The 57,671-nt window shown below is 67.0% G+C and carries 44 protein-coding genes and 1 tRNA gene (2 of these 45 running past the window's edge); 19 read left to right on the forward strand and 26 right to left on the reverse strand.

Annotation, left to right across the window (positions count from 1 at the left end; all coding sequences use genetic code 11):
* Together OXG79_08465 and OXG79_08470 are read left to right on the forward strand one after the other, a co-directional pair.
* Positions 1-617, forward strand: partial view of an ABC transporter ATP-binding protein gene (locus OXG79_08465; GenBank protein MCY3783803.1) — the end only. 1,222 nt of this gene lie to the left of the window's left edge; only the last 617 of its 1,839 coding nucleotides appear in the window; the start codon falls outside the window, past its left edge; its stop codon occupies positions 615-617.
* A complete protein-coding gene (locus OXG79_08470) occupies positions 614-1,303 on the forward strand; it encodes an alpha/beta fold hydrolase (GenBank protein ID MCY3783804.1) in 690 nt (229 codons plus the stop codon). Before OXG79_08465 ends, OXG79_08470 begins: the two co-directional genes overlap by 4 nt.
* 15 nt (positions 1,304-1,318) lie before the next feature.
* Here the strand turns inward: OXG79_08470 and aspS are convergent, their stop codons facing one another.
* A complete protein-coding gene (gene aspS / locus OXG79_08475) occupies positions 1,319-3,121 on the reverse strand; it encodes an aspartate--tRNA ligase (protein ID MCY3783805.1) in 1,803 nt (600 codons plus the stop codon).
* 61 nt (positions 3,122-3,182) lie between these two features.
* Positions 3,183-3,749, reverse strand: a complete 567-nt coding sequence (gene infC, locus OXG79_08480) for a translation initiation factor IF-3 (GenBank protein ID MCY3783806.1) — start codon at positions 3,747-3,749, stop codon at positions 3,183-3,185.
* A 133-nt stretch (positions 3,750-3,882) separates the two neighbouring features.
* Between infC and OXG79_08485 the strand changes: the two genes are divergently transcribed.
* Positions 3,883-6,366, forward strand: a complete 2,484-nt coding sequence (locus tag OXG79_08485; protein MCY3783807.1) for a hypothetical protein — start codon at positions 3,883-3,885, stop codon at positions 6,364-6,366.
* A gap of 20 nt (positions 6,367-6,386) precedes the next feature.
* Here OXG79_08485 and OXG79_08490 read toward each other — a convergent pair.
* A tRNA-Gly gene (locus OXG79_08490) sits at positions 6,387-6,460 on the reverse strand.
* 131 nt (positions 6,461-6,591) lie between these two features.
* Between OXG79_08490 and OXG79_08495 the strand changes: the two genes are divergently transcribed.
* Positions 6,592-7,539 (forward strand): MoxR family ATPase, encoded by a 948-nt coding sequence (locus OXG79_08495; GenBank protein ID MCY3783808.1) that lies wholly within the window; start codon positions 6,592-6,594, stop codon positions 7,537-7,539.
* Between the two features lie 4 nt (positions 7,540-7,543).
* Positions 7,544-8,155, forward strand: a complete 612-nt coding sequence (locus tag OXG79_08500) for a methylated-DNA--[protein]-cysteine S-methyltransferase (GenBank protein MCY3783809.1) — start codon at positions 7,544-7,546, stop codon at positions 8,153-8,155.
* Between the two features lie 16 nt (positions 8,156-8,171).
* Here OXG79_08500 and nadC read toward each other — a convergent pair whose 3' ends face one another.
* The gene (nadC, locus tag OXG79_08505; protein ID MCY3783810.1) at positions 8,172-9,014 is read right to left on the reverse strand and encodes a carboxylating nicotinate-nucleotide diphosphorylase; all 843 of its coding nucleotides are present in this window, start codon (positions 9,012-9,014) and stop codon (positions 8,172-8,174) included.
* A gap of 149 nt (positions 9,015-9,163) precedes the next feature.
* Between nadC and OXG79_08510 the strand changes: the two genes are divergently transcribed.
* Both OXG79_08510 and OXG79_08515 read left to right on the forward strand, forming a co-directional pair.
* Positions 9,164-10,474: a trypsin-like peptidase domain-containing protein gene (locus OXG79_08510; GenBank protein MCY3783811.1), complete on the forward strand. Its 1,311-nt coding sequence runs from the start codon at positions 9,164-9,166 to the stop codon at positions 10,472-10,474.
* A gap of 63 nt (positions 10,475-10,537) precedes the next feature.
* Positions 10,538-11,896 (forward strand): replication-associated recombination protein A, encoded by a 1,359-nt coding sequence (locus OXG79_08515; protein ID MCY3783812.1) that lies wholly within the window; start codon positions 10,538-10,540, stop codon positions 11,894-11,896.
* A gap of 9 nt (positions 11,897-11,905) precedes the next feature.
* On the opposite strand, the gene OXG79_08520 is transcribed toward OXG79_08515, so the two are convergent.
* The 5 genes from OXG79_08520 to OXG79_08540 all read right to left on the reverse strand — a co-directional run bounded on the left by OXG79_08520 (position 11,906) and on the right by OXG79_08540 (position 18,032).
* Positions 11,906-13,849, reverse strand: a complete 1,944-nt coding sequence (locus OXG79_08520; protein MCY3783813.1) for a hypothetical protein — start codon at positions 13,847-13,849, stop codon at positions 11,906-11,908.
* A 92-nt stretch (positions 13,850-13,941) separates the two neighbouring features.
* A complete protein-coding gene (locus tag OXG79_08525) occupies positions 13,942-14,949 on the reverse strand; it encodes a TIM barrel protein (protein MCY3783814.1) in 1,008 nt (335 codons plus the stop codon).
* The gene (locus OXG79_08530) at positions 14,946-15,878 is read right to left on the reverse strand and encodes a sugar phosphate isomerase/epimerase (GenBank protein MCY3783815.1); all 933 of its coding nucleotides are present in this window, start codon (positions 15,876-15,878) and stop codon (positions 14,946-14,948) included. Before OXG79_08530 ends, OXG79_08525 begins: the two co-directional genes overlap by 4 nt.
* 10 nt (positions 15,879-15,888) lie before the next feature.
* A complete protein-coding gene (locus OXG79_08535; GenBank protein MCY3783816.1) occupies positions 15,889-16,860 on the reverse strand; it encodes a sugar phosphate isomerase/epimerase in 972 nt (323 codons plus the stop codon).
* An 11-nt stretch (positions 16,861-16,871) separates the two neighbouring features.
* On the reverse strand, positions 16,872-18,032 hold the full coding sequence (locus tag OXG79_08540) for a mandelate racemase/muconate lactonizing enzyme family protein (protein MCY3783817.1): 1,161 nt from the start codon (positions 18,030-18,032) through the stop codon (positions 16,872-16,874).
* 543 nt (positions 18,033-18,575) lie between these two features.
* On the opposite strand from OXG79_08540, the gene OXG79_08545 reads away from it, so the two are divergent.
* Positions 18,576-20,186 (forward strand): DPP IV N-terminal domain-containing protein, encoded by a 1,611-nt coding sequence (locus OXG79_08545; protein MCY3783818.1) that lies wholly within the window; start codon positions 18,576-18,578, stop codon positions 20,184-20,186.
* Between the two features lie 74 nt (positions 20,187-20,260).
* Here OXG79_08545 and OXG79_08550 read toward each other — a convergent pair whose 3' ends face one another.
* From OXG79_08550 to OXG79_08575, 6 genes are read right to left on the reverse strand one after another with little or no spacing between them, the layout of a single operon-like run.
* A complete protein-coding gene (locus tag OXG79_08550; protein ID MCY3783819.1) occupies positions 20,261-21,331 on the reverse strand; it encodes a dipeptide ABC transporter ATP-binding protein in 1,071 nt (356 codons plus the stop codon).
* A gap of 23 nt (positions 21,332-21,354) precedes the next feature.
* Complete coding sequence (locus OXG79_08555) at positions 21,355-22,419, reverse strand: ABC transporter ATP-binding protein (protein ID MCY3783820.1); 1,065 nt, start codon at positions 22,417-22,419, stop codon at positions 21,355-21,357.
* A complete protein-coding gene (locus OXG79_08560; GenBank protein ID MCY3783821.1) occupies positions 22,416-24,464 on the reverse strand; it encodes a hydantoinase B/oxoprolinase family protein in 2,049 nt (682 codons plus the stop codon). The genes OXG79_08555 and OXG79_08560 overlap by 4 nt, the downstream gene beginning before the upstream one ends.
* A 28-nt stretch (positions 24,465-24,492) precedes the next feature.
* The gene (locus OXG79_08565; protein ID MCY3783822.1) at positions 24,493-26,550 is read right to left on the reverse strand and encodes a hydantoinase/oxoprolinase family protein; all 2,058 of its coding nucleotides are present in this window, start codon (positions 26,548-26,550) and stop codon (positions 24,493-24,495) included.
* Positions 26,551-26,562: 12 nt separating this feature from the next.
* On the reverse strand, positions 26,563-27,537 hold the full coding sequence (locus OXG79_08570; protein ID MCY3783823.1) for a C-terminal binding protein: 975 nt from the start codon (positions 27,535-27,537) through the stop codon (positions 26,563-26,565).
* Positions 27,538-27,574: 37 nt separating this feature from the next.
* Positions 27,575-28,552, reverse strand: coding sequence for a TIM barrel protein (locus OXG79_08575; GenBank protein MCY3783824.1), 978 nt, complete (start codon positions 28,550-28,552; stop codon positions 27,575-27,577).
* A gap of 137 nt (positions 28,553-28,689) precedes the next feature.
* Here OXG79_08575 and OXG79_08580 point away from each other — a divergent pair, with 137 nt between their 5' ends.
* Entirely contained in the window at positions 28,690-29,826 is a 1,137-nt protein-coding gene (locus OXG79_08580) for a Gfo/Idh/MocA family oxidoreductase (GenBank protein ID MCY3783825.1), read from the forward strand.
* A 237-nt stretch (positions 29,827-30,063) separates the two neighbouring features.
* On the opposite strand, the gene OXG79_08585 is transcribed toward OXG79_08580, so the two are convergent.
* From OXG79_08585 to OXG79_08595, 3 genes are read right to left on the reverse strand one after another with little or no spacing between them, the layout of a single operon-like run.
* The gene (locus OXG79_08585; GenBank protein MCY3783826.1) at positions 30,064-31,041 is read right to left on the reverse strand and encodes a C-terminal binding protein; all 978 of its coding nucleotides are present in this window, start codon (positions 31,039-31,041) and stop codon (positions 30,064-30,066) included.
* Between the two features lie 58 nt (positions 31,042-31,099).
* Positions 31,100-31,768 carry an RraA family protein gene (locus OXG79_08590; GenBank protein ID MCY3783827.1) on the reverse strand — a complete coding sequence of 223 codons (669 nt, stop codon included), beginning with the start codon at positions 31,766-31,768 and terminating at the stop codon, positions 31,100-31,102.
* Positions 31,765-33,567: a hydantoinase B/oxoprolinase family protein gene (locus OXG79_08595; protein ID MCY3783828.1), complete on the reverse strand. Its 1,803-nt coding sequence runs from the start codon at positions 33,565-33,567 to the stop codon at positions 31,765-31,767. Before OXG79_08595 ends, OXG79_08590 begins: the two co-directional genes overlap by 4 nt.
* A gap of 104 nt (positions 33,568-33,671) precedes the next feature.
* Here OXG79_08595 and OXG79_08600 point away from each other — a divergent pair, with 104 nt between their 5' ends.
* The 8 genes from OXG79_08600 to OXG79_08635 all read left to right on the forward strand — a co-directional run bounded on the left by OXG79_08600 (position 33,672) and on the right by OXG79_08635 (position 41,373).
* Entirely contained in the window at positions 33,672-34,007 is a 336-nt protein-coding gene (locus OXG79_08600; protein ID MCY3783829.1) for a nuclear transport factor 2 family protein, read from the forward strand.
* Positions 34,008-34,053: 46 nt separating this feature from the next.
* On the forward strand, positions 34,054-34,794 hold the full coding sequence (locus tag OXG79_08605) for a metal-dependent hydrolase (protein ID MCY3783830.1): 741 nt from the start codon (positions 34,054-34,056) through the stop codon (positions 34,792-34,794).
* Positions 34,795-34,804: 10 nt separating this feature from the next.
* Positions 34,805-35,962 carry an L-rhamnonate dehydratase gene (locus tag OXG79_08610; protein MCY3783831.1) on the forward strand — a complete coding sequence of 386 codons (1,158 nt, stop codon included), beginning with the start codon at positions 34,805-34,807 and terminating at the stop codon, positions 35,960-35,962.
* Between the two features lie 375 nt (positions 35,963-36,337).
* On the forward strand, positions 36,338-37,363 hold the full coding sequence (locus OXG79_08615) for an ATP-binding cassette domain-containing protein (protein ID MCY3783832.1): 1,026 nt from the start codon (positions 36,338-36,340) through the stop codon (positions 37,361-37,363).
* 2 nt (positions 37,364-37,365) lie between these two features.
* Positions 37,366-38,130, forward strand: coding sequence for an ABC transporter permease (locus tag OXG79_08620; protein MCY3783833.1), 765 nt, complete (start codon positions 37,366-37,368; stop codon positions 38,128-38,130).
* A gap of 92 nt (positions 38,131-38,222) precedes the next feature.
* The gene (locus OXG79_08625) at positions 38,223-39,383 is read left to right on the forward strand and encodes a mandelate racemase/muconate lactonizing enzyme family protein (GenBank protein ID MCY3783834.1); all 1,161 of its coding nucleotides are present in this window, start codon (positions 38,223-38,225) and stop codon (positions 39,381-39,383) included.
* A gap of 227 nt (positions 39,384-39,610) precedes the next feature.
* Entirely contained in the window at positions 39,611-40,879 is a 1,269-nt protein-coding gene (locus OXG79_08630; GenBank protein ID MCY3783835.1) for a mandelate racemase/muconate lactonizing enzyme family protein, read from the forward strand.
* Positions 40,880-41,190: 311 nt separating this feature from the next.
* Positions 41,191-41,373, forward strand: a complete 183-nt coding sequence (locus tag OXG79_08635) for a hypothetical protein (protein ID MCY3783836.1) — start codon at positions 41,191-41,193, stop codon at positions 41,371-41,373.
* Between the two features lie 624 nt (positions 41,374-41,997).
* Here OXG79_08635 and OXG79_08640 read toward each other — a convergent pair.
* The 4 genes from OXG79_08640 to OXG79_08655 form a co-directional block, all read right to left on the reverse strand.
* Complete coding sequence (locus OXG79_08640; protein ID MCY3783837.1) at positions 41,998-43,032, reverse strand: Gfo/Idh/MocA family oxidoreductase; 1,035 nt, start codon at positions 43,030-43,032, stop codon at positions 41,998-42,000.
* Between the two features lie 118 nt (positions 43,033-43,150).
* Positions 43,151-44,179, reverse strand: coding sequence for an iron-containing alcohol dehydrogenase (locus OXG79_08645; protein ID MCY3783838.1), 1,029 nt, complete (start codon positions 44,177-44,179; stop codon positions 43,151-43,153).
* 48 nt (positions 44,180-44,227) lie between these two features.
* Complete coding sequence (locus OXG79_08650) at positions 44,228-45,142, reverse strand: dihydrodipicolinate synthase family protein (GenBank protein MCY3783839.1); 915 nt, start codon at positions 45,140-45,142, stop codon at positions 44,228-44,230.
* On the reverse strand, positions 45,139-46,296 hold the full coding sequence (locus tag OXG79_08655; GenBank protein MCY3783840.1) for a mandelate racemase/muconate lactonizing enzyme family protein: 1,158 nt from the start codon (positions 46,294-46,296) through the stop codon (positions 45,139-45,141). The genes OXG79_08650 and OXG79_08655 overlap by 4 nt, the downstream gene beginning before the upstream one ends.
* A 125-nt stretch (positions 46,297-46,421) precedes the next feature.
* Here OXG79_08655 and OXG79_08660 point away from each other — a divergent pair, with 125 nt between their 5' ends.
* Together OXG79_08660 and OXG79_08665 are read left to right on the forward strand one after the other, a co-directional pair.
* Positions 46,422-47,372, forward strand: a complete 951-nt coding sequence (locus tag OXG79_08660) for an NAD(P)-binding domain-containing protein (protein ID MCY3783841.1) — start codon at positions 46,422-46,424, stop codon at positions 47,370-47,372.
* Positions 47,369-48,211, forward strand: coding sequence for an amidohydrolase family protein (locus OXG79_08665; GenBank protein ID MCY3783842.1), 843 nt, complete (start codon positions 47,369-47,371; stop codon positions 48,209-48,211). Before OXG79_08660 ends, OXG79_08665 begins: the two co-directional genes overlap by 4 nt.
* A 135-nt stretch (positions 48,212-48,346) precedes the next feature.
* Here the strand turns inward: OXG79_08665 and OXG79_08670 are convergent, their stop codons facing one another.
* The 4 genes from OXG79_08670 to OXG79_08685 all read right to left on the reverse strand — a co-directional run.
* Positions 48,347-53,380, reverse strand: a complete 5,034-nt coding sequence (locus OXG79_08670) for a fibronectin type III domain-containing protein (protein MCY3783843.1) — start codon at positions 53,378-53,380, stop codon at positions 48,347-48,349.
* A 272-nt stretch (positions 53,381-53,652) separates the two neighbouring features.
* Positions 53,653-55,320, reverse strand: a complete 1,668-nt coding sequence (locus OXG79_08675; GenBank protein MCY3783844.1) for an LpqB family beta-propeller domain-containing protein — start codon at positions 55,318-55,320, stop codon at positions 53,653-53,655.
* Between the two features lie 455 nt (positions 55,321-55,775).
* Entirely contained in the window at positions 55,776-56,846 is a 1,071-nt protein-coding gene (locus OXG79_08680) for a hypothetical protein (GenBank protein MCY3783845.1), read from the reverse strand.
* A gap of 515 nt (positions 56,847-57,361) precedes the next feature.
* Positions 57,362-57,671: the final stretch of a fibronectin type III domain-containing protein gene (locus OXG79_08685; protein ID MCY3783846.1), read on the reverse strand. It continues 3,806 nt past the right edge of the window; the window shows 310 of its 4,116 coding nt (coding positions 3,807-4,116); its start codon lies beyond the right edge, outside the window; the stop codon is at positions 57,362-57,364.

Raw genomic sequence — 57,671 nt, forward strand, 5'->3', positions numbered from 1 at the left:
ACGACGTGACGTCAGGCTCGATCACGGTTGACGGTCACGACGTGCGCCACGTCACTCAGCGATCGCTCCGACAGCGCATGGCCCTGGTGCTACAGGAGCCGACGCTCTTCAGCGGGAGTATCCACGACAACATTGCCTATGGCCGACCGACGGCGTCTCGCAACGAAGTGGTCGCCGCGGCGCAAGCGGTTGGACTGCACGACTTCGTGGACTCGCTGCCGTTTGGCTATGACACGCAGGTCGAAGAGCGCGGCGGCGGCCTCTCCATTGGGCAGCGGCAACTGGTGTCGTTCGCTCGAGCGCTGCTGCTGGACCCGCGCGTGCTCGTGTTGGACGAGGCGACCAGCGCCGTGGACGCCCAGACCGAGGCGTACATTCAGCGCGGCCTCGAGACGCTCATGGCCGGCCGCACGGCCATCGTGATCGCCCACCGCCTCTCAACGGTGCAGCGGGCAACGGAGATCGTCGTGCTGGAACACGGGCGAATCGTGGAGCGCGGCACGCACGACGAGCTGCTCGATCACGGCGGCTTGTATCACGGCCTGCATACGCTGGGGCTTGGCACGATGGACGAGCTCGACAGCGCCGCCGCCCGGCGCGCGGCCAGGGGGTCATGACGGTGCCCGATCGTTGGGATCCTATTCCGGCTCCCCTGGAGCACCTCATCGCCCCGCCGCGGACGGATTCCGAATCCTACGCACTGCTCGTGCTCCTACACGGTCGCGGGGCCGATGCGCACGATCTGCTGCCACTGGCCAACGAACTCGGTAGCGCCGACCTGCTCGTGGTGTCCCCCCAAGCGCCCTACGCGCTCCCCGGTCCGTTCGGCATGGGCTATGCCTGGTATGACATGCACGACATCGGCGACCCAGATCCCTTGACCTTCGAGCCGAGCCTGATCCGGCTGCGAGAATTCCTGGACGCGGTTGTCGCGGGCTATCCGGTCGATGCGCAACGCGTCGTTCTGCTTGGTTTCAGCCAGGGCGCGGTGATGTCGCTGGCCACGGCGTCCACCGATCCCAGGCGATTGGCCGGCGTCGTCGCGTTGAGCGGGTATCTGCCCGAGTCGGTGGAGTGCGCCGAAGGCGGAAGCCTCGACGACCTGCCCATCTTCATCGGACACGGCAATGCCGACCCACTCATCCCCGCGACCGAAGGCCACCACGCCCGCAACATCCTGATCGCCAAAGGCGCCGACGTGACCTACCGCGAATACTCAGTCGCCCACCGCATCGCTCCCGCGGAGCTGGACGACATTCGTGAGTGGCTCGGCGACCGACTTGGCGCGGCGCCGCCCCGGTAGCCCGCGGGCCGGCGGTTAGTCCGCCGGGGACTCTTCCTGCTCGTCGCGCACCATCAGATGCAGCTCGTCCAACTGCTCAGGCTCCAGCGGCCCGGGCGCTCCGAGCATGAGGTCGAATCCGGCCTGGTTCTTGGGAAACACGGTGACGTCGCGCAGGTTCTCGGTGCCTCCAAGGAGCATCGCCAGCCGATCCACACCCATCGCAATGCCGCCGTGCGGCGGCGCGCCGTAGGTAAACGCGTCCAACATGTGGCCGATGCTGTCGTCAATCTCCGCGTCGCTGTAGCCCATCACCTGGTAGATGCGCCGCAGGTCCTTGGCGCGATGGGCGCGGATGCTGCCGCCGCCGATCTCGTGCCCGTTGCAAATCAAGTCGTATTGCTTGGACAAGGCGCGTCCCGGGTCCGTGTAGAGAAGCCCGAACGAGTCGTCGGCCGGAGAGCAAAACGGGTTATGGCTGAACGTGAAGCCCCCCGATTCCTCGTCGATCTCGAAGAGCGGAAAGTCGATGATCCACACGAAGGCCAGCTGATTCGGCTGAATCAATTCCAGGGCACGGCCCAAGTGCAGGCGCAGGGCCCCGAGCGCTTCGGCCACAACCGGGGCTGACCCGGCGACGATACAGACGAGATCTCCCTGGTTCGCTCCGGCGTTTCGCGCGGCCGCGCGGAGCGCGTCCTCGCCGAAAAACCGAGCGAGCGGCGAGCGAATGGAGCCGTCGTCGTTCAATGCGATGGTCGCCATGCCGGCCGCCCCGGCCTCTTGCACGATGTCCTGCAACGCGCTCACCTCGCGCCGCGAGTAGCCGGCGATGCCGGGCGCCACCACGGCCTTCACCTGTCCACCGTCGGCGATGGCGTCGTCGAACGCGCGGAATCCACGACTGGACACATCCGGAGCCACGTCCACGAGCTCGAGGCCGAAGCGCACGTCCGGCTTGTCGGTGCCGAACCGGCGGATGGCTTCCGCGTGACTGATTCGCGGGAATGGAACCTCGGCAAGGTCCTGTGACGACAGCTTGCCGACGATGTGGAGGTAGAGCGACTCAATGAGTTCCAGCAGGTCCTCGCGCTCCACGAAGGCCATCTCGATATCGAGCTGGGTGTGCTCGAATACGCGGTCCGCCCGCAGGTCCTCGTCCCGGTAGCAGCGCGCCAACTGGAAGTAGCGGTCCAGTCCGGCCACCATGATCAGCTGCTTCATCTGCTGGGGCGACTGCGGCAGGGCGTAGAAGTTCCCTGGATGCAGCCGGCTGGGCACGACGAAGTCGCGCGATCCCTCGGGCGTGCTGCGGACGAGCGTCGGCGTCTCCAGCTCCAGGAAATCGCGCGCCCACAGATACTCCCGCATCTCGCGCACGACTTTGTGGCGCAGCTCGATGAGTTCGCGCAGACCCCGGCGGCGCAGGTCCAAATACCGGTGGCGCAGGCGGACGCTTTCGTCCACATTCGTCTCGGCCGTGATCTCGAACGGCGGCGCCTTGGACTCCGCCAGCACCGTCACGGCCTGCACGCCCAGCTCGACATCGCCGGTGTTCAGGTCGGGATTGGCGGTGCCTTGCGGCCGCGACCGAACCGATCCGGACACGCTAAGCACAAATTCGGATCGTGCGCGGCTGGCGGCCGCGTGGGCTTCCGGCGCTTCGTCGCGGTTGATCACGATCTGCGTGATGCCGTAGCGGTCGCGCAGGTCGATGAAGATCAGCCCGCCCTGGTCGCGTCGGCGGTGCACCCAGCCGTTGAGCGTGACGGCTTGGCTGGCGTGTGCGAGTCGCAATTCGCCACACGTATGCGTGCGCTGGGGCCACGTGGCGCGCAGCGGGGCGGGTCGTTCAGCGGAGGTCACGGCGCGGCTGTGTCGGGAAGCTGGGGAGCGCTGCCTAGGCTCGCCCGCTCGGCGCCATGATCACGCTGAGCACCCGGCCGTCCTGCTCGGGCATGATGTCCCGCTCGACCACCCCGCAATCGGCCAGCGTCTGCTTGACGCGCTCGAGAATGCGGACCCCGAACTCGGGATGGATTCGTTCGCGAGCCCGAAACCGAACCGTGGCCTTCACCTTATTGCCATCCTTAAGGAAGCGTTCCAGCCGGCGGATGAGGAACTCGAGGTCGTGCTCACGCGTGGCCGGACGAAATCGAACTTCCTTGACCGTGCCGGCCTTTTGGCGTTTCTTGCCTTCTCCCTGCTTGCGTGTTTGGTGGTATTTGAATTTGCCGTAGTCAAGGATCTTCGTGACCGGCGGATGGGCGTCCGGCGAAACTTCCACCAAGTCGAGTCCACGCCCGCGCGCCACTGCCAGGGCCTGCTCTGTCGGAACTATTCCGATCTGCTGACCGTCTTCGTCAATCAAGCGAACTTCGCGGATCCGGATTTCATCGTTGACCCGGGGGCCCTTGGGTCGGGTCCGCGGTTCCGCAAATCGATTGTGGGGGGCTCGCAGAGACAACTCCTTGCGCCGAGGCGCGTCACGTCAACCAGCACTTCGATTAACGCTAGCATATGAGGACCGGGGTACTTAGCAACCGCAGGATCGGCCGCTTGGCGCGCCCGGTCCCACGGCTCGAAGGAAAACGCTGCGCTTGGTTGACACTGGCCAGGCAAGCCTGAGAGGCGGCACACCCCGCCACGATAGCCCCCGAATCCAGGTTGCCCGCGCGCCGACGGCCCAAGCCGCTCTCGGGGACCTCTACGTCGTGGTGCAAGGCGGCACGGACCGCCAGGGACGCGCCTTCGTCAGCGCTGCAACCACCACCTACTACGCAGGTGAGTCCGATGACATTGCCGCGGCGTTGGTCAGCAGCATGCGACAAGCGTCCTACAGCGTCACCGTGTCGGCCGATCCGGGTGAGGCGGCGGCGATCGTCGGCGCCACGGGAGCCGTCATCGCCGACGGCACCGTCTACATCGCCCAAGTCATGCCAACGCAAGTCTTTTTCCTGCGTAACGGCACGATCAATGCCCTCCCGAACGAGCCCGATTTCGACTCCGCCTACCAATCCAGTCTTGACGTCGAGCAGGAGATCGACCTGTTTCGCGCGCAGCTTCAGGACGGTGACTGCTTGGTGCTGGCGTCAACGGACCTTCGTCATGAACTCACGGAACGTGAAATCCGCGGCATGCTGCGCCGGCGCTCGGCCCAGGAAGCGGCGTACGACATGTGCGCCCTCATCGCCCAGCGCGGCGGGCAACAGTGCGAAGTCCTGGTCGTGAAATTCGCGAACGTCTCGGCCCGCGGAGTCCCGACGGATGGCAGGCATCCGCCCGCAGCCACGGACACGACATCCGTCGGTTCCCTGGACGACGGAGACCCGGAGCTCGCCTATCAGGACGAGTCGGTGAGCCAGTCGCACCCCGCCAGCCTGCAGTCGCCGCGGCAAGATGACCCGCGTCTCGGCAGGCGCGTTCAAACCGGTGGAGCCTACGCCGACGAGACCTGGTCCGACCTTTCTCGAAATCGGGCAGCGCCGGCGCAACGGAAGTCATTGGCACAGCGGATCATCTCGCTGCCCGTTACGCTGATCACACTCGTTGTTGTGCTGCCGATGGTGGTGGTGCGTGCGCTCGTGGATCTCGTTACCGGCAGAGGTCGCAACCGGCGCGTTCGGCCGCAAGCCACCGCACCCGAGCCGCCGTCCGACCGGCTCGACGACGACTGGGACAGCCTGCGTGACCTTCGGGCCGCAGGTCCCGGCGACCAGCGGTCCCCGGTCGATGCCGCGCCGCCCGCGCGCCCGCTCGAATACGTAGGCGCCGATTTGCAGGGACACCGCGATCCGCTGCTGGTCCGCCGCCGGCGCTCGTTCCCAGGGCCGGGCACCCTCCTCTTCGGCTTGTCGCTGGCGTTGCTCGTGGTCATGGCGGTGGTGCTGATCCTGCGAAACTCGCCCGCGCCGGCTGAGAGCGACCTCGTCGAAACGCCCGCGCTCGACGGTCCGTCGCCGACTGCGACAACCGGCCCGGGCGATTTCGAACCCGTTGAGTCAAGCTCACGGGCCACGGAGCTGCTGACGCAGGCCGAGGATCTGTTCCGCGAAGCGCAAGACCGCGGACCCGAGGAAGGCCGCGCCGCCACGCTGTTGATGCTGCGCGATGCCGAAGACTTGGCCAATCAAGCGCTGTCGGCGGACACTGCCCGGCTGCTCGCGCAGGACATCAACCGTCTCCTCGACGACATCACGCGCGAGGAAGAACGCATCAATCGCGTCTACAAAATCGTCCCAAGCTCAACCATCGACGAGTTCGATAGCGCAGGCATCGGCAGCGCGGTGGAAGCCCTCGATGTTCGACTGGACTCGAAGTATGTGATCGATGCTATTTCAGATCAGCTGTTGTCCTATGAGACCGCGCGCCAGGGCGTGTCGTTGCTGAGGAAGGGCGACGTCGTCGGCTCGGTGACCGTTCAGGATCTGATCGCCGTCATCGACCGATCGTTGAGCCCGATCGTCATCGACAATCGATACAACATCTTCAGCATCGATGAGAGCGATACGGCGCGCCTGCTGCGCATCACCGGCACTGAGGAGTGGCGGACCCCGGTGGCGTTCGACAACTTCAACAACAATCTCTACGTGCTTGACCCGGGGGCGAACACGATCTTCAAATACCAATGGACCGCCGGCGGCTACGAGCTGGGGCCAACGAGCTATTTGGACGCTCGGGATGAGATTGACCTCTCAACGGCCATTGATTTCGCGATCGACGGCGACATCTACGTCCTGTTCGAGGACGGATCGATCCTGAGATTCCGCGGCGGCTCCCAGATCGGCTTCACCATCGCTGGGCTCGAGGGCGACGCGCTGCGCGCGTCCCGGATATTCACCGACGCCGAGTCGGAGAGCCTCTTCCTGGCCGACGTTTCCAACAAGCGCATCGTCGAAATCGACAAGCGCGAGGGAACCGCGGGAGCCTTCGTCCGACAATTCAAATACGCCGGCTCGGATGATTTTTTCGGCGATATTCGCGGGCTCTGGGTCAGTGAAATCGACGGGCGCATGATCGTGCTTGGCAAGGACAGGCTGCGTCAGTTCGTCCTGCCGCGGCTCGCCGACGGCACAGGCGCCTAGGCACGCCGCTGCGCTGACAGTGGAGCGGGGAACGGGAATCGAACCCGCGTTTTGGGCTTGGGAAGCCCACGTTGGGCCACTCAACTATCCCCGCCGGGAGCGCATCCGCCCGGCGCCCCAAGCTTCACGCGCGTCCGAACCGGCGTCAACCGGGGCCGCTTCGGGTATAGTGCGGCTCGCTGGCTTGGCGCGGGCGGGACCAGCCCCTACGTGAGCGAGCACCACATGGATGACATCGGCACAGTTGCGCAGCGCGTCTCCGATAGCGTCAATCAGGTCATTGTCGGCAAGCGCGACGCCGTCGAACTTACCGTCGTTGCCCTGCTAAGCAACGGGCACATCCTGATCGAGGATGTGCCGGGAGTCGGGAAGACCACGCTGGCCAAGGCCATGGCCCAGTCGCTTGGCCTCACGTTCAGCCGCGTGCAGTTCACGCCGGACATGCTGCCCAGCGACGTGACCGGCGTGACGATCTACAACCAGAAGTCGCAGGAGTTCGAATTCCGCGCCGGCCCGGTGATGTCACAGATCCTGCTGGCGGATGAGGTGAATCGCGCCACGCCGAAAACGCAATCATCGCTGCTGGAGGCCATGGAAGAACGCCAAATCACCGTGGACGGCGTGACTCACACCCTGCCCAGCCCGTTCCTGGTCATGGCCACGCAAAACCCCATCGAGTACGAGGGCACCTTCCCGCTGCCGGAGGCCCAGCTCGACCGCTTCTTTCTGCGCGTGAATTTGGGCTACCCGGATCGATCGGACGAGGTTGAAGTCCTCGGCGCCCAGCAGCACACCCACCCGCTGACCGCCGTGCGGCAAGTGGCCGACGTCGACACGATCCTGGCTGCGCAAGCGGCCGTGCGGGAGGTCTACATCGATCAACTGGTGCACGAGTACATCGTCGATCTCGTGCGGGCCACCCGCGACCATGGCGAGGTCTACCTGGGAGCCAGTCCGCGCGGCAGCCTGTTTCTCTACCGCGGCAGCCAGGCGCTGGCGGCGATGCGCGGCCGGGACTACGTGATTCCCGACGACGTGAAGAACCTGGCCGTGGCGGTGCTGTCCCACCGGGTGATCGTGAGCCCGGCCGCCCGCATCCGCAGCGTCGACACCCGCGACGTGGTGCGGGAGGTGCTGGATACACTGCCAGTCCCGGGAGCCAGCGCCGCCTGACCACATGACCGACGGTTTCCTCGAGTTCGCCCTCGCCGTCAGGACCATCGATGGCTGGGGATGGTGCGGCGTCGCGGCCAGCGAGGTTGGGCTGGTGGGCGCGACGTTGGCACACAGCCGCGAAGCGGCTTGCGTCACCGCCCTGCAGCGGACGTCAAGCGCCGCGCGCACCCGGTCACGCGGGGCGCAGCGCTCGCGCCGCCGGCGCGCCGAGCATGACCAGTGGCCGGTCGCCGGACGCGCCGCCTACCAGACCGCGGGCCAAGCGCTCGAAGAGCTGTGGGAGTACCTCACGTCCGGGCGCCAGCGTCTGGACGTTGCCCTCGACCACCGCGCAGGCACCGACTTTCAGCGCCGCACCTGGGACGCGATCCGCAACGTGCCCTTCGGCGAAACCCGCAGCTATGCCTGGCTGGCCCGAGCGGTCGGCAGTCCCCATGCCACCCGGGCCATCGGCCGAGCCGTCGGCTCGAGCCCAAACCTCATCTTCGTCCCCTGCCACCGCATTGTCGGCTCACGCGGTCTGGGCGGCTATGTCCGCGGCACCGACGTGAAGCAGAAGCTGCTCGATCACGAAGCGGCCTGGCCGCGCATGCAGCCAATGCTCGGCGCGTAGGGGCGACCGCCGGGCCCTAGAAGTCCAGCCCGATATCGATGGCGCGGGCCGAGTGCGTGAGCGCTCCGACCGAGATGTCGTGGACGCCAGTCTCGGCATATTCCCGCACGTTCGACAGGGTCACCCCGCCCGTGACCTCCAAGCGCACGTCGCCGGCCACACGCCCCACGGCGCGCTCAACCTCGGCCACCGGCATGTTGTCGAACAGCAGGGCATGCGCGCCCGCGGAAACGGCCGCCGCCGCCTCGTCGCAAGTTTCGACCTCGACCTGGATCGCCATGCCGGCCGGAGCTCCACGCCGAGCGCGCGCGATGGCCCGGGCCACATCTCCCGCGGCCGCAATGTGGTTGTCCTTGATCAAGATCGCGTCGTAGAGCCCGGCGCGATGATTGGCGCCGCCGCCCACGCGTACGGCGTATTTCTCCAAGGCCCGCAGCGTCGGGGTGGTCTTTCGCGTATCGAGGATGCGCACCCCGGTCCCTTGCACGGCATCCACAAAGGCCCGCGTCAGGGTGGCGACGCCGCTGAGGCGTTGCAGGAAGTTGAGCGCGACGCGCTCGCCCGTGAGCATGGCCTGGGTTCGAGCGCGCACCACGGCCGCAGTTTCGCCGGCCGCGATCCGCGTCCCGTCGGCCGCCACGGCCTCCACCTCGGCCGCGTCGTCCAGCTGAGCAAATACCTCGCGCGCCACGTCCAATCCCGCCACGATGCCGAGTTCGCGGAACACGATTGGCGCCTTCACGGCGCCATGCGCATCGACCACGGCGTTGGTCGTCACGTCACCCGTGCCGATGTCCTCGGCCAACGCGCGGCGAACGGTCGCTTGAACCGTTTCGGCTGACAATTCAGGCGGCGGCATCGGTGGCTGGGCGATCGAGTGGCCGGCGAACGAGCAATCCTAGCCGGATCCGCGGGCCGTCCGTCGCGAACGTGAGAAAGCCCGCGATTCCCGCCAATCGTCGGTGCTAGCCTCGACCGAAGATTCCCGGAGCGCCTGAGGGAAGGGTCATGAATCTCCGGCGATTTGTCCTGACGCTTGCAATCGCCGCCGGCCTCGCGCTGACCGTCGCCGCGTGCGACGGCGATAGCCTGGCGCCCGAAATCTCAACTGGCGGCCCCACGGCGAGCCTTGTCGCGACCACGGCGACCGCAAGCCTTCCCGCGCCGACGGCGGGGGTGGCAATCCCCAGCCCGACGGCGACTGCCCCGGCGGTGTCCAACACGCCAACCGCCGCCGGCCAGGCACCGACGGCGACGTCGACGCCGGAGGCGGCTGATTTCACTCTCGCCGGCGAAGACCTGCGACGTGCCGTGACGATTCCGGACCTCGTCGATCTCGCGCGCCCGTCGGTCGTCCATATCGCGACCGAGGTCGCCACGAGCGATACCAGTGGACCGGCCAGGCCCGGCGGCGGCGTTGGCACCGGGTTCATCATCAGCGCCGACGGCTATATCGTCACCAACAACCACGTGGTGGCGGGCGCCGATCGCGTCGTGGTGACGTTCCCGCCTCCCGAAGCCGCAGCGACTGACGCAAGCGAAACGAATGGTACGCCAGGCGCGAATCGCCGCCACCTCGACCATGCAGCGGATGCGGAAATCGTCGGACGCGATCCGCAGACGGACCTGGCCGTGCTTCGCGTCGACGTGGAAGGGCTCACGCCGCTGGCGCTGGGCACCTCGGCGGATCTGCGAATCGGTGAAGTCGTGGTTGCCATTGGCCACGCACTGGACCTTCCCGGCGGACCCACCGTCACAGCTGGGGTCGTCAGTGCCATTGGACGGGTGCTCACCAACATCGGACCGCAACGCCTCACCCTCAGCGATCTCATCCAGACCGACGCCTCGATCAATCCAGGCAACAGCGGCGGGCCGCTGCTGAATCTCTACGGCGAGGTCGTCGGCGTGAATTCGGCGGGCGCGGGCGCCGCCGAGGGAATCGGATTCGCCATCGCTATCGACAACGCCAAGCTGGTGATCGACACCTTGATCGAGGACGGCGTGGTCACGCGGGGCTTCATGGGCATTCGGTCAGCCACCATTACGCCCGCCATTGCGCGACAGTTCGACCTGCCGGTCAACCATGGCTTGTACATCCAGGCCATCACCGTGGGCTCTGGCGCGGACCAATCCGACCTGGAGCCCGGCGACATCATCGTCGGCATCAACGATGAATCCGTCGGCGACATCGGCGAACTGGGTCGAATTCTGGCAAAGTACGGACCTGGCAGTACCGTGACGGTCTGGTACCTGAGGACGGACGCGGGAGACGATCCCCAACGAACCGAAGTCACGCTGGGCGAGCGGCCCGATCGCTAAACGCCGCCGATAGCCGAACAGGTCGTCCTCGGCAGGCGTCTATTCCGCGGCTTGCACCTGCCAATGGCTGACGATCTATTCCAACACGCCTCGCGCGAGGCCATCGAGGCCGAAGCCCCGCTCGCGGCACGCATGCGGCCGCGCAGACTTGAGGAGATTGTCGGTCAGCGCCACCTGCTGGCGCCCGAGTCGTCGCTGCGTGCGTCGATCGAGCGCGACGCCATATGGTCCGCCATCCTCTGGGGACCACCAGGGTCCGGCAAGACCACCCTGGCGCGGCTTGCGGCCTCGGCCACCCGCCGGCGCTTCGTCCAACTCAGCGCGGTTACCTCGGGCGTCCGGGACCTTCGCGACGCCGTCGTCGAGGCCCGCGAGCAGCGGGCCTTGCACCAGCGCCGCACCGTCGTGTTCATCGACGAGATCCACCGCTTCAACAAGGCCCAGCAGGATGCGCTGCTGCCCCACGTTGAAGACGGCACCATCGTCCTCTGGGGCGCGACCACAGAGAATCCCTACACCAGCGTCAATGCGCCCCTGCTTTCGCGCGTTCGGGTGCTGCGACTGGAGCCGCTCTCACGCGACGACTTGCGCGCCATCGTGCAACGGGCCGTCGAGGACGACGATCGCGGTCTCGGGGAGTCCGGGCTCACTTTCGATCCGACGGCCGTCAATGCCATCGTCGCGGGCGCCGGCGGCGACGCGCGGACCGCGCTGAATTGGACCGAGGCCGCCGCCTTGCACGCCACGATGCTGGGCGAGGCCACCGTGGACGCCACAACCGTTCGCCAAGCCGTGCTGGAGCGGGGCGTCCGCTACGACCGCGCCGGCGACGACCACTACGACACGATCTCCGCCTTCATCAAGAGCGTCCGCGGATCCGATCCGGACGCCGCGATTCTCTGGCTCGCCAAGATGCTGCGAGCCGGCGAGGCGCCCGAGTTCATTGCGCGGCGACTGGTAATTCTGGCCTCGGAGGACATCGGCAACGCCGATCCGCACGGACTCCCGATCGCAACCGCCGCCGCGGCCGCGGTTGAGCGCGTGGGATTGCCCGAAGGTCGCTACGCGCTGGCGCAGGCGACGATCTATCTCGCCTGCGCGCCCAAGAGCAACGCCGCCGGACGCGCCCTCGACGCCGCCGAGGACGCGATCGCCGCGGGCGCGGACCTCGAAGTCCCCGCGCACTTGCGCAACACGCCACCGCGGGGGCCGCACGAGGTGGACGCGAACTACCTATTTCCGCACGATTATCCGGGAAATTATGTCAAGCAGTCGTACGCGCCGCCCTCAATGCGGGAACATCGCTTCTACGACGGCCGCGGCTCAGGTCGCGAGTCGGAGCTTTGGCGACGCCTACGAAACCGTCGCGACGACGACTCCGACGACGATCCGGACGAAAGCGTGCCGGACCCGTCGCCCTAGACGCTGCCGCTACCCCGCAACGGCCGCCGGATCGTCAATCCGCCACACCTCGCCATGGATAGTGGCGACCAGCAGCACCTGACCACCGGCGGCATCACGCGCGACGGCCACCGACTCGATCGGGACACCGTCGAGCTCGGGAACGAGCGGGTACCACAGGCGTCCGCGGTCGGAAGACCGGAGCAATCCGGCGCTCGTCCCCACGAATAGCGTGTTGTCGTCCGCAAAGTCGAGCGAGGCGACCACCGTGCGAATCGCCGTCTCCAGGCTGCTGGGATACAGCGCGTTCCAGTGACCGACCACGGTTCCGCTCGGCCGCAGCACGTACGGTCCGGTCGCCAGGCTGAAGAATTCTTCGCCGTCGGCGGGTTCGGCGTCTGGGATCGTGAGCGACGCCCAGTGGTAGGCGCCGTCCTGCTGCACATAGCGAGACCACGACGCGCCGCGATCCGTGGAGCGGTAGACGGCGACCACACCCTCGCCGGTCGTTGCGGCGAGGATCGTTCCGTTCTCGGCGAACCGCGGCGAGAACGCCACCTCCACCACCGCGGATCCGCGAAACCGCTCCGCGGAAGTCGTCCACGTTTGCCCGGCATCGTGGCTGATCAGTACGTAGCCTCCATAGCAGCCGAGCGCAATCAGCCCATCGTCGGCGAACGCGGGCGAAAACGCCGCCGCCATGACCGGATACTCGGCCGACACGCTGTACATCAGTTCCCAGGTCTCGCCGGAATCGGACGTACCGATCAGAAAGTCCGCCGACAAGGCAAAGGCGACACCGTCTTCGGCGAACGCCGGTGAAAGCGCCAAACTGAGCACCGTAGGTTCGGGGAACCCCCTGGTCACCTCGGACCAATGCCGACCGCCGTCACGAGAAACCAGCACGCCCTCGCTGGCCGTTCCGGCCAGAATCACGCCGTCGCGGGCGAAGTCCGGCGACGGCTGCAGGGAAAGGATGGGCAGGCTCGTCAGGCCGTTGCTGCTCGCCGCCCACTTCTGGCCGCCGTTGGCGGAGCGAATCACGCCGGCGCCGTTGACCCCGGCGAGCACGACCCCGTCGCCCGCGCCGGCAAGGGCCAGGAGCGACGCGCTCCGCGCTCCCCGTAGGCGCACGCGATTCCAGGTCGCGCCGTCGTCCTGCGAGCGCCAAAGCGTATTGCCGGCAACCGCAATCGCCGCCCCGTCGGCGCCCCCAACGACGGTGACGGCGTTGATGGGACGGTTCGACGGCACTTCGTCCACGGCGGACCACGTCGTGCCGTGATCCCGCGTCCGAAAGAGGCCGTACGCTTCCGTGCCGGCAAGCGCCAGCCCGTCGTCGAGGAACGTGGGTGACATGGCAATGCCCAAGACCGTCGCGTCGCCGGGAAGGCCGACGCCAGCCGACCAGGATCGCGCCTGGTCGACGCTGCGCATGATCCCAGCTTCGACCGCGCCCGCGAGCAGCACGTCGGCGGAGTGCGGCGCCACCGCCAGCGCCGTGATCTGCGCGTCGGCCAATTCGGGACCGTAGCCATTCCACGACCCACCACGGTTGTCGGAGATATAGACGCCGCGCCCGTCGGTTCCGGCGGCGATGGTCTCGTCGTCGGCGTAGAAGGGCGAAAACGCCAGGGCCGTCACCGTTGGGTGCTCGCCCCAGAACATCCGGCGCTCCCAGCGCTCGCCGCCGTCATACGTCATGTGCAGCCCGGAGTCAGTCGTTCCGGCGACCGCCGTCCGGTCGTTGGCGAAGTCCGGCGACACGGCCACGGCTTCGATGAACGGACTGCGCAACGCGCTCGTCGGGGCCCAGCTCAGACCGGCGTCGTCGGATCGAAAGACGCCGGTCAGCGTGCCGGCGAACACCGTGGTCGTGCCGTCCGCGCCCACGACGCTGGACAGCGACGTGACCGTTCCGCCTTCCCGCGCCGAAAGGCGCTGGGCGGATGGCATGTGATCGGACTCAGTCATCGGCGGCAAACCTTAGACGCTGACGGGTCACGGGCGTTCTCCTTGGACAAGGTCGTTGTTCGACGCACTACCGAAGCGGTAATCCTAACGATCTACGCAAAGTATGGCGCGGCGTGCTCACGCAGCCAGTCCAGGCTGGCGACGATCCACGCTTCGGCGTCGTGCTCGGGTGGCGCGAGCACCTCCACGCAGTGCTGCAGATTGTCGGGGTCCGGGGCGCCCTTCTGCAGCACCTCGAGGATTTCGAGCACCGGCACGTCGCCTTCCCCGATGGGCGAGTTGAAGAACCTGGGCTCGCCGATCAGCGTGTAGGGCTGCACGCGCATGTCCTTGATGTGCGTCATCACGGTGTAGGGCGCGGCCAGCCGCGCGGCGTCGAGCGGATCCTCAACGACGGAAATCGAGTTGGCGAAGTCGAAGTTGTGGCGCAGCCAGGGCGACGCGACGGCCTCCATCACCTGTACGTAGTCGGCGACACGGTAGTCCATGTGCGATTCGGTGGTCAGGACGATGCCTAGCTCTTCGGCAATGGGGATGAGCGACGTCAGGTTGCGAATCATCGCGTCGATCTGCTGGGCCAGCGGCGGGTCGTCGATGAACCGGTGGCGCAACCCGGCCTCGCGGTGGACCACGTTGACGATGGTCGCCCCCGCGGCCGCGGAAAGCTCGATGGCCCGCACGCACCGCTGAAACTCGGTGCCACCAGTCCATCCATTTGCCGTCTCGGCCAGCCGGTAGGACGTCGCGTCGCGGGCGCCGCGCCGCGCGGCCATGTCCGTGGCGCCCCAGGCGTCGGCGTCGGCCGGGAGATCCGGAACGGCGATGCCGAAATACTCGATTCCCGCGTCGCGCATGGTTTCGCCAATGCGGCGGGCGCCGGCCTCGTCGCCGAACCAGCCGGGGTCCATGTAGAGCGCCGTAAGCCCGTGCACGCACGCCCGCTCGATCATCCAGGTGGGCAAATCACCTGCCGTCTCCGGCGGGTCCAGCGACTCGAAATAGGGCAAACGGCCAGTCGAGTACCGGTAGGTCGCGCTGTCGGTTCGCAGCCAGGGATACGCCACCCAGCGATAGCTTGCTTGGGAGAGTCCGAGCTTCATGTCGACTCGAACAAGTGCCCGCGCTCAGCGCGCAGCCACTCGATGCTGGCCCGCACCCACACGTCGGGATCGTGGTCCGGCGGCGGCGCAACCTCGACGCACACCGGCATGTTGTCCGGGTCCGCCGCCTCGGCTTGCACCAGGTCGAGAATCTCGAGAATCGGGACGTGACCGCGTCCCAGTGGGGCCCAGGACACCTGCGCCTCACCGGTGCCGGTGGCCGGCTGGATGCGCATGTCCTTGAGGTGCATGTTCACGGCGTACTTGGCCGCCAGCCGCGCGCCGTCCATCGGGTCCTCGATCACGGCGATGGGGTTGGCCGTATCGAGATTGATTCGCAGCCACGGCGAGTCGATGGCCTCGACCACCTGCACGACCTCGGACAGGCGATAGTCGATGTGGTTTTCCCAGGCCAGCACCACGCCGTACTCGGCGCAAACCGGCAGCAGCGATCGGAAGTTGGCTTCCGCCCGCTCCAGTTGGACCTCGATCGGCGGGTCCTTGGTGAAGTGGTTGTGCCGCACCGCCTGGTTGTGCACCGCCGCCGCCACCGTGGCGCCGCCCCAGGCACTGCGCCAGATTTGCTGGATGGTGGAGTGATACTCCCCGCCCTCCCACTCTTCGGCGCTGGCGGCGACGTTGAAGGCCGCGTTGCCCACGAACATCACCCCGGCGGACTCTGCGCGTTCGCGAAAGGCCTGCGCCGCCGCGCGCCCGGCAAACGTTCGCGACGCCACATACAGCGACTCCACGCCCAGGGACTCCACTCGATCCAGGAGCCAGTTCTCGATGGGCTCGTCCGGGTCCGGCGGGTCCAGCGTTTGCAGGTAAGGCAGCCGCCACTCGTCCTGGAGGAAGATCGGGCGGTCACGGCGCATGTCCGGATAGGCCATCCACCGATAGCACGCCTGCGAGATGCCGAGCTTCATGGGCGACTCGTCACGAGGTTTCGCGCAGCGCGCGCCACACGAGCTCCTGGGTGTCGAGGATGTCGTTGCGGCCCATCGCGTCGGCCAACGCCTCGGCGTCGATCGCGTCGAGCACGCGCAACAGGTAGTTGGTGTTGGACACGAACTGCTGGGCGCTGCGGATGGGCTCCTCGCGCGTCCAGACCACGTCCATGCCCAGGTAGTACGGATAGTCGGCCTCGCGCAGCCAGTGCAGCATCTCCAGCGACTCCCACAGGTGGCTGCTGGCGAAGATGGTCGACAGGTCCTGCGGCAGCTGCGTGTCGTTGAGGTGCACGTGATAGAGCAAGCCGCGTCGGGCAGCCTCCCAGGCCGCTTGCGCCGCGTTCTCGCCGCTCATGAAGGTGTGGCTTACCTCCAGCTGCGCGCCGAGGTTGGGGAGGTTCAGCTCGCCGATGATCTCCAGGGTCTTGCTCATCGAGCCCACCGTCGCCCAGCCGCGCGGCAGGTAGGGCCGAAACTCGAGCGCCACCTTCAGGTCGCCGGCGGCCTCGCAGATCTCGCGCAGGGCGTCCAGCGTGCGCTCGCGCGCCGCGCGAAAGTCTTGCTGAAACGGGTAGTCGGCCCCGTCCATGGGCGTGAACACATAGACGCCCAGGCCGTCGAGCGCGCGCGCCACCTCGACGGCGTGCAGGCACATGTCGATGGCCTCGCGCCGCTCGGCCGCATCCGGTGAGGTATAGGCGGCCCAGGGGAACGAGCCGCGAATGTAGGGCTCGCCGTGGTGAATCATGGAGCATTGCAGCCCGCGGTCGTCGAGCCGCTGCTTCACCTGGTGCGCGTTGTCCAGCGTGACGCAGGTGCCGCTGAAGAACTCGATGCCCGCCAGGTCGGGAATCCGGTCGACGGCGCGGAAGGCCTCGTCGATCTGGTCCACCGATGGACCGTCGACCATCCCCAGATGGTGATACAGACCCACGGAGTATCGCGGCGCCCAGTCCATATCCGCTGCTCCTAGTAGTAGCCGAAGCCGCCGTCGGCCTTCGCCGGCACGGGGCGCCGCCACGATTGGTAGGGGTGCTGCTCCACGAGTGCCTCGTTGAGCGTCACGCCCCAGCCCGGACCCTGCGGCAGTTTGACATAGCCGTCCTCGATCTCGATGCCGCCGTGCAGAAAGCTGTGGCGCAGCGCGCTTGCCTGGGCTCGCGGCCCCACGGTCTGCGGCGACTCCATGATGAGGAAATTGGGCGTCGCCGCGCCGAAATGCGCCGTGGCCACGGACGATAGCCCGCCAAACGGATTGTGCGGCGCCAGCGACAGCATGTGCGCCTCGGCCAGCGCCGCGATCTTGCGAATCTCGGTCATGCCGCCGCAAAGCAGGATGTCGGGCTGCAGCAGGTCGGCGCCCTGCGCCTCGATCAGCGCCTGGAACTCGTGCTTGCCGTACAGGCTTTCGCCGGTCGCCACGGGCAGATTCATCGCCCGCCGCGCCTCGGCCATCACCGTGTGGCTGCCGGGCCGGATCGGCTCCTCGATGAACATCGGCCGGAAGGGCTCGATGGCCCGGGCCAACTCGGCAGCCTTCGCCGGCTCCTCCAGTTTGGCGTGGAAGTCGACGCCGATTTCCGCGGAATCGCCGACCGCCGCGCGCACGGCCTCCACGCGCTCCGTCACCAGCCGGATGGCCTGTTGCCAGGGCAGGCGGTCGTCCTCCGGCGAATAGGGGAAGAGCTTGAACGCCGTGAATCCGTGGTCGCTCGCCATGGCCTTGGCTTCCTCGGCCATGTCCGCCGGATCGCCGGTCACTACGTCGAAGTAGACCCACACGCGGTCGCGGTAGGGGCCGCCGAGCAGCTGATAGACCGGCTGATCGGCCAGCTTGCCCGCCAGGTCCCACAGCGCCAGGTCGATGCCGCTGATGGCCGCCCAGCCCACCGCGCCCGCCGGAAAGCGCAACCCGCGGTAGCAGAGGTGCCAGAGTCGCTCGCGGCGCGTGGCGTCCTGCCCCACCAGCCACTCGCCGAGATAGCGCACCGTCTCGGCCACCGCGAGGTCCGGACCGGCGGCGTACGCCTCACCGAGGCCCACCAACCCCGACTCCGTCGTGATCGTGACGTAGTTCGCGTTGTGGTGCGTGTCCGAGGCCGTGCGCACCTCGACACTTTGGATGCGCACCTAGTCCCGCCTCACAAACTCCACAACGCGCGCGAGCCTAGTCTGTGCGCTTTGGGCCGTCCAGCCAGACGGCCCCGCAATGGGCGCGCCGGATGCACATCGGCGCTGTCCATTCACTCCCTCGTGATCAGGGAACGGTCACCTGCATACATGGAACGTTTTCGAAACGTCGCGCGTAGTATCTAGCGGAACACTTGGTGTCCGACGCCATAACCACACGGGAAACGGCCTCCTGAGTCACCATCGCCCGACGTTGAACTCGACCGCTGTTCTAGTGGCTGTGATGGTGATCGCGATGAGCCTGGCGAGTTGCGGGCCCGATGAACCTGCCGCAGGAGGCCACCCGCGCCTGCGGCCTCGCCTGGGGAACGAGCCCTCTCTCTTGCGGCTACCCAGTCGCCGCCGGCCTCAGCGCTGCCAGCAAGAAAAAGGCCCCAGATCGTTCATCGGTCCGGAGCCCACGTCCACATCCAAACGCCTTGCTTTGGTGGCATCTCGTTGCCGAGGGCCCACTTCATTCGGTGGAGTCCCGATGACTCGGCCGTGTTCTTCAACCAAGGCAGCAATCTCTACCGAGTTTCGACCGACGGCACTGCGCCGCTCCGGATCGTTCCGGACCGCAAGTTGCGCCTGGAGGTCGGGCCAATGACCGCATTTGATGTCTCGCCCGATGGGACGCAGGTTGTCTATTCCAGCTGCGCTTTGCCCATGCAGCCCTGGATCGAACACGGTCCGTCGATCACTCGCGAGACCGACCCCGAGGGCAACGAGATCGTCGTGATCAGTGAGTGGAGGGATGGTCATCCCCCTTATCCATCCACCTATGAGCTCGCGCGCATAAACATCGACGGTACGGAGTCGGAGCGGTTGACCGACAACGGGTCCTACGACAATTTCCCAGCATGGTCTCCCGACGGCACTCGAATTGCCTTTGTATCCAAGTCCGGGTTGTACGTCTTAGCTGCTGACGGCGCGCGGGTTCTGCCTCACGAGGTCCAGGCAGTCGTATCGGTCCAACAACCGCGACTGCCGGTGGAGTTGGAGGTGGTGGCTTTGCATCCGCCCGCGTGGTCTCCGGACGGCGCGCGTCTCGCCTTCGTGGGCTGGGGGCTTCCCACACAACCGACAGAACCCGTGGCAGCTAAATTTGATATCTACACAGTAGGCGCGGACGGCGCAAACCTGCAGCGGCTAACAGGCACGGTGAGTGAACCCTCGTGGTCGCCGGACGGGCAGCGCATCGCCTTTGCCAAACCCGACGGCGACGACGTGGCGCTCTATACCATTTCCGCCGACGGCTCGGACCTCAAGCGGGTCACGACCATCACGGGCTGGCACCCGCAGTATGGGGAGCCGGATCCGGCGCGCGCCTGGATTGAGAACGTTGCATGGTCACCCGACGGCTCGAAGATCCTCTACACCTGCGGTTGGATCTGCGTGGTCAGCGTGGACGGCAAGCCAGTCAATGACACGCCACTACGCGGAATCATCGCCGCCTGGTCTCCGGACGGCTCGCGCATCGCGGTGGCGGGAGTATTGCGCGATGTTCGCAGCATGGCCCCTGACGGCAGTGACGTGCGCAGCCTGCCGATTCCAGGTGCCACGGCCACGACCATCGGTCGTGCGGCCCCCAGCGGTCCAGGGTCGGGTCCGTGCACGGCGGGATTCGTCGTGGCGGCTCCCGCGGCGAACCCCGGGTTGGTGCAGGACTGCGAGACATTGCTGGAAGTGCTACCCGCGCTGTTTGGGCAGGGGCTCGATCGCTGGCTCCGAGAGTCGCCAATAGAGATATGGCCGGGCATCAGAGTCACCGGCACGCCCCCGAGGGTAACGGCGTTGACGCTTTTGGGGCATGAGCTGGACGGGACCATACCCGTCGAACTTGGGGCACTGACCCACTTACAGACTCTGGACCTTTCCTTCAACCAGCTCACCGGCCCAATCCCGGCTGAACTGGCGAAGCTGACTCGGCTTTTGAATCTGGACCTGTCCTGGAACGAACTCAGCGGACCGATTCCAGCAGAGATGGGCCACCTAGCCGACCTTGAACTGCTTTGGCTTGAGGGCAACCCGCTGACGGGCTGCATCCCGACAACTCTACGGAGCATCCCGGAAAATGACCTTCCGGGCCTCGGTCTGCCGGATTGCGAGTAACCACCAAAAGCCCTCAGTTGCCTGTAGACGACCGCGAGGTCACCGGAGACCTGCTGCTCGCTCGGCCGAGACTCTTAGCCCGCCGACGCTCCGTTCGCGGCCATGGGCAGGGCGCCGCCCTTGGCCTCGATGTCATCCCAGAAGTGGCAGGACACGAAGTGGCCGTCACCGACGTCTCTGAGCTCCGGCTCTTCCGTCGCGCAGCGATCTTCCGCCCACGGGCACCGCGGGTGGAAGCGACAGCCTGAGGGCGGGTTCACCGGACTCGGCACGTCGCCGGTGAGGATGATGCGTTCGCGCTTGGCTTCCAGGTCCGGATCCGGCACCGGCACCGCTGACAGCAGACATCGCGTGTACGGATGCAGCGGGCGCAGATAGAACTGCTCGCTGGGCGCCATCTCGACGATTTGGCCGAGGTACATCACCGCGATGCGGTGGCTGATCTGCCGCACGACCTTGAAGTCGTGGGAGATGAACAGGTAGGCCACGCCCAGCTGCTGCTGCAGGTCCAGCAGCAGGTTCATGATCTGCGCCTGGATCGACACGTCCAGCGCGGACACCGGCTCGTCGCAGACGATGAACGACGGCTGCACCGCCAGCGCGCGGGCGAAGGCAATGCGCTGACGCTGTCCGCCGGAGAACTCGTGCGGGTAGCGGCTCGAGAAGCGCGGATCGAGCCCCACCAATTCCAGCAGCTCGCGCACGCGCTGGCGACGCTCGTCGCGGCTCTCGTAGAGATCGTGCACCTGCAGCGGCTCTTCGATGATCCGCCCGACCGACATCCGCGGGTTCAGCGAGCCGTACGGGTCTTGGAAGATCATCTGCATCTTCCGCCGCGCGCGCCGCTGGTCGTCGCGCGAGAGCTGGACGAGGTCGTTGCCCTCGAAGATCACCTCGCCCGCCGTCGGCGGCTCGAGCTGCATGATCGTATTGCCGGTGGTGGTCTTGCCGCACCCGGACTCGCCGACCAGGCCCAGGGTCTCGCCCGCGTTCAGCTCGAAGCTGATGCCGTCAACCGCCCGCACCAGCCCGGACTGGCGGCGAATGATGAATCCGCGCATCACGGGGAAGTATTTGGTGAGCCCGTTGACCGTCAGCAGCGTTTCGCCATTGGCGGAGCCGTTGCGGCTCGAAGCGCTCGTCATCGTCTCGCCGGCCCTCGCGTCGCTCATCGCAACTCACCCGTATCCACGTCCACCCAGCAGCGGAGCGACCGGCCGTCGTCGATCGTCTCCACGGGCGGCATTTCCTCTATGCACTTGTCCTTCACGAACCGGCAGCGCGGCGCGAATGGGCACCCGACCGGGAGATTGGTCATGTCCGGCGGCGCGCCAGGGATGGCGCTCAGCCGGTCGCCGCGTGCCGCGGAGATGCTGGGCATGGATTCCAGCAGGCCAATCGTGTACGGGTGTTTCGGCGTATAGAAGATGTCACGGCCCGATGCGCGTTCGACGATGTACCCGCCGTACATCACCACGATCTCCTGGCAGAACCCGGCGACCAGCGCCAGGTCGTGCGTGATCAGGATGGCGGCCATGCCCAGCTCTTCGCGCAGGCTCGAAATGAGCTCGATAACCTGCGCTTGAATCGTCACGTCCAGCGCCGTCGTCGGCTCGTCGGCGATGAGCAATTGCGGCTGACAAGAGATCGCCATCGCAATCATGGCCCGCTGCTGCATGCCACCCGAGAGCTGGTGCGGATAGTCGTTGGCGCGCTCGGCGGGCGAGGGAATTCCCACCCGATCCAGAAGCTCGACGGTGTGCGCGCGCGCCTCGTCCTTGCTCACGCCCAGGTGCAGCCGCTGCGCCTCGTCGATCTGGCGACCGACCGTCAGCACCGGATTGAGTGAGCTCATCGGGTCCTGGAAGATCATGGAGATCTTCCCGCCGCGAATCCCCCGCATCTCGTTGGGCGGAATCTGCAGCAGGGAGACGCGGCCGGCGCGCGTCTCAATGATCTCCTCGGGATCGATGTCCATCACGTTGGTGTCGCCGAACATGACCTCGCCACCGGTGATTTGACCGGCGGGCTGAGGAATCAGCCGCAGCAGGGCCAGCGAGCTGACGCTCTTGCCGCTGCCCGACTCGCCCACGATGCCGAGCGAGCCGCCCGCCGCAAGCTCGTAGGCGATGCCGTTGACCGCGCGAACGATGCCCTCGTCCGTCTTGAATTGGACGGCGAGATCCTTGACCTCGAGCAAGTGGCCGTTGTCGCTCATGCCGTTCTCGCTCATGTCGCCTGCTCAATCACTTGGTCCGCATGCCTCGGCAGCCAGTAGTCGTGATACCGATCATCGCACTCCACGGAGCAGAAGCGCATCCCGCCGGCGCTCACCCACACGTCGCGCGGGACCACCTGGCCGCATAGCTGGCAATTCGTGACGCTAGTTTGCCACCAATCGCCCTTGTGCTCCTCCCAGTGCCCGCCAGTCTCGGACCGGGGCGCGACAGCGACGGGCTCGCGCGTTTCGTCGGTGACGGTCGGCACCGCGGGAGCCGGCACATCGGCGCGGAGCCTCGCCGTCTCGTCGGCGTCGATCGTCAGCGTTCCGTTGAGCCGCTCCAAGGCGACGCCGTAGATCTCGCGCGCGGCCGTTTCCGACACGAATCCCTCCAAGACATCCCGGCGCACGGCTTCCGCGGCGCGTGTCCTCGGGTCGCCGTAGCCTCCCCCGCCGGGACTCGCGAGCATAACCTGATCGCCCTCTTTCAGCACAATGTTGGCCACGCGCGAGTTGCTGGCCGTGCCGTACTCCTCGCGGAAGGTCACGAACGTGTCTTCCCCGGCGCGCTTCACGAGCAGCGCCGATCGCTGCCCATCCTCGCCGCCAAAGAGGCCCCAGGCGCCCGACACCATGCGGTCGAACAGCGCCGACACGGTGATCTCGGGCGCCCGCACCTCGAGGATCCGCTCCGAGCCAAGCCCGCCCCGCTGCGCCCCGGCGCCGCCGGAGTCCTGCCGCAGGCGATAGGACCGCTCGAGGAATGGATAGCGCGTCTCGAAGATCTCCACCGGCGTCGACGGGCAGTTGCCGTTGGGGATCACCTGGTTGCTGTTGCCGTCGGCGTTGGCGCGCCCACCCCAGCCCACGCCGTCGAAGTGGTAGTGCACGTAGTAGCGGTCGGTGTCCGGGTGCGTGCCGCCGAAGAGGAAGTTGCAGGAGGTGCCGCCGGTGTCCGCGGAGACCCGGTCCGGCACGGCCTTGGAGAGCGCGCCGATCACAATGCCCCACACGCGCGGGTGCGTCTCGGTGTTGCCGCCAACGCAAGGCCCGGGATGGACGACGTTGGTGAGCGTGCCCGGCGTGGCAATCACCGTGATGGGCCGATAGGCGCCGTCGTTGTGGGGCACGTTGTTGTCGGCAAAGTGGAACACGGCGTTGTAGGTGCCCGAGGCCGTCACGCCGTAGGTGCAGTTCAGCACGTGCTCCGCCTGCGGATCGCTCTCACTGAAGTCGGCGACCAGACTTCCGTCGGAAACGACAAGCCGCAGCCGAATCCAGTCGTGCAAGGGCACCTCGCGGGCGTCCTCCATGTGGCCCTCGAAGGTGTACTCGCCGTCGGGAATGGCGCGAATCTCGTCCCGCATCCACCGCTCGGCATAGTCGAGCAGCTCGTCGCTCACCTGGGTGATGCGCTCGACGCCGTAGGCGTCCAGCAGCTCGTGGGTGCGCTGCTCGGCCACGTTCAACGACGCCATCATGGCGTGCAGGTCGCCCCACGTGTATCGCGGCGCGCGGTGGTTGGACATCATGATGCGCCACACGTCTTCGTTGTATTCGCCGCCGCGCATCAGCCACACCGGCGGCAGGCGCAGGCCCTCCTGGTAGATCTCGGTGGCAGTGGCCGCGAACCCGCCGACGGCCAGGCCGCCGATCTCAACCAGGTGCGCGATGTTCGAGACGTAGCCGAAGATTTCGCCGTCGTAGAACACGGGCTTGATGACCACGTGCTCCGGCATGTGCACGCCGCCGCGATAGGGATCGTTGTGCACGATGATGTCGCCTTCGCGGACGTTCTCCTCGCCGATTTCGGCGATGAGCCACTTGACCACGAAGCGGATCGCGCCCACCTGCGCGGGGCAGAACTCGGTTTGCGCGAGCATGCGCCCGTGGCGGTCGAAGAGGACGCACGAAAAGTCGCGGCTCTCGCTGAAGATCGGCGAGTAGGCCGTGCGCATCATCGTGGTGCCCATCTCGCGGCAAATGCCGACGAGGCGGTTGTAGACCACGTTGAGCGTGACCAGATCGACGCTGGATGGGGCGCTGGACGTTGTCATCGATGGCGTCTCCCTACACACCTGGCGTTCATGCGGACCCCTCGGTCCACTCGAGCACGGCCGTGCCATGCGGGCTGACGGTCAGCAACTGACCGGGGTGGACGACGGTCGTTGAGTCGAGCTCTTCGATGATGGCCGGCCCGGTGATGCGATCGGCGGGCGAAAGGTCTTCGCGGGAGTAGACGGGGCAATCGACGGGACCGTCCGACGCGAACCAGACCTGGCGCGTTCCCGCCGGTTCGGCGGGGGATCCCTCCGGCAACACCGGCAATTCCGGCTTGGCGGTGTCCCCAAACACGGTGACGTTGAACTGCACCAGCTCAATGATTTCGTCGGGGATGCGGTAGCCGTAGGTTGCCTCGTAGTGCGTCTCAAACGCCGCGAGCAACTGGACCAGCGATTCAGCCGTGACTTCGCCGCCGGGGATCGGAATCTCCTCTTCATAGTTCTGGCCGAGGTAGCGCATGTTCACCGACCGCTGAATCTGCGGCGTGCCCGCGAATCCCTCGTGCTCCAGATCGGCCGTGGCCTCCGCCACGAGCTCGTTGAGCCGCGCGTCGATGGACGGCGCGTCCAGTCGATCCGACCGCAGAATGTGCGTCCAGGTCTTGTCCACGCGCATGTCGGCCAGCAGCGTGCCGAACGCGGAGCAGAGGCCTGGATGCGGCGGAATCAGCACCCGCCGGGCACCGATCACCTTGGCGATGGCCGCCGCGTGCAGCGGGCCGGCGCCACCAAATGCCACCAGGCTGAACTGCCGCGGGTCCAGGCCGCGCCGCACGGTGAGCAGGCGCATGGCCTCCGCGATGTTCTCGACGGCGATATCCAGCACGGCCTGAGCGGTGGCCTCCGGACTGAGGCCGAGCGTGCCGCCAAGATCGGATAGGGCGCGGTGTGCGAGGTCGGCATTCAGCCGAACCTCGCCGCCAAGGAAGTTTTCGGGATTGAGCCGGCCAAGCACCACGTTGGCGTCCGTGACCGTCGGCTCGGCGCCGCCCTGCGCGTAGCACACCGGGCCCGGCACGGCGCCGGCGCTCTGGGGCCCGGCCTGGAGCAATCCGCCGCGGTTGACCCAGGCAATGGACCCGCCACCGGCGCCCATGGTCGTCATCTCGATGAACGGCGCCGCGACCGGCAGGCCGAATTCGATCTCCCACGCCGTGGTGTAGCCGATGGCTCCGTCGTCCACCACGCCGACATCCGTGCTGGTGCCGCCCATGTCGAAGCTGATGATGTTGTCGTCGTTGAGCGATTCGGCGTAGTACTTCGCCGCGATGATCCCGCCCGGCAGGCCGGATAGCACCGTCTGCGCCGGCCGGTCGGCCGCGGATTCCGCCAGCATCTGGCCGCCGTTGGACTTCATCACCGCCCACGAGCGAGTGTTCCCCCACGCCGCAAGTCCGTCGTCCAACGCGTGGATGAACCCTTGCAAGAGCGGCCGGATGTAGGCATCCGCGATGGTCGTGCTGGCCCGGTCGTACTCCCGCCAGATCGGCGCGACCTCGTGCGACAGCGAAATCGACAGCTCGGGGAACTCGCCGGCCAGGTACTCGCGGATCATGCGCTCGTGGTCGGGCTTGACGTACGAGAACAAGCAATTGACCGCCACCGCCACAGCCCCGTTGGTGCGTTCGTCCAGCCGCTCGCGCAGCATGTCGCCGAGACTGCCGAGGGCTTCCGGCGTCAACGGGTCCACGACGGCGCCCATGTAGTCGAGCCGCTCCGCCACGCCCAGGCAATCGCGCCGCGTGACCAAGGGCTCCGGTCGCTCCCAGTCGAGGTCGTAGTGGAATTTGCGATCGACCCGCTGCAGGAACGGCACGTCCTCGAATCCGGACGTCGTCACATAGAGCACCCGGGCGCCCTTGCGCTGCAGCAGCGCGTTCACGCCGACCGTCGTGCCAAGCACGAAATAGCTGACCGCGTCGGCGGGGATTCCGCTGTGCTCGATCGCGTCGAATATCGCGTCGCTGGGGGAGTCGGGCGTCGAAGGCCGCTTGACGACCTGCGCTTCCCCCGATTCCTCATCGAGGGCGACGAAGTCGGTGAAGGTCCCGCCCGTGTCGATACCGATGCGAATGGCCAATGCGCGCCTGCCTCAGATCACCCGATGTTGGGGCTCGTCGCCGAGCAGGATACGACGCACCTCGGCCACTGCCGCAAGTTCGCAGTCCAACGCCGCGGTTTCCGACTTCCAGGCAATGTGGGGCGTGACGATGAGGCTGGACTCGCGAAGGAGTGGATGGTCGAAGTCCGGCGGCTCGGTCTCGAACACGTCCAGACCAGCCCCGCCCAGGGCGCCAGAGGCCAGCGCACGCTGCAACGTATGGTGATCGATGATGCCGCCGCGAGACACGTTGATCAGCAGCGCGCCGCGGCGCATGCGAGCGAACTCCGGCGCGCCGAGCATCTCCCGCGTGTCGTCGGTGAGCGGCACGTGCACCGTGAGCGCATCCACCGACTGCAACAGATCATCGAGATCGCTCGCCACGCGCATCTCCGCACCCGACGGCGGCGTCAGCCGATCCGCCGGAAGGAAGGGGTCGAAGACCACCAGCCGCATGCCGAACCCGGCGGCCAGCGCCGCCGTTGCCCGGCCGATGCGCCCGTAGCCCAACACGCCAAGCGTCGAACCGCGCAGACGACGCGGTTGAAACGTGTCGTCGTAGGTCCGCCACAGGTGCCGCTCGCGCACGTCGGCATCCGAATCCGTGACACAGCGCGCCAGCGCCAGCAGCAGCGCGATGGCGTGCTCGGCGACTTCCGACGTGAATGCGTCGGGCGTATGCGCCACCACGACGCCGCGCTCCTTCGCCGCGATCAAGTCGACTTTCTCCGTGCCCACGCCGTACACCACGACGCCGCGCAGCTTCGGCGCGTGATCCAGCAGATCGCCATCCACCGGCGTCAGCTCGGTCAACATCACGTCAGCCTCCGCCACGGCGTCGTAAAGCTCGTCGCGGGGCGGCGCGCCCAGGAACACCATGTCCGCGATGTCGGCCAGCACCTCCACTTCGCGATCGTGATGCGGCAGCCCTGCGCCCGCGGAGACCACGCGAAACCGACGGCTCATCGCGGGACGTCAACCACTCGGCTGCCGAACACCTGCCTCACGCGCTGGCAAACCGCTTGGGGAAGTACTGCGCGCAGTTCTGCTCCAGCCACTCGACGGTCAGCTTCATCCACAGCTGCGGGTCGTATTGCGGCAGGCAGCACGTCTCGATGCAATGGGGCAGGTAGTCGGGGTCCGGCGCGTTTTGCTGCAGGATCTCCATGATCTCGAGAACCTCCACGCTGCCGTAGCCGACCGGTGCGTGGAAAAACTTCGGCTCGCCGGTCGTGGTGATGGACTGCACCCGCATGTCCTTCAGATGCGTCATCACGGTGTAGGGCGCGGCCATGTGGGCGGCATCGACCTGGTCTTCAACGACCGAGTAGCTGTTGGCGAAGTCGTAGTTGATCCGCAGCCACGGCGACGCGACGCCCTCCACCACCTGCACGATCTCGCTGATCCGGTAGTCCATGTGGTTCTCGAAGGCGAGGACGATGCCGCACTTCTCGGCGTCGACCACCAGTTTCGACAGGTTGTCGATCATGCGGTCGATTTGCACGCCGATTGGCGTCTCGGTGCTGAAGTGCCCGAACCGCAGCCCCCCGTTGGGCATGGGCTGACCGGGAGGGCCGGGCGGGTCGGCGTTGACCATGGCGCTGGTTCGCACGCCGCCGGCCTGCATCCACTCCAGGTGCATGGCGGCGCGCTCGTGAACCGGCGACCACTCGTCGCGGTCGACGGCCCAGGCGCCGTTGACGGAGCCAACCCACTCGATGCCGTTCTCGGCCAGCAGGCGACCATTAGCAGCGGCCGCCTCCTTGCCATCCAAGAGCGACGCCGCCGTATAGAGGTTGTCAAAACCCCACTCGCTGCAGCGTTCGATCCACCACTCCAGCGCCCCGTCCAGCTCCTCGGGCGGCTCGGTGGTGGTGCCATAGGGATATTCCAAGCCGCGAAAGCCGTACTCGGGTTGATCGATGCGCAACCCCGGGTAGGACACCCAGCGATAGGCCGCCTGTGAAAGGCCGAGTCTCATGTCAACGCTCCCTGGTCCACCGGCAATCGCGCGCCGCCCAAGTATGACCCAAATGCGCCCGGCGCACGCGCGCATTGCCTACCATGGCGATCACCCCGCCTGGGTCGGCGCCGCCGCACCGGAATAGAGGTCATACCGTGGAGCAACCGCGAGCCATCGTGCTGGGCACGGGCGTGATCGGGCGCGTGCACATCGACGCCCTGCGCCGCAACAACGTCGACATCGTGAGCGTGGTGGCGAGCAGCGAGTCGCGGAGCGTCGCCGCCGCGGCCGACTTCGGCGTCCCTCGCGGCGACCCGGACTTGACCACTGCGCTGCGCGAAACCAATCCGGATGTGGTTCACGTCTGCACGCCCGACACGTTGCACCTCGAACAGGCCAGCGAGGCGCTCGACGCGGGCGCGCACGTCGTGTGCGAGAAGCCTCTCACCACCGACGCCGGATCGGCCGGCGAGCTCTACCGGCGCGCGGCGGACTCGGGCCGCGTGCACGCCATCTGCTTCAACAATCGCTTCTACACGCTGGTGCAGGAGTTGGCCGCCCGCCGGCGGCTGGGCACGCTCGACCGCGTCATGCTCGTCCGGGCCTCAGTCGCCGACGACACGTTCTGGCTCGAAACCGATTGGGACTGGCGCCTGCTCCCCGAAATGGGCGGCCCCACCATCGTCACCTCGACCACCGGCAGCCACCTGCTCGATCTCACCAGCTTCGTCATCGGCAGCCGCGTCGTCGAAGTTTGCGCGGATTTCCTCACGGCGCACGATGTCCGCAAACGACCGCGCCCCGACGGGGGGATGGATGACTATCACGCGCCCGGCGAGGATGTCTCGAACCTGCTAGTCCACTGGGAAAACGGCGCCCGCGGCGTGCTCTCGTTGTCGCACGTGGCCGTGGGGCATCCCTACCGCATCCGCGTCGAGATCGACGCCACGGCCATGGGCGTGAGCTGGGACTCGGAGCGGCCAAACGAGCTCTGGCTCGGACACCGCACCGAGCCCAACGAGATCGTCCTGCCGGACCCGCGGCAAGCCACGGAAGAAGGCGGCCGGTTCATGGACAACCCCGGCGCCTACCGCGAGGGCTTCGGCGACACGTTCCGCCTGCTGTTCCGCGAGGTCTACCGCGCCGTCGCCGACGGCGGTCAGCCCGACGCGCCGACCTACCCGACGTTCCAGGACGGCTACGGCATCCAGATCGTGCACGACGCCGCCCTGCAGAGCTTCCAGGAACGCCGCTGGGTCGACGTCGACTGGTCGGCATTCGACGGAAGCTAGACCCGGACGGAGGCCCCTGCGCAACCGGCCCGTCATTCCCGCGAAGGCGGGAATCCACCCCTCATTGAACCTGGGGGCGCGCCGGACGCTCAGCGTCGGTAGGGGCCGGTTTCCAACCGGCCCGTCCGCGGGCGCCAATCGCCCGGCGGGCATCCACGCCATCCCGACGGGCGGGTCTCCGACCCGCCCCTACCGGAGTTTGCAGGGGACTCCGAAGACGGGAATTCAGCAGCCGCCCTACTCCGGCTCGAACAACGACTTGGGCGGCTCGCCCCGAAGCACCCGCGCGACCTCCGCCGCGGCCTCGCGGCGCAGGATGCGAATCGACGTCCGCGAATAAAAGCCGCTATGCGGCGTGATGATGACGTTGGGCGCCTCCCGCAGCGGTGAGTCCATCGGCAGCGGCTCTTCTTCCATCACGTCCAGGCCCGCGCCGGCGATCCGCCCGTCCTTGAGCGCCCGCGCCAGCGCGGCGTTGTCGACGACCGCCCCGCGGGCCGTGTTGATCAAGAACACGCTGGGCTTCATCAAGTCGATCTCGGCCTCACCGATCAGGTGGTGCGTCTGCGCCCGCAACGGCGTGTGCACCGACACGAAGTCGGATTGCCGCAAGAGATCGTCCAGCGGCACACGCTCGACTTGCGACGCCTCGAATGCGGAATCCGGCGCACGCGGCGAGTGCCCGATCGCCCGCAATCCAAAGGCCCGCGCCCGCGCCGCCACGGCCTGCGCCGTCTGCCCCAGTCCGATCAGCCCAAGCGTCTGCCCCTCGACGCGCTCCATCCGCTCGGGAACACCGCCGCTGGCGTCCCAGACTCCGGCGCGCACGTCGTCGTTGTAGACCACGATGTGGCGGGCCAGGGCTAGCAGAAAACCCATCGTGTGGTCCGCGACCTCGCCGACCTGGTAGTCGCGCACGTTGCAGACCACGATGCCCTTGGCCGTCGCCGCCGCCACGTCGATCGGGTCCATGCCGGTGCCGTAGCGCACGATCACCTTGCAGCGCTCCAGGGCATCCACGACGCGTGCCGTGATTGGCGCGTACTGTTCGAGCAAACCGTCGGCGTCGGCCACCTTCTCGATCAGCGCGTCTTCCGTGAAGCATTGCTCCACGACCAGCTCGGCGCCGATGGGATCGAGCTCGGCCTGCTCGATCACCGGCGGCATCTCGAAATCGCAGTCGGTGATCACGACCCGGAAGCGGGGCTCGGTCATTGGCGCCATCCAATCACGGGGCAGTCACCACGCCTGAGCGCGGACCAACGTCGCCTGGCTACAGAATGCCGTATTCCTTGAAGACCTCGCCCACGTCGCGACCGGTCGCCAGAATCTCGCGCACGTTGGATTCACCCCGTCCCTTGGCCTCGGCGCGGTCCAGCACTTCGGCCGCGGCCTCGCCCGGAACTACCACGACGCCCATGTCGTCGCCGACGATCACGTCGCCGTATTCAACCCGCGCCCCGGCGCAGTCGATGGGCTGGCCCCACTCGATGCCCTCGCAACGGCCCTCGGAGTCAACCGCACTTTGGCCGACCGCGAACACCGGAAAGTCGATCTCCTCGATCTCATGCACGTCGCGAGTCAAGCCGTCGATCACGCAGCCCACCGCGCCCCGCGTCTGCGCCGAGGTGCTCAGCAGGCCGCCCCACACGCCCGACTCGTAGTGGCCCGTCGTGGTGATGACCAGCACGTCGTTGGGCCGCATGGCGCGAAACGCCTCGAACAGCACCTCGTACGGTTCGTCCGGCGGCCGGTAGACCGCCGTCTGCAAAAGCGGCAGCGCCCGGCCCACGATGCGGGCGCCCGGATACATCGGGCGCACGTCGTGCCGCATGGCTTGCACCGGCACGCCCATGCGGTCGAGGCTGTCGGCGATCAGGGCGGAGTGCAGCGCCTGGAATCGCTGCCGCGTGGCATCGTCGAACTCGGGCGCCTGGCTCATTCCGCGGCTCCATTGGCAGTGCGGCGCTGGTCCGTTTCGACGAGCTCGGCGCGGCCAGCCGCCACGTTGACGGCCACACCGTACATTTCACGGGCATCCTCGGGTTCGAGCAGCAAATCCCGTACGTCTTCGAGCACCAGCGCCGGGTCACGCTCACGCGGATCGCCGTAGCCGCCTCCGCCGGGCGTGCGCAACAGGATCTGGTCGCCGATGTCAAGCACGACGTTCGAGAACTTTCCATCGGAGATGGTGTCGAACATCTCGCGAGCCGTCCGCCACTCGGTTTCCCCGGCGCGTCGGAAAAGCAGCGCCGTCGTGCCGCCCTCCGCCCCACCGTGCAATCCCCACGGCCGGTTGGACGTGCGGTTGAGATGCGCGCTCACGGTGATCGGCAAGAGGCAGGTCCAGGTGCGTTGCACGCCATGGCCGCCGCGATAGGCCCCCGCGCCCGCGCCGCCCTCGGCAATCGAGTACTCGTCCAATCGCACCGGGTAGCGCGTCTCCCACACTTCGCACGGCGCGTTGAGGCAGTTGCCGTTCTTCACGATCTGAGCGTCGTTGCCGTCGGCGTCGCGCCGGCCGCCCCAGCCCATGCCCTCGTGATGCAGGATGACGAAGGGTTCGCCCGTGTCGATGTTCGTGCCGTAGAACCCCAGCAGGCCGCAGGTGCCGCCGTCCGCCGCCGAGCTGCGATCGCTGGCCTGTGCGAAGGCGGCCAAAAGGATGTCCACCGTCGTGGGATAGGTATCGGAGTTCCCGCCCACGCACGAGCCGGGATAGTTCACATTCACGATTGACCCCGGCGGCGCCACGATGGCAATGGGCCGGTAGGCGCCGTGATTCCACGGAATGGCGTTGTCGATCATGTGGAAGATGCCGGCATAGGTCGCCGACGCCGTGGTGCCGAACGACTGGTTGATCGCCCCGGCCGCCTGCGGGTCCGACCCGGTGTAGTCGACGATCACCTCGTCGCCGCGGATCACCACCGTGGCCCGGATTTTCCAGGGACGATCGGGAATCACGCCGTCGTCCTCCAGGAAGCCCTCGGCGGTGTAGGCGCCATCCGGCAGCCGGTCGAGCGCCTGGCGCATCAGCACTTCCGACACATCCTTGATCTGGCCCGAAAGCTCGCGAAATCGCTCGACGCCAAGCTTCTCCACCAGGCCCACGATGCGGCGTTCGGCCAGGTAGGTCGAGCCCACCATCGCCATCAGGTCGCCGCGCGAGACCTTGGGCGTGCGCACGTTCGACGTGATGATGGCGAAGATATCTTCGACCGGCTCGTCGTCCTGGTAGATCTTGATCGGCGGCAGCCGCAGGCCCTCCTGGAAGATGTTGCGCGTGTCGCCAAAGGCCGCCGGCACCATGCCGCCGATATCCGTCATGTGCGCGATGTTGGCCGCGTAGGCCACCACCGCGCCCTCGTAGAAGCAGGGCTTCAACGTCATGAACTCGGGCAGGTGACAGCCGCCGCGATAGGGGTCGTTGTGGAGGATCACGTCGCCCGGGTGCATGTTGTCCGGCCCGACCTCTTTGATCGCCCACTCGACGGTGTGCACGATGGCGCCGATGTGCGCCGGGCAGAAGTCGCCCTGCGCGATCATCTCGCCCTGTGCGTCGAAGACGACGCACGAGAAGTCGCGCGCCTCGTTGAACATGGTCGAGTAGGAGGTGCGCAGCATGGCTACGCCCATCTCCTCGCAGATGCCCACCAGGCTGTTGCGTGTGACCTCCAGCTCCACCGGATCGTCGATGTGCAGGTCGGCGACGCTGCGTTTCGGATCGGTATCTCGGGCCATGCGACCACCGTGGGCTGGCGACGGGACACTCCCGCCACCTCGGTATCATAAGGTCCCCGCCGCGCCGCCACGCCGAGCCGGCGCCCCTGAAGCGAGGCCGCCAGATGCGAACCGCCCAAGAGGTGTTCGACCATCACTGGGACGCGATTATGGCCGGCGACATGGATCGCCTGCTTTCCGACTACGCCGACGACGCGCTGTTCGTGCGACCGGGTCAGGTGGCCCAGGGACACGCGGAGATCACCGCGTTCTTCGAAGACATCGGCGGCGCGCTGGACGGTTTCGCCGTCGAGCAGGTGTCCGTGACCACCGCCGAGCCGATCGTGGTGCTGGAATGGCAGGGCGGTCACGCCGACGGCCGCAGCGCGTCGGGCACCGACACCTTCATCATCGAAGACGACAAGATTCGGCACCAAACGCTCGTCTTCAGCGTGAGCTAGCTGCACTGGACGACGCCCAAGCAGTCATTACGGAGGTCCTAATCCCATGAAATCGGTCCAGATCGACTTTCTCGGCCACGCGTCGTTCCGCTTCACGGCCCCGACCGGCGAGGTCATCTACTTCGATCCCTGGCTCGACGACAACCCCGTCTGCTCGGAGGGCTTGGCCGACGTCGACCGCGCCGACGTGGTGTGCGTGTCGCACGGACACGTCGACCACCTCGGCGACGCCATCGCCATCGTCCAGAAGACCGGCGCCACCCTGATCGGCAGCCCGGAGGTGGCCGGCTACGCCGACACCCACGGCATCGGCTTCGACACCGACTCCTGCCCCCTCAACATCGGCGGCACCGCCAAGCTGGGCGGCGTGGCCTACACCATGGTGCGCGCCGACCACTCCACCGGCATGCACGGCCAGGCCTATCGCGAAGGCGCCGTATACGCGGAGCCCGACGGCAGCGTCTGCGGCTTCGTGCTGACCTTCGACGACGGGCCGGTGATCTACGACACCGCCGACACCGGCGTCTTCGGCGACATGGCGCTCATCAGCCAGCTCTACGCGCCCGACCTGGTGATCATGCCGGCCGGCGGCAAGTACACCATGGGTGTCAAGGAAGCGGCCATGGCCGCCGCGCTGACGCGCCCGCGCGCCGTCATCCCCTGCCACTACGACACGTTCCCCAACCAGGCGGCGGATATCGACGACCTGCGGCGGCGCATCGCGGACCTGACACCCCGTACGAGCGTCATCGAGCTCAAGCCGGGCGAGTCCGTCAGCTACCCGTAGCCCCACCGCAGTGAAGATCGCCAGCGTCCAAGCGGTCGCCCTCGATTTCGGTGAGCGGCGCGCCACGAGCAAGCCCCGCGCGTCGTGGACGGAGGACGCGCGCGTGGGCTCGCCCATGGCCCGCTATCCGCGCTACGCGGAGGTGCGATCGAGCTGGACGCCGAACTGGCCCGGCGTGGGCGTGGTCGTCACCGCCGAGGACGGCACACAGGGCCTGGGAATTGGCGCGCTCGGCCGGCCCATGGCCGCCCTGGTGGACGACTATCTCGGCCCGCGCATCGTCGGCGAGCCGGCGCTGGCGACGGAGCGCATCTACGACATGATGCTGCGGCTGTGCTCGCCCTTCGGCGCCACGGGACTGGCCTCGTACGCGGTGAGCGCCATCGATCTCGCGCTGTGGGACCTCAAGGGCAAGGTGCTGGATCGACCGGTCTACGAGCTGATGGGCGGCCCCGCGCGCGACGAAATCGTCTGCTACGCCACCGGGCCGCAGCACGAGTGGCACTTGGAGCTTGGGTTCACCGCCACCAAGCACCCCTGCCGCTACGGCCCGCCGGACGGCCTGGACGGCCTGCGCCACAACGTCGACGACATCGCCGCCCTGAGGGATCTCGTCGGCCCCGACGTCGAGCTGATGCTCGATTGCTGGATGTCCCTCGACGTGGAGTACGCCGTGCGCCTGATCGAGGAGCTGCGGCCGTTCAAGCTCAAGTGGATCGAGGAAGTGCTGCGGTCCGAGGACATGGACAGCCACGCCGCGCTGCGCGAGCGCGTGCCCTGGCAGACGCTCGCCACCGGCGAGCACTGGTATACCCCGACGCCGTTCCAGCACGCCGCCAGCCGCCGCCTGGTCGACATCCTGCAGCCCGACATCATGTGGGTGGGCGGCATCACGGCCCTGATGCGCATCTGCGCCATCGCCGACGCGGCCGGACTCGCGGTCATCCCCCACGCCGGCGTCAACGAGCCCTACGGCCAGCATGCCTGCTGCGCGCTGCCCGGCATTCCCTGGGGCGAGTATTTCGTCGCCTCCGGCCCCGGAACCGACCTCGCCGACGCCGTCTCGGTCCCCGGCGCGTCCCACCCCGTCAACGGCCGCCTGCGCCCCTCCGACGCCCCCGGATTCGGCATCGAAATCGACCTTGCGACGCTGCAACCCTACGGCTAGCCGTTCGGTTCCCTCTCCCTTGGGGAGAGGGTCAGGGTGAGGGGGTCCGTCACTCCCGCGAAGGCGGGAATCCACCCTTCGGCAATCCCGGGCACGCATGGGATTCGCACGGTCATCCTTCGCCTCACCGCGTCTTGCAAGAGACTCACATGGGAGAACGCGACGGTGAGCAGGTCCGGTGGCCCGCGCTGCGTGCAGCGTGGGACGGCCGCGGCTGAATCTCCCAGGCTGCGCGCAGCCTGGGCCACCGGGCAGGGCTGCACGTACAAGACCCATTTCCGAGGAGGGGCGCCCCGTGTAAGCGCCCTTCCTTTCGCCGTCCCGGCCCGCTGGTAGGCTCGCCGCAGCACCGCGCGTCGTCCATCGGAGGACTCCTTGCAACGTCAACCCGCCGTCGTGGTCCAGGGCCTGGAAAAGACCTATCCCGGCGGTACCCGCGCCATCGACGGCATTGATTTCACCGTCGAGCAGGGCGAGTTCTTCGGCTTCCTCGGACCCAACGGCGCCGGCAAGACCACCACCATCAAGATCCTGGCCACGCTGCTGCCCAAGAGCGCCGGCCGCGTCCACGTCGCCGGTATCGACGTCGACCGGGACGCGCGTGGCGTCCGGGCATCCATCGGCGTCGCCCTGCAAGAGGTCGGCCTGGACGATCTTTCGAAGGGACGCGACTTCCTGGTCTTGCAGGGGCGCCTCTACGGCGTCGGGCGCGCCGAGGCCAACCGCCGCGCCGATGAGCTGCTGGAGCTGGTAGGACTCTCGGGCGTCGGGAAGCGCAAGATCGGTTCCTACTCCGGCGGCATGCGGCGCCGCATCGACCTGGCCGGCGCGCTCATGCACCGGCCCAACATCCTGTTCCTCGACGAACCCACGTCCGGCCTCGATCCCCAGAGCCGCCTGGCGATCTGGGAGCACCTAGAGCAGCTCAACGCCCAGGGCGTGACGGTGATGCTCACCACCCAGCACATGGACGAGGCCGACCGGCTGTGCCGCCGGCTGGCCATCATCGACCACGGGCGCCTGGTGACCGAAGGCTCCCCGACCGCGCTCAAGGCCGGCGTCGGCGGCGACGTCGTGCGCGTGAGCTTTGGCCCGATGGAATCCCCCGACGGCCGAGCCGACACCGCGCTCGGCGCCCTGCGCCGGCTCCCATCGGTGCAGGAAGCCGACACCACGCCCGACGGACTGACGGCCACGGTCGACGACGGCGGCGCGGCCGCGCCCGCGATCCTGCGCGCCCTCAACGGCGTGGAAGTCCCCGTGGCCAACCTCGCCGTCACTCGCCCATCGCTTGACGATGTCTTCCTGCATCACACGGGACGCGAGATTCGCGAGGCCGCCGCCGACGAGGACGCCGAGTCGCGCGTCTGGGGCCAGTGGATGGGCGTGAACCGGAGGTAACCATGCTGATCCTGCGCGAGAGCTCCTACATCTACGTCCGCAACCTGAAGACCTGGCTGGCGCAGCCCTCGATGATCGTGGCCGCCGTGTTCTCGTCCGCCGTCATGTATCTCTTCTTCGGCGAGCCGCTGCGCGGCATCACGGGCCTGCCCGGGTTTCCGGCCACGGACTACCAGGCCTTCCTGACCGCCATGGTGATCGTGATGGCCGTGGTCTTCAGCGGCAGCGACATGGCCATGGTGCTGCTCACCGACATCATGTCGGGCTACGTCGACAAGCTGCTGCTGTCGCCGGTCAACCGCTTCTCGATCCTGCTCGGGACGCTCGCCATCGGCGCCACGCGGGCCATCGCCCAGGTGGTCGCGATCGTGCTGGTGGCCACAGCCATCGGCGTGCGGTTCGAAGGCGGCGTGCTCGGCATCCTGGCCGTCATCGTGGGCACCACGCTGCTGGGCGTGGCCATGGGCTGCGTGGGGCTCATCATCGCCGTGCGCACGCGCAGCGTGCAGGTCACGGTGAACAGCTGGCTGCTGTTCATGCCGCTGGCGTTTCTCACCTCGGCCTTCATGCCGCGCGACCTGATCACCGGCTGGTTCCAGTTCGCCGTCGGCCTCAACCCGATCGAGTACATCCTGGTCGCCGTGCGCACCATCATCATCGACGGCTGGGTCTGGGAACACATCGTGCCCGGTTTCTGGGTCCTGCTGGCCACCAGCGCCGTCCTCGTCGCCGCCGCCACCTACGAATACCGCCGCGCAACAAACTAGACAGGCGCGGGCAGCGGTTCAGTCGTATGACACCCGCCGCCCGGTCGTCCACAATCGTGCCCTGAGGTGATTCACGACCGGAGCGTCCCGCGATGAAGATCACCGACGTCCGCACGTTTCTCTATCGGGCCGGTGGGGCCAACCGGCGCTATGGGCCGATCTTGTTCGTGCGGGTGGACACGGACGCGGGCATTTCCGGCTGGGGCGAGGGGTCGACCTGGGCCGGCGGCGCGGCGCTGATTGCCGACTTCGGCATCAGGCAGGTCCGCGACATGCTGGTCGGCCGCGACCCGTCCGAGATCGAGGCCATCTGGCACGACATCTACCGGCGCTACACCTACATGGGCTCGCGCGGGATGCCGACGCAGGTGCTCAGCGCCATCGACATCGCGCTGTGGGACATCAAGGGCAAGGCGCTGGAGCGCCCGATCTACGACCTGCTCGGCGGCAAGGTGCGCGAGACGGTGCCGGTCTACGCCAACGCCTGGTGGCCGGACGGCGCGTGCGAGCCGCAGGAGTTCGCCGACGCGGCGCTGCGCACCGTGGAGACCGGTCACCGGTCGCTCAAGTTCGACCCGTTCCTCGAAATGGCGGCGGCGTTCTACGCCTACGTGAGCGGTGAGATCACGCCCGACCACGAGTCGGCGGGCATCGCGCGCGTGGCGGCGGTGCGCGAGGCCGTGGGACCCAACGTCCACATCCTCATCGACGCCCACGGCCAGTACGACGTGCCCAGCGCCATCCGCATCGCCGACCGCCTGGCCGAGCTTGACGTCGCCTGGCTTGAGGAGCCGGTGCCGCCCGAGAGCCACGACGCGCTGCGGCAGGTGCGCGAGAACACGGCCGTGCCCATCTGCGTCGGCGAGCGCCTCTTCACGCGTTTCGACTTCGCGCCGATCCTCGAGAGGCGCCTCGCCGACTTCGTGATGCCCGACGTGTGCTGGACCGGCGGCATCAGCGAGCTGCGGCGCATCGGCGCCCTGGCCGAGGCGCACTACGTACCCCTAAGCCCGCACAACGCCGCCGGCCCCATCCAGATCGCGGCGGGCTCGCACGTGGGGCTGACGACGCCGAATTTCTACCGGCTGGAGCACGCCATGGGCTGGATTCCGGTCTACAACGCGCCGCTGCGCGAGCCGCTGGGATTCGAGCGCGACTTACTGACCGTGAGCGACCGGCCGGGTCTCGGCATCGAGGTCGACGAGGACTACCTGGAGCGGCACCGCTACACGGAGTCGGAGACATTTGCCTGATTCCCTCTCCCTCTGGGAGAGGGTTAGGGTGAGGGCATTCCCGAGGCTTTGGAAGGGGGCCTGGATCCCTGCCTCCGGAGACTGTTGCAAAACCCAGCCGGGCTTGGGGATGACCAGGCGCATCTTTTCCGCCGCCAGGTTCACTGAGGGGTGGATTCCCGCCTCCGCGGGAATGACGGCATGGAGGGCAGGAATCACTTGGAAGTACCCATAGGTCTCGTGCCGGCATGAAGATCACTGGCGTCGAGCGCATCGAGCTTGACGTCGGGTTCACCCCGCGCACCGAGCCGCACATGCGGCGCGGCATCAACGACTTCTCGCTGATCGAGATCTGCCGCGTGGCCGCCGACACCGGCATCGTCGGCTGGGGCGAGTCCCGCGCCATGCACAACTGGGATCGCGACATGGACGCGGTGGATTCCGGCGTGATTGGTCGCAATCCGGCGGAGCTGCTCTGGCGCGACGAGCTTGGCTCCGGCTTGCAGCAGGCCATGTTCGACCTCACCGGCAAGACGCTCGGCGTGCCCGCGCACCGGCTCATCGGCCGCCAGGCGCGCGCCTGGGTCCCGCTGGCGTGGTGGTGCTACGACATGCCGCCCGAGGACTGGGCCGCCGAGGCCGAGGACGCCATCGCCGCCGGTTACTCGGACTTTAAGCTCAAGCCGCGTCCGTGGTTCGACCTCATGGCGCAGATGGAGGCGATCAGCGCCGCCACCCCGGATCACGCCACGTTCGACCTCGACTTCAACGGCTTCCTGCTCGACGCCGGATTCGCGCAGCAGGTCCTGCAGGAGCTCGAGGCCTTCCCCAAGATCCACATGTTCGAGACGCCCATCCCCCAGAGCGACGTCGCCGGCAACGCGGCGCTGCGGGCCAAGTCCCCGCGCGCCATCGCGCTGCACTTCGAAGAGCCGGACTTCCTCACCGCCATGCGCGAGAACATTTGCGACGGATTCGCCGGTCACGGTGAGGGCGCCGCCAGCACGCTGCACTACGGCGCGCTGGCCCACTCGGCCAACCTGCCATTCTTCGTCCAGCTTGTGGGGACGGGCATCACTACCGCCTTCGCCGCCCACCTGGCCGCCGCGCTGCCCGCCGCGCGCTGGCCGGCCGTGACCGCGTCGAATGTCTACGCGGATGACTTGCTGCGCGAGCCGCTCGACATTCGCCGAGGCTACGTTCGCGTGCCGGAGGCGCCCGGCCTCGGCGTCGAGATCGACGAGCAGGCGCTGGAGAATTTGCGCCGAGACGCGACGGGACCAAAGCCCCTGCCGCGCGCCATCTACACCGTCCGCTGGGCCGACGGCCACACCGCCGAGTATGTGTCGGTCCGCGACTACGAGCGCGACTTCTCCCTAGGCAACCAGCCGGCCTTCGAACGCGGCGTCACGCTCACCACCCGCGAGGACGACGGCAGCGTGGACTTCGACAACCGCTACCGCGCGGTGGCGGCGGCCGGCATCGCTCCCCCATCGCTTCCAAAGCCCGAGTACTAGATGGAAGAGGGTAAGTGCTCGCACCGGAGGTCCGAGCGCCCGTCTCTCCGCCCAATCCGGCCTCAACTTTGACTCTTCTCACCGGAGACACCATTGCCAAATCCGGTCGGACGACGGCCGGCCGTGCGAACCCCTCGTGTCCCCAGGTTCAGTGAAGGGTGGATTCCCGCCTTCGCGGGAATGACGAAGGTTTACGCAATGGCCTTACCAGGGGAGCGGGGACCAGACTCGCTCACGCGGCGTCCTGACCCGATAGAATCAATTCGTCGGCCATGTATCGGTGCGCCGACGCTCGGCAGAGGAAACTCCCAATGCGCGTCATCCTCGCGCTGCCACGCTTCGTCGCGCGCCTCGCGCGTCGATTCTCGCGCTGGCTGAACCCGTCGGCCGAACTGCGAATGCGCTCGACGCTCCACAAGAGAGACGCGCGCCAAAAGGGCTACGACGCCCTGCGCGAGCACTATCCCCGCGGCGGCGGGCCTGGCTGGCGCTAGACGGAGACGCCGCTCAGCCAGACAAATTGTCGACGTGACAGTGGTTTAGAATCGGATCTGCGTCCGCCGCCCGCCTCTTCTGGAGCGACTTCTTATGCGCGCACTGTCCGCGATTTGGCGTTTCACGAAACGGCTGATTTACCGCACCTGGCTTTGGCTCACGCCCTCGCCCGAGCAGGAAGCTCTCGCGAAGCAAATCCGCAATGACCAGAGTCTAAGGACGCGCACCCTCGCAGACAGCAGTACGCGCGGCCCTCGCCTCAGGTTCTAGCCGGGCACGCTCGTCCGGCAGCTCTCGGGCCGCCGTGACCATCGCCTAAAATCAATCTGTCTCAAGCGTTCGTACGCGCCGAGACTCAACGATCAGAGCCATTCATGCGCGCGCTATTCATGGTGCCTCGGCTTGTCGCACACCTCGCCAAACGCGCTTGGCTGTGGATTACGCCTTCGCCGGAGGAGGAGATCCTGGCGCAGCGATTGCGCAAGGACTTTCGCAATCAGCAAAGTCACACGACGCGCGCCTGGCACGCGCACCTTGGTCGGCGAAACGATCCCGGCCTCCGACGCTAACCGTCCGCCGACACTCAAAGGTCCGGCCGAGGCTGTGGCCGCGGCCGGCGCAGCCTATCCGAACGGCCGCCGCTCGTCTCGGTCCAGGGGCAGCGAGATCGGCTGGCCGCCTTCTTCGACCGAGATGTAGGCCGCCTGCATGATCTCGACCGCCCGCAGCCCGTCCTCACCGGTCAGCACCGGCGGCTCGTCGCGCAGCACCCAGGCTGCAAAGCTGTCCCACTCGGTATTAAACGCCTCCTCAAAGCCGTAGCCCTCGAAGAACGTCGTCTGCATCGGGCCGTCGTGCGTGGCGTAGTGCACCGCCACCTGCCGCGGGTCGTAGGCAATGCCGCCGTGCTCGCAGGCGATCTGGTAGCTGAACGACGTGCGGTAGGTGGCCATGGGAAAGGCCGTCGTCACCTGGATCGATCCCAGCGCGCCGCTGCGAAACCGCAGATTCACCGCGATCGCGTCGTCGTAGTCGGTCACGTCGGGAAACAGCTTCGGACCGGCCATCGCCGAGACCGTGTCGACCTCGCCCAGGTAGTGCCGGATGGTGTCGACGTCGTGCGTGCCGGCCCAGTAGAGCAAGCCGCCGTTGGCCGCCCGCCGGGACCAGAATCCAAGAATCCGGCGTCCAAAGTAGCCGTGCACGTTGATGGACAGCGGCTGGCCGAACTCGCCGCTGTCGAGCAGGCGTTTGATCTCGGCGTGCGCGCCGCGGAACCGGCGCTTGTGGCCGATCATCAGCTTCACGCCGTGCTCGTCGGCGGCTTCGATCATGTCGTGGCATTCGGCCACGGTGATCGCCATGGTCTTCTCGCAAAAGACGTGGCGCCCGGCGGCGGCCGCGTCCACCACGATGTCCCGGTGGGTGTTGTGCGGGGTGGCGACGGCCACCGCGTCGCAGTCGCACTCCGCCAGCAGGTCGCCGTGATCGCCCCACCACGGCACGCCGTACATTTCGCCGCGAGCTCGCGCGGCGTCGGCATTCACGTCGGCCACGCCCACCAGCTTCAGCTCCGGGCGTCGCGCGACGATCTTGGCCACCTCGCCGCCGAAGTTCCCCGCGCCGATCAGTCCGACGCGCACAACCCGTTGCGACATTAGCGACGTATCCGTTCGCCCTGAGCTTGTCGAAGGGCGTCGCTTCGGGCCACCCGAGGGCCGTGGTTCGACAAGCTCACCACGAACGGAGTGACCACCACGGCTAGCACTCCTGCCGCTATGCCGCGTCGATGGCCGCGGCCATCCGCTCGAACGACGCGTCGCTGAGCGTGCGGTGGTGGAACCAGTTGGGCGGATTCCCCAGGCGGTCGTGCAGCTCGTTTATCCGGGCAATCACCGTCTTCACCTCGTCCCAGGTGCAGCCGATCTCGGCGGGACGGTAGCGCACCCGGCAGAGGTCCAGCAGCGCCTTCGTCTCGTCGAATCCCCACTCGTACACGTGCGCGTTCATGAGCGAGCCCAGCGACACCACCTCCGAGTGAATCAGCTCGCGGCCCAGCACCCACTCGAACGCGATGACGAACGTGTGGTCGATGCTGCGCGAGATCTTCATGTCAAACGTGGGCACGTCATAGCGCTCGCGGTTGATCTCGCTGGCGATGCGGATGGCGTTAGCGTTCAGCTGGCCCAGTTCGTCCAGACCCGCGGCAAACTGCCGGCAGCGCTCGTAGATCCACGCCAGCGTCCCATCCGCCGCGGCCTGGTCCACCGGCGGGAGGCCCTCGAGACCCTGCTCCGCCCACCAGCGCCACGAGGCCACATGCCCCAGGTTGCAGATGCACTCGCCCATGCCGGCCCGGTTGAGATGCGGGGGCGCCGCCGCAATCACGTCGTAATCCAGCAGCAGGTAGTCGGGCGCCACCGTGTCGAAGCAGAACTCCCAGATGTCCGCGCGACGGATCGCCACGGGCGCCTGGAAGATCGCGCCGGTCGAGACGATGGTGGGAATCAGCACCAGCGGCTTATTCAGCTTCCAAGCCACAAACTTGCCCACGTCCAGCGCGTTGCCGCCGCCGATGCCCAGCACCACTTCCGCATCGGGCAACCGTTCGATCAGCGGCTCGACATATTCCTCGGTCATGCCCTGCTGGAATTCGAGCTGCCGCGGCGGGTGGGGAAAAAACTCCTCCACCACGGCCCACGCGCTGGGCGAAGTGATGGCGAGATAGGACGTGTAGGTCGGCCCGTAGGCCGCGAGCAGATCGTGACCGTACCGGGCGTCCCATTTCCGGCTATCGAGCACCATTCACGCCTCGTCTCCGCCGCAGCCTGCGGCCATCATACGCCCGCGCGACTAGTCGGCGGCAGGATATCTCTCAGCCAGCGCCAGCCGGTCGATCAGCTGCCCGATCTCGTCCCGCGTCGCCTTGTCGATCGTGGGCGCCGGATCCCGCACCGTCTCGTGGTCGATCAGCCCCCGCCGCTTGAGAATCTCCTTGCGCACCGCCCACATCAAGCCGGGCCGCGCGTCCATCGCCGTCAGCGGCATCAGGCGGTCCCAGAGCGCATTCGCGCCCGCCGCGTCGCCGGCGTGGAACAGCGCCAGGGTCTCGACAATGACCTCGGGATAGGGATAGCCCGTCATCATGCCGCTCGATCCTCGTTCCAGCTCTTGCACGAAGGACGTGCCGGCCGCCGAGTACAGCGGTCGCGCGTCGCCGACCAAGGCCCGCACCGCGCTCAGGCGCTGCGTCACCGGCTGCCCTTCGACTTTGAATGCGGCCACGCCCTCCACCTCGCGGGCAATGCGCGCCACCAGCGCGGCGCTCATGGCCACGCCGCTGGTGTTCGGCTCGTCCTGGACGATTACCGGCACGTCCAGCGCGTCCGTGACCGCCGCGTAGTGGCGCACCACCGCGTGGTCCGTGGGAGCCGTGGCATACGGCGGCAGCACCACCGCTCCGGACGCCCCCAGATCGGTCCAGCGCCGTCCCAGCTCGATGACGGCAGCCGTGGCGGGCGCGTAGGCCGCGACCAGCACCGGGAGCCGTCCGCCAAGCTCGCCCGTCACCAGGCCGACGACTTCCTCCTGCTCGGCCCGGCTGAGGAACATGGCCTCGGACGCCACGCCCAGCAGAAACAGCCCGTCGCAACCGCAGGTTTCACGGTGACGCAGCAGCCGCGTCAGGCTCGCGCGGTCGATTGCGCCGTCGGCGTCGAACGGCGTCTGCAGGATCGAGTAGAACCGCCCGAGTCGAGCGTCGCTCACCAGTTCGTATACGAGCCGTCGCGGCGGCGCAGGTGGGGGGCTTCCCAGAACATCGTCGGATGGTCCGCCAGCGCGTCTTCGTTGAGCTTGACGCCCAGCCCCGGCGCCTCGGGCAGCGGAAACGCGTCGCCCTCGATGTCCAAACCCTCGGGGAACAGGTCCGGCGGACGAGCCCGCGTGTGCCAGTTGTATTCGAGCAGGGCGAAGTTCGGCACAGCCGCGCACAGGTGCACCGCCGCCGCCGTCGAGATTGGTCCCAACGGGTTGTGGGGCATCAGGTCCAGGTAGTGGGCCTCCGCCATGCCGGCCACCTTCTTGGCTGCGGTGAATCCACCGACGTTGCACACGTCCAGCCGCACGTAGTTGCTCAGCCCACGCTCGATGAACGGCGCAAACACATAGATACCCGAAAACTCCTCGCCGATGGCGAACGGAATGTCGGTCATCGCGCGCAGCGAGGCATAGGCGTCGGGGCTTTCGGACCTGATCGGCTCTTCCAGGAACATCAGGTTGACGTCGTCGACCAGCCGGCAGAACTCGGCGGCGTCGGCCACGCTGAGCCGGTGGTGGAGGTCGATCCCCAGGCGCACTCGCGGTCCCACGCGGTCGCGCACCGCGCGCAGCATCTCCGCCGAAGCCACCACAGACTCCCAGGGCTCGTATACGTCCTCCGGCGCTTCGGGATCGTCATCGGTCGACATCACGGGGGAGAAGCGAATCGTGCCCCAGCCATTGGCCGCGAGGTCCGCCGCGCGATCGGGCATGGTCGCGCCGTCGCCGGCGACGGCATCCGCGAAGCACGTGACCTTGTGGCGCGACGCTCCGCCTAGAAGTTGCCAGACCGGCGTGTTGAGGTGCTGGCCGAGAATGTCCCAGAGCGCGATGTCGATGGCCGAGGCGGCGGCGGTGATGACGGTGCCGCCTTCGAAATACTGGCTGCGGTAGAGCACCTGGTTGATGTCTTCGATCCGCCGCGGGTCCTTGCCGATGAGAAACTCGCGGTAGTGGTCGAACATGCCCCCGACCGCCCGCTCACGGCCCGCCGTGCCGGACTCTCCCAGCCCCGAGATGCCGGCGTCGGTCTCCACCTTCACGACGATCTGGGGCCGCATCCCCACCGTGGGCGCAAAGTGCTTGACGTCGGTGATCCGCATGTCGCCTCCCCGCGAGGGTTGGGTGCGCTCGCACCCGCGGAACCGGCAGCCTATGATCGCATGCTGCCCAAGGAGTTTGGCGCCCGTTGTCGCTGGGCCGCGGGCGAGCAAAGGCGGACCATCCCGTGGACCTGCTGTTCTGCAACGACTACATGCCGGACCTCTCGGGCGGCATCCAGGCAGCCCTTCCCGATCACCGGGTGCGCACCTGTCCCCAGGACAAGGTCGCGGAGTACGCGGGCGACGCCGCGGTCCTGCTTCCAGCACGGGCCATCATCGACGCCACCGTCCTCGACGCCTCCCCGCAGTTGCGCCTGGTCCAGCAGCCCGGCGTCGGGCTCGACGCCATCGACGTGGCGGCGGCAAACGCCCGCGGCGTTCGTGTGGCCAACGTGCCCTCGGCCGACGGCGGGCTCGCACAAGCCGTGGCGGAAATGGCGCTCTTCCTGCTAATCGGCGGGGGACGCCGCTATCCGCGGCTGCTCGAGGGCATTCGCACCCAGGACTGGAACGTGCCGTTCGGACACTCGCTGTTCGGCGCCAGGGTCTGCGTCATCGGGCTGGGAGGCATCGGGAGCCAGCTGGTGCGGCTGTTGCAGCCATTCGGCTGCGAAATCGTCGGCGTGCGCCGCACGCCGCGCGACACGGATGTGCAGGAGCTTGGGTTGACGTCAGTGCATTCGCCCGACGAGCTGCATGAGGCCGTGCGCGGGTGTCGCTTCATCGCGCTGGCCACGCCGCTCACGCCCGAGACCGAGGGCATGATCAACGCCGAATCCATCGCCGCCATGGACGACGACGCCGTGATCGTGAATGTGGCGCGGGGTCACGTAATCGACCGCGAGGCGCTCATCGACGCGCTGCGCCGCGGCAAGCTGAGCACGGCCGGGATCGACGTCTTCTGGGAGGAACCGGTCGATCCCACGGACCCACTCTTTGACCATGAGGTGTTCGTCACGCCGCACGCCTCGAACGCATGCGATGCCTTCGTTCGCGAGACTTCGGCCGGCGTCGCCGAAAACGTGCGGCGGTTGATCGCGGGTGAGCCGCTCCTCTGGGAGGCGCGAGCGCCGTGATCGTTGACGTCCACACCCACCTGAGCACCTCCGAGCAGTGGGGCCCGCAGTTCAGCCGGGCCATCGAGATGACCTATCCGCCGGACGTGCTCGATATCAACGTCACGCCCGAGCGGCACTGGGAGGCCGAAAGAACGGCCGATCGAGTGATCGTGTTCGGCATCAACTCGATCGCCATGGAGATGTGCACGCCCAACGATCACATCGCCGGCTACGTGCGCCAGCACCCCGAGAAGCTAATCGGTTTTATGTCAATTGACCCGAATCAACCGGACGCCCTCGACGAGATCGACCGCTGCGTGACCGATCTCGGCCTGCGCGGCATCAAGATGAGCCCCGTCTATCAGCACTATCACCCGAACGACCCGAAGGCCGGGCGCGTCCATGCCCGCGCCCAGGAGCTGGGGCTGCCGATCCTGACCCATGCGGCCTACCAGGGCATGGCGAACACGCCGATGGAGTTGGCCAGTCCGCTGCTCTACGACCCGGTGGCGCGCGAGTTTCCGGACCTCAGGATCATCCTGGCGCACATCGGCCTGCCGTGGTTCGCCGACGCCATGGTCGTGGCGCGCAAGCACCCCAATGTCTTCACCGACGTGTCGGGTCTCGAAAACAAGCCGTGGTGGCTCTACCAGGCGCTGGCCATGCTCAGCGAGTTCGGCGCCATCGACAACGTGCTCTTCGGCAGCGACCTGCCCTTCAGTACCGTCGACGGCACCATCAACACCCTGCGAAACATCAACGCCGTCACCGAGGGCACCGGGCTGCCGAAGATTCCGTCCGAGGAGATCGAGGGCATCATCCACCGCGACAGTTTGAGCCTCTTGGGCTTGGAATAGCTGCCCGTCCCCCGCGCCTGTCAGCGGATCGCGGTGGATGGAGTCACCGCATGCGGACGGGACGCCGGTGCGCGTTTCTCGGCAACATCGGTTACGGTCACGGTCACCGTTGCCGTCGCGGTCCCGCCGTTGCCGTCACTGGCTTGGCGCGTCTCTAATCGCGAGCAGGTGCCGGGCGGGGGCGCCGGTCGAGATCCCGGCGGGGAGCTCGCCGAACCACAGAAAGAGCGTCTCCGCGCCATGCTCGACCACCTGGTCTTCCACGGCCGTCACCTTGAAGCTGGCGGTGGTCGCGCCCGCGGCGATCGTCACGCTGGCCGGCACGCCGGTGACTTCGTCAACGGCGGCCGTCCCGGCAAACACCGTCAGCGGGATCGTCACCGCGCTTGACTGCGCGGCGCTCAGGGTCACGGTCACCGTTACGCTGGCCCCCTCGCGCACCCGCGATAGGGCGCTGCCGAAGGCGACCGTCGGCGGGCAGGCGCCGGTCGTCGCCGTCGCGGCCGTGGACGCCTCGCCCCACGCCGCGGCCAGGGTTGTCCCGTCGCCGTACGCGCTGACCCGGAACTCGTACGCCGTGCCGCAGGTCAGCCCGTCCACCGTGTGCGTCGTCCCCGTGAGCGTGTCGTCGTCCACGGTCCAGGTCTGCGTGCTACTGACGCGGTATTCGACGCGGTACTTGCTCACGTTGGCGACCGCGGCCCAGGACAGCGGGACGCTGGCGGCCGTGACCGTCCCCGCCGTCACGCTGCCGGGCGCCGCGGGCGCCGGGGGCGGGCAGGCGCCGGTCGTGGCCGTCGCGGACGTGGACGCCTCACCCCACGCCGCGGCCAGGGTCGTTCCGTCGCCGTATGCGCTCACTCGAAAGTCGTAGGCGGTATTGCAGGTCAGTCCGTCCACCGTGTGCGTCACGGCGGTCAGGGTCTCGTCGTCGACGGTCCAGGTCTGCGTGCCCTGCACGCGATACTCGACGCGATACTTGCTGGCGTTGGCGACGGCGGCCCAGGAGAGTGGGACGCTGGCGTCCGTGACCGTCCCCGCCGTCACACTGGCGGGCGCGGCGGGCGCCGGAAGCGGACAGGCGCCGGTCGTCGCCGTCACGGCCGTGGACGCCTCGCCCCACGCCTCGGTGTACGCCGTCCCGTCCCCATACGCGCTCACTCGAAAGTCGTAGGCGGTATTGCAGGTCAGTCCGTCCACCGTGTGCGTCACGGCGGTCAGGGTCTCGTCGTCGACGGTCCAGGTCTGCGTGCCCTGCACGCGATACTCGACGCGATACTTGCTGGCGTTGGCGACGGCGGCCCAGGAGAGTGGGACGCTGGCGTCCGTGACCGTCCCCGCCGTCACACTGGCGGGCGCGGCGGGCGCCGGAAGCGGACAGGCGCCGGTCGTCGCCGTCACGGCCGTGGACGCCTCGCCCCACGCCTCGGTGTACGCCGTCCCGTCCCCATACGCGCTCACTCGAAAGTCGTAGGCGGTATTGCAGGTCAGTCCGTCCACCGTGTGCGTCGCGGCGGTCAGGGTCTCGTCATCGACGGTCCAGGTCTGCGTGCCCTGCACGCGGTATTCGACGCGATATTTGCTGGTGTTGGCTACCGCGTCCCACGTCAGCGGCACGTCGGTCGCCGTCACCGCGCCGGCGGCGAGCGTGGTGGGCGCCGGGGGCGCGGTGTCGGCCACGTTCGTCACCGTAATCGCCACCGCCACCGTGGCGGCGGCGCCTCCCGCACTGGCCTCCACCGTCAAGCTGTAGGCCGTGGTGGTTTCGTAATCCAGCGCCCCAGCCACGCTCAGCGCACCGCTCGACCCGTCGATCGCAAAGGCGCCGGCATCGTTGCCGGCCGTGATCGCGTAGGTCACCGACGTCGCCGCGGTCGCCGTCACCGTGCCCACCACCGCATTGACCGCCGCGTCTTCGGCCACGCTGAAGGCGTAGCTCGCCGCCCCGAACTCCGGCGCCGCCGCTTCCTGGAAGGTGATCGTGGCCGTGGCCGGCTCGCCCTCGCCGATCCCGGGCGGCCGCTCCGCCAGGCTCAGCGTCAAGAGTTCGCCGGCGTCATCCACTGCGTCGACCACCGCGGTGACCTCGAAGCTCGTCTCGGTGGCGCCGGCGGCGATCGTCACACTCGTCGGGACGCCGGAGTAGTCATCAGACCCGGCCGTGCCCCCCGCCGACAGCGCCAGGCTCAGCGGGTCCTGCAAGGCGGCGCTCAGGACCACCTGCACCTCCACGCTGGCGCCCTCGCGCACCGTGTAGGCGGCCTGGCCGAAGGCGACCGTCACCGGGCGCGGTGGGCAGGCCCCGGTTGTGGCCGTCGCGGTGGCCGAGGCCTCGCCCCAGGCCGCCGCCAGGTTCGTGCCGTCACCGAATGCGCTCACTCGGAACTCGTACGCCGTGTTGCAGGTCAATCCGTCGACGGTATGTGCCGCGGTGGTGAGCATCTCGTCGTCCACCGTCCAGGTTTCCGTGTCGCTGACGCGGTATTCGACCCGGTATTTGCTGGTGTTGGCCACCGCGTCCCAGGTCAGCGGCACGCTCGTGGCCGTCACCGTGCCCGCGGCCAGGGTGGTCGGCGCGGCGGGCGCGGGGAGCGGACAGGCGCCGGTTGTGACCGTCACGGGAGCTGTAGCCTCGCCCCAAGCGGCAGCCAGGGTCGTCCCGTCGCCATGGGCGCTCACCCGGAACTCGTACGCCGTGGCGCAGGTCAGTCCGTCGACGGTATGCGCCGCGGTCGTGAGGGTCTCGTCGGCCACGGTCCAGACCACCTCCGTGCTGACGCGGTATTCGACCCGGTACTTGCTGGTGTTGGCCACGGCGTCCCACGTCAGCGGCACGCTCGTGGCCGTCACCGCGCCCGCGGCCAGGGTGGTCGGCGCGGCGGGCGCGGGGAGCAGGCAGGCGCCGGTCGTGGCCATCGCGGTTGCCGAGGCCTCGCCCCACGCCGCCACGTAAGCCGTCCCGTCGCCATAGGCGCTCACCCGAAACTCATACGCCGTGGCGCAGGTCAGCCCGTCCACGGTGTGGGTCGCGGCCGTAAGCGTGTCGTCGTCCACGGTCCAGGTTTCCGTGTTGCTGACGCGGTATTCGACCCGGTACTTGGCGGCGCCCGTCACCGCATCCCAGGTGAGGGGGACGCCGGTGGCCGTGGCCGTCCCAGCCGTCACGTTGGCCGGTGCCGCGGGTGTGAAGACGAGGCGGGGTGGACTGTCGAAGGTCACCGTGGCGCTCTGCGCCCCGCCCGGGCCATAGGTCAGGTCCAGGGCGGTCCAGGTCAGGCGCGTCAGCGGCGAGCCCGTGCCCTCGTGGCTCCGCCGCACCACGAAGTGGCGCGGCGAGCCGCTGGAGGCCTGCAAGGACTTGCTCGCGCGCGTGCCGTCGGCGTAGTCGGAGGTCACCCGCAGGCCGCTGTGCGTCACGACCAGCCCCGCGCACGCGTCGCCATAGGCCCAGGCGGCGGTGATGGCGCTGCGGTCGCCCACGGTCGCGCCCAACGTCAGCGTGGGGCTGACGACCACCACCGGGTCGCACTGCGGGCAGTCGCCGGTCGTGGCCGTCACGGACGAGGACGCCTCGCCCCACTCCGCCGCGAGGGACGTCCCGTCGCCATAGGCGCTCACGCGGAACTCGTAGGCGGTGTCGCAGGTGAGACCGTCCACGGTGTGCGTCGTACCGGTGAGCGTGTCGTCGGCCACGGTCCAACTCGCCGCGTCACTCGTGCGGTATTCGACGCGATACTTGCTGGCGCCGGTCACCGCGTCCCACGTCAGCGGCACGCCGGTCGCCGTCACCGTGCCCGCGGCGAGGTTCGCGGGCGCCGCCGGCGGCTCGCAGTAGGGCAGGGCGAGCGCGCCGAGATCGTTGGTGGCGACGCTCCTGAGCGCCGGCGGAATGCAGCCCGTCAGCGCATTGCCCGACAGCCGCAGCTCGGTCAGGTTCGTCAGCCAGCCCAGCTCCGGCGGGATCGTCCCGGTCAGCTGGTTACCGCTCAGGTTGAGCGTGGTCAACGCGAACAGGCGGCCCAGCCCCGCCGGGATCGTCCCTGTCAGGCTCTTGCGGGAGAGGTTCAGCCCCGTCACCCGGCTCGGCGTGCCGCCGGTGGTGACGCCCTCCCAGTTAGAGATGACCGTGCTTGTGCTCCAGTTCACCGTGGCCGCGCCCCGCAGTCCGTCCTTGGCCGCCAGCAGCGTCTCGCAGTCCTGGACCAAGCCGCGGTTGGCGTTGGGCGTGCCCACCGCCGTGCCGTTGGCGCACCCCGACACCGGCGGCGGCTGCGCCGGCGTGAAGGTGGTTGTATCGCCATCGTCCGGCGTGATGTCGTCGTAGGCCCCCATGTCCCGGTATGCCTGCTGCAGCCCCGTGACATTGGCTATCCGCGTGGTTGCATGCGCGTCGCTCGCCGCCGCCGTGGTGATCCGGCTGGTCAAGTTGGCCAGCGTCTGCGTGTGCTCCGGGTCGCCCTCGGATGCCCCCACCCGCACCGCCTGCACCGTGCCGTCCACCGTCGCCACGTCCCAGTGCGCCACCGCCTGCCACGCCTCGAACGCGATCGCGTGGTGCGCCCCCATCGGTGCCAGGAACACGATGCGGTCCCGGCCGCCAATCTCGGCCGCCAACGCCTCCTCCGCCGCCACCACCATGGCTTGCAGCGACGCCTCGTAGTCGCCGCGCGCCTGCAGCGCGTCACTGCCAAACGTCCCGGCCTCGTGCTCCCGCACGTACAGCTCGTAGGAGGCCGCTTCGCCCCGGTTGTCGTACGCCGCCGTCACCGTCGTCGGCCCCGCGCCCAGCAGATACGAGGACACCGTGTAGTCCGCGAAGCACGTCAGGAACAGGTATTCCTCCGAAAGCCCGCCCCGCGCGATCGCCAGGGCGTTGGCCTTCGCCGTCTCGCGATACTGAGGGTTCAGCAGATTCAGTGTGGCCGCGAATAACACCTCCAGATACGCGGCGCTTGGGATCGCGTCGGTCGCATCAAGCTTCAACAAGAACCGAATGGCATCCTCCCGCTGCGCTGCCGTGCGGGCGGTCCCCCGCCACGCGCAGCGCACCGTGTCGGGCCCCGCCGTCCCCCTGATCGCCAGATGCACCGGCGAGGCGCCGACCAGTCGCAGACCATCTTCCAGCAGTTCCTCCACCGTCGCTGTCGTCTCCACCTCTCCAATTGGCATTGGGCCAACGCTGGAATTTCCCAACTCAGCATTCCGTGGGGTTCGCGGCGTCACTGGAGCGCTGTGCTCCGGCGCGGCGTCAGCCGTGACGACCGCCGGCTCGCCGCCTACCGGGACGGTAACGTCGGCTGCCGCGTCCGATGAGGCTTGTACTGTCTCCGGCCCCTCAATTGGGGCCGACGTTCTGATCGCACCGACACAACCGACCACCGCGAGTGTCAGCGCGACACCGGCCAACCCTCGGGCTATCGGTCGTCCGAACGCCGCGATCCTCATTGACCCGACGCCGTTGGGCAACGCCTCAAGGTATTGCCTCGAAGCCATTGTTCCCACGGCTTGAGCCCGTGCGGGAGGCACCCGGTCAGCCCGGTGCTCGAGATATCGACGTATATGAGGTTGGTGAGCTTAGCGAGCTCCGGTGGAATAGACCCGCGCAGGCCGCTACTCTTGAGGATCAAGGTCTCCAGGCCGTCTAAGTCTCCAAGCTCTGGGGGAATCGAACCGGCCAGGCCCCGCCGCTCCAGGTTGAGTCCACGGACCCGAAGCGGCAAGCCCTCGGACTCAGGGGTCTTCACGATAACGCCCGCCCACCTCGTGATCGGAATATCGGCTCTCCAGCGGAAATTGGAATCCCCGGCGAGCGTCGCAACCGACTTGAGCAGCGTCTCGCAGTCCCGCACGAGGCCGGGATTCGCTTCAGGCTCGGGGACGACGAAGCCCTCGGAGCAGACGGCGGGATCGACGGCGGGTCGTCGTAGAACGCCTTCATACAGGGTGCGAGGATCTCCGCCGTCACGGTCCATCGTCACGAGCAAATCCCATTGGTGAATCGCGATGCGGGAGCCGTCGGGCGACCACACCACTTGCCCTATTGCAGCAAATCCTTCCCCTAGGACCGGCGACAGCTTCGACTGGCTCAATTGGCGCCGACTGGCCCCATCCGGGCTGACGAACACGAGATTTGGCCCGTCCGGTACGATGAGAATTTCCGAGCCGTCGGGTGACCACGCCACCTCACGGATCCCCCGATCGCGTGCCACCTGCCGCCGATCCGTTCCGTCCGCCTGGGCGGTAAAAAGCCCCCGGTCGGTTCCGTCGTCGACCACAAACGCAATCCGCTGCCCGTCCGGCGACCAGGACGGTCGTGGCGGAATTGCGCCGAGCGTCGCGGTCACCGTCCCGATCCTGTGCTGCGCCGAGCTTGACAGATTGGGAAGCTTGTCGACTCCAGTAGTATGAAGAACGTACGTATACAACCCGTCATCCTTTTCAGTCACTAAGTAGTAGGCGAGATATTGACCGTCCGGTGACCAAACCGGTGGGATGAGCGCGATCCCGCCACTCGTCGGTGCCCGATCATCAAATCTCCCAAGCGTGCGAACAAGGTCAGTCCCACCCATTGATCCGTCAACTCGATACACGTCTAGGACTTGCGCAACTACGAATTCTAGATCGCGGCCTCTCGTCGGATTTCTCTCCATCGATAGCGATGCTATCCAGCTCCCATCCGGCGACCAGACAGGATAGTGATCTAGCCGTAGCTGGGTTGTTGTGATCCGCGTATTGCGGGTGATGCCATAACGACCATCCTCGTCTATTTCTCCGACCACGATATCGTAATTTGCCGAAACTGGTCCCCATTCGCGCCCCACTGCGGAATAATTGCCGGCAGCCGGTACGCCTTGGGGAAATGCGCAAGTCGTATACGCGATCCTGTCGCCTGTCGGAGCAACTTCGGCATAATAGCCAAATGCAAGTGAGTCGTCACTATAAGGATAGGGATTAGCTTCCAGCATGTAATGGATTTGCCCAGTCGCATCATCCGCCAACCATAACGCTCCATCAAAACTAAACAATATTCCTGTTTCACCCGATGGCCATGCCAATAATCCCAGACCATACCGCGTTACAGAAGCATGAATGTTCCTGACCTCTGTCATGGGCCCACAATCATATTCCACGGTTCGGACTTCCGAGTCCACTTGGACTTCTCGCGTTGGTAAAGGCGTCCGGCGATAGTGGTCGGTCGTCGGAAGCTGCGTAATCACAGTGCCATCCGAATACTCAATAACGGTCCTTCCATTAGGCAATACTCGTCGCGAGACTACCGTCGGTACTGACTCCGTCGGAGTCGGAGTCGCCGCCGTCGGGGTTGGAGTCGCCGTTACTTCGTCATCCGCCTGGCCCGCAGCAACATCCGGCGCGCTGGTTGATCCATCGCAGCCGGACAACACGACGAATGCGATGAGAAGCGATGACAATCCCCGAACCTTCTGAAGTCTCCAAATGCCTTTCTCACCGCCACAACCGACCATTGCGAGTGTCAGCACGACGCCGGCCAACCCTCGGGCTATCGGTCGTCCGAACACCGCGATCCTCATTGATTCGAGGCTGGTCATCGCAGACGGCCTTCATACAGGGTGCGCGGGTCGGTGCCATCACGGTCCATCGTGACGAGCACACGGTCCATCGTGACAAGCGATTCTGAACTATGGATCGCGATGCGGGAGCCATCGGGCGACCACACAACTTCCCCTAGTGCAAATCCTTCCCCGAGTACCGACGACAGCTTCGCCTGGCTCAACTGACGACGACTGGCCCCATCCGGGCTGACGAACCCGAGAAATCGCCCGTTCGGTACGAAGAGGATTTCCGAGCCGTCGGGGGACCACGCCACCTCCCGGATCCCCCGATCGCTTGCCACTTGCCGCCGATCCGTTCCGTCTGCCTGGGCAATGAAGAGCCCCCGGTCGATTCCGTCGTCGACCACAAACGAAATCCGCTGCCCGTCCGGCGACCAGGACGGTCGTGGAGGCATTGAGTCGCGCCCTGAAATCACCGTTCCGATCCTGTGCTGCCCCGCGTTCGACGCAGTGGGAAGCTCGTCGACTTCGATGGTATGAAGATCGTACGTATACAAATCGCCATTCTTTCCAGTTACCAAATAGTAGGCGATGTATTGTCCGTCCGGTGACCAAACCGGCGGGATGAGCGCGATCCCGCCACGCGTCGGTGAGCGATCATCAAGTCTTCCAAGCGTCGACACAAGGATCGTCCAACCCTTTGACCCGTCAGCTCGCCGCACTCGCAAGTCTTGTGCAACTATATACTCTGGGTAAAGACGTTTAGACGGAGTTCTGTCCATCGATAGCGATGCGATCCAGATTCCATCAGCCGACCACACGGGATAGTGATCTAGGCGTTGCGAGGTTTTTGTAATCCGAGTATTGCTTGTGATTCCACCACCACCATTCTTGTCTATTTCTCCGACCACGATATCGTAATTGGCAGAGGAAGGCCCAATTTCGTGCGCCACAGCGGGATAGCTGTCGCCAGACCGCACGTATTGGGGAAACTCGCAAGTCGTATAGGCGATCCTGTCTCCTGCTGGAGAGATATCGGCGTAGTAGCCAAACTCGAGTAATTCGTGACTCTCACTAGAAGGATCCGGATTGCTTTCAAGCACGTAATATATTTCCCCAGTCACCTCATCCGCCAACCATATCGCTCCATTATCACTGAATAGAATTCCTGTTCCACCCGATGACCATGCCAATGCGCCCACACCATACCGACTTATGGAAGGATGAATTTTCGCTAAAGGGAACGTCGTCGATCCACAATCATATTCCACAATCCGCATTTCCGAACCCACTTGCACTTGCCGCGTTGGTAAAGGTGTCGGCCGGTGCTCGGTCGTCGGCCGCTGTATCAGCGTCTGGCCATCCGAATACAGAGTCACGGTCCTCCCATCAGACCAGACTTCCCGCGACACCACTGTCGGTACTGACGCGGATGGCGTCGGAGTAGCAGTTAGTGCATCATCTGGAGGGCCCGCAGCAGCATCCGGCGCACTGGTTGATCCATCGCATCCGTTCAACACGACAAGCGCGATGAGAAGCGATGACAATCCCCGAACCCTCTGAGGTCTCCAAATACTCCACATAAGGCATCCTGGAAACAATTTCAGCGGCATATATCTCATCGGTTCACCTTGCTCTGATAGAGCGCGTATATCGCCATCACGTCCAACGGATGCGGTGCACATTGCGGCGGATGCGGCTTGAAATAGCTCATGATCGCCGTCTTCACCTGACTTTTATCAGGGTGGCCAAGGCCTAGCGCATGACCGGCTTCATGCACGATTGAGCTATACGGAAGATGGTAGTTTGCGTTGAAGTTCGGACACGTATTGAACTGGATCTCGAGAGCCGCTCCAGGTTGAATCAAGGCCTGAAGAATGCCGTGACCATCCGTTACGTGATAGCTTTCACGCAGGTAGATATCAGTA

The organism is Chloroflexota bacterium (assembly GCA_026706485.1).
In the GTDB taxonomy this organism is placed as follows: Bacteria; Chloroflexota; UBA11872; order UBA11872; family UBA11872; genus JAJECS01.

What these genes read in the sequence shown, in the direction of transcription:
- OXG79_08470 (MCY3783804.1), top strand. Translation starts at nt 614, where the DNA reads ATGACGGTGCCCGATCGTTGGGATCCTATTCCGGCTCCCCTGGAGCAC.
- OXG79_08495 (MCY3783808.1), top strand. Translation starts at nt 6,592, where the DNA reads ATGGATGACATCGGCACAGTTGCGCAGCGCGTCTCCGATAGCGTCAAT.
- OXG79_08500 (MCY3783809.1), top strand. Translation starts at nt 7,544, where the DNA reads ATGACCGACGGTTTCCTCGAGTTCGCCCTCGCCGTCAGGACCATCGAT.
- nadC (MCY3783810.1), bottom strand. Translation starts at nt 9,014, where the DNA reads ATGCCGCCGCCTGAATTGTCAGCCGAAACGGTTCAAGCGACCGTTCGC.
- OXG79_08510 (MCY3783811.1), top strand. Translation starts at nt 9,164, where the DNA reads ATGAATCTCCGGCGATTTGTCCTGACGCTTGCAATCGCCGCCGGCCTC.
- OXG79_08515 (MCY3783812.1), top strand. Translation starts at nt 10,538, where the DNA reads ATGGCTGACGATCTATTCCAACACGCCTCGCGCGAGGCCATCGAGGCC.
- OXG79_08520 (MCY3783813.1), bottom strand. Translation starts at nt 13,849, where the DNA reads ATGACTGAGTCCGATCACATGCCATCCGCCCAGCGCCTTTCGGCGCGG.
- OXG79_08525 (MCY3783814.1), bottom strand. Translation starts at nt 14,949, where the DNA reads ATGAAGCTCGGACTCTCCCAAGCAAGCTATCGCTGGGTGGCGTATCCC.
- OXG79_08530 (MCY3783815.1), bottom strand. Translation starts at nt 15,878, where the DNA reads ATGAAGCTCGGCATCTCGCAGGCGTGCTATCGGTGGATGGCCTATCCG.
- OXG79_08535 (MCY3783816.1), bottom strand. Translation starts at nt 16,860, where the DNA reads ATGGACTGGGCGCCGCGATACTCCGTGGGTCTGTATCACCATCTGGGG.
- OXG79_08550 (MCY3783819.1), bottom strand. Translation starts at nt 21,331, where the DNA reads ATGACGAGCGCTTCGAGCCGCAACGGCTCCGCCAATGGCGAAACGCTG.
- OXG79_08555 (MCY3783820.1), bottom strand. Translation starts at nt 22,419, where the DNA reads ATGAGCGAGAACGGCATGAGCGACAACGGCCACTTGCTCGAGGTCAAG.
- OXG79_08560 (MCY3783821.1), bottom strand. Translation starts at nt 24,464, where the DNA reads ATGACAACGTCCAGCGCCCCATCCAGCGTCGATCTGGTCACGCTCAAC.
- OXG79_08570 (MCY3783823.1), bottom strand. Translation starts at nt 27,537, where the DNA reads ATGAGCCGTCGGTTTCGCGTGGTCTCCGCGGGCGCAGGGCTGCCGCAT.
- OXG79_08575 (MCY3783824.1), bottom strand. Translation starts at nt 28,552, where the DNA reads ATGAGACTCGGCCTTTCACAGGCGGCCTATCGCTGGGTGTCCTACCCG.
- OXG79_08585 (MCY3783826.1), bottom strand. Translation starts at nt 31,041, where the DNA reads ATGACCGAGCCCCGCTTCCGGGTCGTGATCACCGACTGCGATTTCGAG.
- OXG79_08590 (MCY3783827.1), bottom strand. Translation starts at nt 31,768, where the DNA reads ATGAGCCAGGCGCCCGAGTTCGACGATGCCACGCGGCAGCGATTCCAG.
- OXG79_08595 (MCY3783828.1), bottom strand. Translation starts at nt 33,567, where the DNA reads ATGGCCCGAGATACCGATCCGAAACGCAGCGTCGCCGACCTGCACATC.
- OXG79_08600 (MCY3783829.1), top strand. Translation starts at nt 33,672, where the DNA reads ATGCGAACCGCCCAAGAGGTGTTCGACCATCACTGGGACGCGATTATG.
- OXG79_08605 (MCY3783830.1), top strand. Translation starts at nt 34,054, where the DNA reads ATGAAATCGGTCCAGATCGACTTTCTCGGCCACGCGTCGTTCCGCTTC.
- OXG79_08620 (MCY3783833.1), top strand. Translation starts at nt 37,366, where the DNA reads ATGCTGATCCTGCGCGAGAGCTCCTACATCTACGTCCGCAACCTGAAG.
- OXG79_08625 (MCY3783834.1), top strand. Translation starts at nt 38,223, where the DNA reads ATGAAGATCACCGACGTCCGCACGTTTCTCTATCGGGCCGGTGGGGCC.
- OXG79_08630 (MCY3783835.1), top strand. Translation starts at nt 39,611, where the DNA reads ATGAAGATCACTGGCGTCGAGCGCATCGAGCTTGACGTCGGGTTCACC.
- OXG79_08635 (MCY3783836.1), top strand. Translation starts at nt 41,191, where the DNA reads ATGCGCGTCATCCTCGCGCTGCCACGCTTCGTCGCGCGCCTCGCGCGT.
- OXG79_08640 (MCY3783837.1), bottom strand. Translation starts at nt 43,032, where the DNA reads ATGTCGCAACGGGTTGTGCGCGTCGGACTGATCGGCGCGGGGAACTTC.
- OXG79_08645 (MCY3783838.1), bottom strand. Translation starts at nt 44,179, where the DNA reads ATGGTGCTCGATAGCCGGAAATGGGACGCCCGGTACGGTCACGATCTG.
- OXG79_08655 (MCY3783840.1), bottom strand. Translation starts at nt 46,296, where the DNA reads ATGCGGATCACCGACGTCAAGCACTTTGCGCCCACGGTGGGGATGCGG.
- OXG79_08670 (MCY3783843.1), bottom strand. Translation starts at nt 53,380, where the DNA reads ATGCCAATTGGAGAGGTGGAGACGACAGCGACGGTGGAGGAACTGCTG.
- OXG79_08675 (MCY3783844.1), bottom strand. Translation starts at nt 55,320, where the DNA reads ATGACAGAGGTCAGGAACATTCATGCTTCTGTAACGCGGTATGGTCTG.